The sequence below is a fragment of the Rhizobium leguminosarum genome (genome assembly GCF_019798305.1).
Classification (GTDB): Bacteria; Pseudomonadota; Alphaproteobacteria; order Rhizobiales; family Rhizobiaceae; genus Rhizobium; species Rhizobium leguminosarum_U.
This window is the reverse complement of record NZ_JAAXDD010000010.1, coordinates 56,602-109,633: the sequence shown is the minus strand read 5'-3', so window position 1 is coordinate 109,633 and position 53,032 is coordinate 56,602. Positions and strand designations below refer to the sequence as shown.

The 53,032-nt window shown below is 61.5% G+C and carries 38 protein-coding genes, 1 tRNA gene and 1 pseudogene (1 of these 40 cut by a window edge); 11 read left to right on the top strand and 29 right to left on the bottom strand.

Features of this window, described 5'->3' with window-relative positions; translation table 11 throughout:
* The 3 genes from HFO99_RS19025 to HFO99_RS19015 form a co-directional block, all read right to left on the bottom strand.
* The coding region (locus tag HFO99_RS19025; protein ID WP_222362859.1) for a M10 family metallopeptidase C-terminal domain-containing protein at nucleotides 1-5,609 on the bottom strand (5,609 nt) is incomplete at its 3' end.
* A 764-nt stretch (nucleotides 5,610-6,373) separates the two neighbouring features.
* Nucleotides 6,374-6,450, bottom strand: a tRNA-His gene (locus HFO99_RS19020).
* Nucleotides 6,451-6,580: 130 nt separating this feature from the next.
* The gene (locus HFO99_RS19015; RefSeq protein ID WP_003545621.1) at nucleotides 6,581-7,030 is read right to left on the bottom strand and encodes a phasin; all 450 of its coding nucleotides are present in this window, start codon (nucleotides 7,028-7,030) and stop codon (nucleotides 6,581-6,583) included.
* Between the two features lie 214 nt (nucleotides 7,031-7,244).
* On the opposite strand from HFO99_RS19015, the gene HFO99_RS19010 reads away from it, so the two are divergent.
* On the top strand, nucleotides 7,245-11,000 hold the full coding sequence (locus HFO99_RS19010) for a PAS domain-containing sensor histidine kinase (protein WP_222362857.1): 3,756 nt from the start codon (nucleotides 7,245-7,247) through the stop codon (nucleotides 10,998-11,000).
* A gap of 289 nt (nucleotides 11,001-11,289) precedes the next feature.
* On the opposite strand, the gene HFO99_RS19005 is transcribed toward HFO99_RS19010, so the two are convergent.
* Complete coding sequence (locus tag HFO99_RS19005) at nucleotides 11,290-13,242, bottom strand: acetoacetate--CoA ligase (protein WP_222362855.1); 1,953 nt, start codon at nucleotides 13,240-13,242, stop codon at nucleotides 11,290-11,292.
* Nucleotides 13,243-13,517: 275 nt separating this feature from the next.
* Between HFO99_RS19005 and HFO99_RS19000 the strand changes: the two genes are divergently transcribed.
* The gene (locus HFO99_RS19000; RefSeq protein ID WP_222362853.1) at nucleotides 13,518-15,410 is read left to right on the top strand and encodes an AsmA-like C-terminal region-containing protein; all 1,893 of its coding nucleotides are present in this window, start codon (nucleotides 13,518-13,520) and stop codon (nucleotides 15,408-15,410) included.
* A gap of 76 nt (nucleotides 15,411-15,486) precedes the next feature.
* Here the strand turns inward: HFO99_RS19000 and HFO99_RS18995 are convergent, their stop codons facing one another.
* From HFO99_RS18995 to HFO99_RS18975, 5 genes are all read right to left on the bottom strand, one after another.
* The gene (locus tag HFO99_RS18995; RefSeq protein ID WP_017967096.1) at nucleotides 15,487-16,305 is read right to left on the bottom strand and encodes an ABC transporter permease; all 819 of its coding nucleotides are present in this window, start codon (nucleotides 16,303-16,305) and stop codon (nucleotides 15,487-15,489) included.
* Nucleotides 16,306-16,308: 3 nt separating this feature from the next.
* The gene (locus tag HFO99_RS18990; protein ID WP_222362851.1) at nucleotides 16,309-17,220 is read right to left on the bottom strand and encodes an ABC transporter permease subunit; all 912 of its coding nucleotides are present in this window, start codon (nucleotides 17,218-17,220) and stop codon (nucleotides 16,309-16,311) included.
* A gap of 4 nt (nucleotides 17,221-17,224) precedes the next feature.
* Nucleotides 17,225-18,367 (bottom strand): ABC transporter ATP-binding protein, encoded by a 1,143-nt coding sequence (locus HFO99_RS18985; protein WP_222362849.1) that lies wholly within the window; start codon nucleotides 18,365-18,367, stop codon nucleotides 17,225-17,227.
* 114 nt (nucleotides 18,368-18,481) lie between these two features.
* Nucleotides 18,482-19,579, bottom strand: a complete 1,098-nt coding sequence (locus HFO99_RS18980) for a polyamine ABC transporter substrate-binding protein (RefSeq protein WP_164576252.1) — start codon at nucleotides 19,577-19,579, stop codon at nucleotides 18,482-18,484.
* 126 nt (nucleotides 19,580-19,705) lie between these two features.
* Nucleotides 19,706-21,115 carry a short-chain fatty acyl-CoA regulator family protein gene (locus HFO99_RS18975; RefSeq protein WP_222362847.1) on the bottom strand — a complete coding sequence of 470 codons (1,410 nt, stop codon included), beginning with the start codon at nucleotides 21,113-21,115 and terminating at the stop codon, nucleotides 19,706-19,708.
* 190 nt (nucleotides 21,116-21,305) lie between these two features.
* On the opposite strand from HFO99_RS18975, the gene aceA reads away from it, so the two are divergent.
* Both aceA and HFO99_RS18965 read left to right on the top strand, forming a co-directional pair.
* The gene (gene aceA, locus HFO99_RS18970; protein ID WP_222362845.1) at nucleotides 21,306-22,595 is read left to right on the top strand and encodes an isocitrate lyase; all 1,290 of its coding nucleotides are present in this window, start codon (nucleotides 21,306-21,308) and stop codon (nucleotides 22,593-22,595) included.
* A 21-nt stretch (nucleotides 22,596-22,616) separates the two neighbouring features.
* Nucleotides 22,617-22,853: a hypothetical protein gene (locus tag HFO99_RS18965; protein WP_003545603.1), complete on the top strand. Its 237-nt coding sequence runs from the start codon at nucleotides 22,617-22,619 to the stop codon at nucleotides 22,851-22,853.
* Nucleotides 22,854-22,874: 21 nt separating this feature from the next.
* On the opposite strand, the gene HFO99_RS18960 is transcribed toward HFO99_RS18965, so the two are convergent.
* The gene (locus HFO99_RS18960; protein WP_222362843.1) at nucleotides 22,875-23,744 is read right to left on the bottom strand and encodes a LysR family transcriptional regulator; all 870 of its coding nucleotides are present in this window, start codon (nucleotides 23,742-23,744) and stop codon (nucleotides 22,875-22,877) included.
* Between the two features lie 88 nt (nucleotides 23,745-23,832).
* On the opposite strand from HFO99_RS18960, the gene HFO99_RS18955 reads away from it, so the two are divergent.
* Nucleotides 23,833-24,069, top strand: coding sequence for a hypothetical protein (locus tag HFO99_RS18955; protein ID WP_222251231.1), 237 nt, complete (start codon nucleotides 23,833-23,835; stop codon nucleotides 24,067-24,069).
* On the opposite strand, the gene HFO99_RS18950 is transcribed toward HFO99_RS18955, so the two are convergent.
* The 4 genes and pseudogenes from HFO99_RS18950 to HFO99_RS18935 form a co-directional block, all read right to left on the bottom strand.
* Nucleotides 24,042-25,889 (bottom strand): methyl-accepting chemotaxis protein, encoded by a 1,848-nt coding sequence (locus tag HFO99_RS18950; RefSeq protein WP_222362841.1) that lies wholly within the window; start codon nucleotides 25,887-25,889, stop codon nucleotides 24,042-24,044. The two genes, HFO99_RS18955 and HFO99_RS18950, sit on opposite strands and share 28 nt — an antisense overlap.
* Before the next feature lie 229 nt (nucleotides 25,890-26,118).
* Complete coding sequence (locus HFO99_RS18945; protein ID WP_222362839.1) at nucleotides 26,119-28,650, bottom strand: methyl-accepting chemotaxis protein; 2,532 nt, start codon at nucleotides 28,648-28,650, stop codon at nucleotides 26,119-26,121.
* A gap of 313 nt (nucleotides 28,651-28,963) precedes the next feature.
* Nucleotides 28,964-29,107 (bottom strand): hypothetical protein, encoded by a 144-nt coding sequence (locus tag HFO99_RS18940; RefSeq protein ID WP_222294957.1) that lies wholly within the window; start codon nucleotides 29,105-29,107, stop codon nucleotides 28,964-28,966.
* A 214-nt stretch (nucleotides 29,108-29,321) separates the two neighbouring features.
* Nucleotides 29,322-30,543 (bottom strand): annotated as a pseudogene (locus HFO99_RS18935) (NAD(P)/FAD-dependent oxidoreductase).
* A gap of 88 nt (nucleotides 30,544-30,631) precedes the next feature.
* Between HFO99_RS18935 and HFO99_RS18930 the strand changes: the two are divergent.
* From HFO99_RS18930 to edd, 5 genes are all read left to right on the top strand, one after another.
* Complete coding sequence (locus HFO99_RS18930; protein WP_017967073.1) at nucleotides 30,632-32,068, top strand: glutamine synthetase family protein; 1,437 nt, start codon at nucleotides 30,632-30,634, stop codon at nucleotides 32,066-32,068.
* 9 nt (nucleotides 32,069-32,077) lie between these two features.
* Nucleotides 32,078-33,376: an NAD(P)/FAD-dependent oxidoreductase gene (locus HFO99_RS18925; protein ID WP_222362835.1), complete on the top strand. Its 1,299-nt coding sequence runs from the start codon at nucleotides 32,078-32,080 to the stop codon at nucleotides 33,374-33,376.
* 136 nt (nucleotides 33,377-33,512) lie between these two features.
* Entirely contained in the window at nucleotides 33,513-34,988 is a 1,476-nt protein-coding gene (gene zwf / locus HFO99_RS18920; protein ID WP_222362833.1) for a glucose-6-phosphate dehydrogenase, read from the top strand.
* 10 nt (nucleotides 34,989-34,998) lie between these two features.
* Nucleotides 34,999-35,697, top strand: a complete 699-nt coding sequence (gene pgl, locus HFO99_RS18915) for a 6-phosphogluconolactonase (RefSeq protein ID WP_222362831.1) — start codon at nucleotides 34,999-35,001, stop codon at nucleotides 35,695-35,697.
* Between the two features lie 77 nt (nucleotides 35,698-35,774).
* Nucleotides 35,775-37,598: a phosphogluconate dehydratase gene (edd, locus tag HFO99_RS18910; protein WP_222362829.1), complete on the top strand. Its 1,824-nt coding sequence runs from the start codon at nucleotides 35,775-35,777 to the stop codon at nucleotides 37,596-37,598.
* 128 nt (nucleotides 37,599-37,726) lie between these two features.
* Here edd and HFO99_RS18905 read toward each other — a convergent pair whose 3' ends face one another.
* The 6 genes from HFO99_RS18905 to HFO99_RS18880 form a co-directional block, all read right to left on the bottom strand.
* Nucleotides 37,727-38,080, bottom strand: coding sequence for a hypothetical protein (locus tag HFO99_RS18905; protein WP_018445791.1), 354 nt, complete (start codon nucleotides 38,078-38,080; stop codon nucleotides 37,727-37,729).
* A gap of 176 nt (nucleotides 38,081-38,256) precedes the next feature.
* Complete coding sequence (locus HFO99_RS18900) at nucleotides 38,257-39,345, bottom strand: ABC transporter ATP-binding protein (RefSeq protein ID WP_064249307.1); 1,089 nt, start codon at nucleotides 39,343-39,345, stop codon at nucleotides 38,257-38,259.
* A 20-nt stretch (nucleotides 39,346-39,365) separates the two neighbouring features.
* Nucleotides 39,366-41,018 (bottom strand): alpha-glucosidase, encoded by a 1,653-nt coding sequence (locus HFO99_RS18895; protein WP_222251215.1) that lies wholly within the window; start codon nucleotides 41,016-41,018, stop codon nucleotides 39,366-39,368.
* A gap of 34 nt (nucleotides 41,019-41,052) precedes the next feature.
* Entirely contained in the window at nucleotides 41,053-42,216 is a 1,164-nt protein-coding gene (locus HFO99_RS18890) for a carbohydrate ABC transporter permease (protein ID WP_222333502.1), read from the bottom strand.
* Nucleotide 42,217: 1 nt separating this feature from the next.
* The gene (locus tag HFO99_RS18885; RefSeq protein WP_222362827.1) at nucleotides 42,218-43,231 is read right to left on the bottom strand and encodes a carbohydrate ABC transporter permease; all 1,014 of its coding nucleotides are present in this window, start codon (nucleotides 43,229-43,231) and stop codon (nucleotides 42,218-42,220) included.
* Nucleotides 43,232-43,416: 185 nt separating this feature from the next.
* Nucleotides 43,417-44,778 carry an ABC transporter substrate-binding protein gene (locus HFO99_RS18880; RefSeq protein ID WP_017967063.1) on the bottom strand — a complete coding sequence of 454 codons (1,362 nt, stop codon included), beginning with the start codon at nucleotides 44,776-44,778 and terminating at the stop codon, nucleotides 43,417-43,419.
* 293 nt (nucleotides 44,779-45,071) lie between these two features.
* On the opposite strand from HFO99_RS18880, the gene HFO99_RS18875 reads away from it, so the two are divergent.
* The gene (locus tag HFO99_RS18875) at nucleotides 45,072-46,097 is read left to right on the top strand and encodes a LacI family DNA-binding transcriptional regulator (protein WP_222362825.1); all 1,026 of its coding nucleotides are present in this window, start codon (nucleotides 45,072-45,074) and stop codon (nucleotides 46,095-46,097) included.
* Here HFO99_RS18875 and folD read toward each other — a convergent pair whose 3' ends face one another.
* The 9 genes from folD to flhA all read right to left on the bottom strand — a co-directional run.
* Nucleotides 46,098-46,997, bottom strand: a complete 900-nt coding sequence (folD, locus tag HFO99_RS18870; protein ID WP_222362819.1) for a bifunctional methylenetetrahydrofolate dehydrogenase/methenyltetrahydrofolate cyclohydrolase FolD — start codon at nucleotides 46,995-46,997, stop codon at nucleotides 46,098-46,100. It lies immediately after the preceding gene.
* 120 nt (nucleotides 46,998-47,117) lie between these two features.
* Nucleotides 47,118-48,887, bottom strand: a complete 1,770-nt coding sequence (locus HFO99_RS18865) for a succinoglycan biosynthesis protein exop (RefSeq protein WP_222362817.1) — start codon at nucleotides 48,885-48,887, stop codon at nucleotides 47,118-47,120.
* Nucleotides 48,888-49,044: 157 nt separating this feature from the next.
* Entirely contained in the window at nucleotides 49,045-49,884 is an 840-nt protein-coding gene (locus HFO99_RS18860; RefSeq protein WP_222251204.1) for a WecB/TagA/CpsF family glycosyltransferase, read from the bottom strand.
* Nucleotides 49,885-50,175: 291 nt separating this feature from the next.
* Nucleotides 50,176-50,715 (bottom strand): hypothetical protein, encoded by a 540-nt coding sequence (locus HFO99_RS18855; RefSeq protein WP_222362815.1) that lies wholly within the window; start codon nucleotides 50,713-50,715, stop codon nucleotides 50,176-50,178.
* On the bottom strand, nucleotides 50,715-51,080 hold the full coding sequence (locus HFO99_RS18850; protein WP_003556590.1) for a hypothetical protein: 366 nt from the start codon (nucleotides 51,078-51,080) through the stop codon (nucleotides 50,715-50,717). The genes HFO99_RS18855 and HFO99_RS18850 overlap by 1 nt, the downstream gene beginning before the upstream one ends.
* A gap of 123 nt (nucleotides 51,081-51,203) precedes the next feature.
* Entirely contained in the window at nucleotides 51,204-51,767 is a 564-nt protein-coding gene (locus tag HFO99_RS18845; protein ID WP_222362813.1) for a rod-binding protein, read from the bottom strand.
* A 32-nt stretch (nucleotides 51,768-51,799) separates the two neighbouring features.
* On the bottom strand, nucleotides 51,800-52,213 hold the full coding sequence (locus tag HFO99_RS18840) for a hypothetical protein (protein WP_222362811.1): 414 nt from the start codon (nucleotides 52,211-52,213) through the stop codon (nucleotides 51,800-51,802).
* A gap of 4 nt (nucleotides 52,214-52,217) precedes the next feature.
* Entirely contained in the window at nucleotides 52,218-52,970 is a 753-nt protein-coding gene (gene fliR / locus HFO99_RS18835) for a flagellar biosynthetic protein FliR (RefSeq protein WP_222362801.1), read from the bottom strand.
* Nucleotides 52,967-53,032: the final stretch of a flagellar biosynthesis protein FlhA gene (gene flhA / locus HFO99_RS18830; RefSeq protein ID WP_064249897.1), read on the bottom strand. Its footprint extends 2,022 nt past the window's final position; the window shows 66 of its 2,088 coding nt (coding positions 2,023-2,088); the start codon falls outside the window, past its right edge — the gene reads right to left on this strand; its stop codon occupies nucleotides 52,967-52,969. Before flhA ends, fliR begins: the two co-directional genes overlap by 4 nt.

The window sequence follows — 53,032 nt, the reverse complement described above, 5'->3', positions numbered from 1 at the left end:
ATGTAGGTGTCGTTGCCCGCCCCGCCGATCAAGGTATCCGCACCTGTCCCGCCGTTCAGCACATCATTGCCGGCGCCGCCGGTGATCGTGTTGGCGAGCGCATTGCCGGTGCCGGTGAAGCTGGCGGATCCCGTATAGATCAGGTTCTCGACATTGTTGCCGAGCGTATAGCTGGCAAGCGCCGTCCGGACCGTGTCCGTCCCTTCGTTCACATTCTCGATCACCAGGTCGGTCGCAATGTCGACGACGTAGACGTCGTCGCCAATCCCGCCCAACATCGTGTCGGCACCAGCCCCGCCGATCAAAGTGTCGTTGCCGCCTGCCCCCATCAGCTTGTCGGCAGCAACACCGCCGATGATAATGTTGTCGAGCAGATTGCCTGTCCCGGCAAAGGCTGCCGTTCCGAGGTAGGTGAGGTTCTCGACATTGGCCGCCAATGTGTGGGCGGCAAGGGTCGTGCGAACCGTGTCGATCCCCGCGTCGGCGGCTTCGGTGACGAGGTCGCCGGCATTGTCGACGATGTAGATGTCGTCGCCCGCACCGCCGAACAAGTTGTCGGCGCCAGCCCCGCCATTCAGCGTATCGTTGCCGACACCGCCGGAAAGCGTATCAACGGCAGCGCCACCCGTGATCACGTTGTCGAGATCATTGCCTGTTCCGGCGAAGGCTAGCGTGCCGATATAGGCGAGGTTCTCGAGATCGCTGCCAAGCGTATAGCTTGTCAGCGTCGTGCGAACCGTATCGGTTCCCTTATTGGCAGCTTCGGTGACACTGTCACCGGCATTGTCGACGATATAGGTGTCGTTGCCCTCACCGCCGATCATGCTGTCCGCACCGGCCCCGCCGTTCAGCGTGTCATCGTGGTCGCCGCCGGTGATGATGTTATCAAGCGCATTGCCGGTGCCGGTGAAGTTGGCGGATCCCGTGTAGGTCAGGTTCTCGACATTGACCAAGGCGGCGATCGAGTAGGCTGCAAGCACCGTGCGGATTTCGTCGGTGCCGGCGCTGACTGCCTCGTTGATGACGTCGGTCGCACTGTCGACCACATAGATGTCGTCGCCCGCCCCGCCCGACATCGTGTCGGAACCGGCCCCGCCGATCAATGTGTCGTTGCCGGCGCCGCCGATCAGCGTGTCATTGCCGATGCCACCATCAAGCGTGTCGTTGCCGGCGCCGCCGGTGATCGTGTTGGCGAGCGCATTGCCGGTGCCGGTGAAGCTGGCGGATCCCATATAGAGCAGGCTCTCGACATTCGCCTCCAGTGTGTAGGCGGCCAGCGTCGTGCGAACCGTGTCAATACCCACCTCGGCCGCTTCGGTGACGAGGTCGCCGGCATTGTCGACGATATAGGTGTCGTTGCCCGCACCACCGATCAAGCTGTCCGCACCGGCCCCCCCGTCCAGGGTATCGGCACCTGCCGCACCCCTGATCGTGTTGGCAAGGTCATTGCCTGTCCCGGTAAAGGCTAGCGTGCCGATATAGGTGAGGTTCTCGACATCGCTGCCAAGCATATAGCTCGCCAGCGTCGTGCGAACCGTATCGGTTCCCTCGTCGGCCGCTTCGGTGACGAGGTCGCCGGCATGGTCGACGATATAGGTGTCGTCGCCCTCACCACCGATCAAAGTATCCGCACCGGCCCCGCCGTTCAGCGTGTCATTGCCGGCGCCGCCGGAAAGCGTATCGGTGGCAGCGCCACCCGTGATCGTATTGTCGAGATTGTTGCCGGTACCAGCGAAAGTTCCTGTGCCGGCAAAGCTGAGGTTCTCGACATTGCCGGCAAGCGTATAGTTCGCCGATGTCGCGCGAACCGTATCGGTCCCGGCGTCGGCGGCTTCGGTGACGATGTCGCTGGCATTGTCGACAATGTAGGTGTCGTTGCCCGCCCCGCCGATCAAGGTATCCGCACCTGTCCCGCCGTTCAGCACATCATTGCCGGCGCCGCCGGTGATCGTGTTGGCGAGCGCATTGCCGGTGCCGGTGAAGCTGGCGGATCCCGTATAGATCAGGTTCTCGACATTGTTGCCGAGCGTATAGCTGGCAAGCGCCGCCCGGACCGTGTCCGTCCCTTCGTTCACATTCTCGATCACCAGGTCGGTCGCAATGTCGACGACGTAGACGTCGTCGCCAATCCCGCCCAACATCGTGTCGGCACCAGCCCCGCCGATCAAAGTGTCGTTGCCGCCTGCCCCCATCAGCTTGTCGGCAGCAACACCGCCGATGATAATGTTGTCGAGCAGATTGCCTGTCCCGGCAAAGGCTGCCGTTCCGAGGTAGGTGAGGTTCTCGACATTGGCCGCCAATGTGTGGGCGGCAAGGGTCGTGCGAACCGTATCGGTCCCCGCGTCGGCGGCTTCGGTGACGAGGTCGCCGGCATTGTCGACGATGTAGATGTCGTCGCCCGCACCGCCGATCAAGCTGTCGGCGCCAGCCCCGCCATTCAGCGTATCGTTGCCGACACCGCCGGAAAGCGTATCAACGGCAGCTCCACCCGTGATCACGTTCTCGAGATCATTGCCTGTTCCGGCGAAGGCTAGCGTGCCGATATAGGCGAGGTTCTCGAGATCGCTGCCATGCGTATACCTTGTCAGCGCCGTGCGACCCGTATCGGTCCCCTTATTGGCAGCTTCGGTGACACTGTCGCCGGCATTGTCGACAATATAGGTGTCGTTGCCCTCACCGCCGATCATGCTGTCCGCACCGGCCCCGCCGTTCAGCGTGTCATCGTGGTCGCCGCCGGTGATGATGTTATCAAGCGCATTGCCGGTGCCGGTGAAGTTGGCGGATCCCGTGTAGGTCAGGTTCTCGACATTGACCAAGGCGGCGATCGAGTAGGCTGCAAGCACCGTGCGGATTTCGTCGGTGCCGGCGCTGACTGCCTCGTTGATGACGTCGGTCGCACTGTCGACCACATAGATGTCGTCGCCCGCCCCGCCCGACATCGTGTCGGAACCGGCCCCGCCGATCAATGTGTCGTTGCCGGCGCCGCCGATCAGCGTGTCATTGCCGATGCCACCATCAAGCGTGTCGTTGCCGGCGCCGCCGGTGATCGTGTTGGCGAGCGCATTGCCGGTGCCGGTGAAGCTGGCGGATCCCATATAGAGCAGGCTCTCGACATTCGCCTCCAGTGTGTAGGCGGCCAGCGTCGTGCGAACCGTGTCAATACCCACCTCGGCCGCTTCGGTGACGAGGTCGCCGGCATTGTCGACGATATAGGTGTCGTTGCCCGCACCACCGATCAAGCTGTCCGCACCGGCCCCCCCGTCCAGGGTATCGGCACCTGCCGCACCCCTGATCGTGTTGGCAAGGTCATTGCCTGTCCCGGTAAAGGCTAGCGTGCCGATATAGGTGAGGTTCTCGAGATCGCTGCCAAGCATATAGCTCGCCAGCGTCGTGCGAACCGTATCGGTTCCCTCGTCGGCCGCTTCGGTGACGAGGTCGCCGGCATGGTCGACGATATAGGTGTCGTCGCCCTCACCACCGATCAAAGTATCCGCACCGGCCCCGCCGTTCAGCGTGTCATTGCCGGCGCCGCCGGTGATCGTGTTAGCAAGCGCATTGCCGGTGCCGGTGAAGCTGGCGGATCCCGTGTAGGTTAGGTTCTCGACATTGACCAAGGCGGCGATCGAGTAGGCTGCAAGCACCGCGCGGATTTCGTCGGTGCCGGCGCTGACTGCCTCGTTGATCACGTCGGTCGCACTGTCGACCAGATAAATGTCGTTGCCGGCGCTGCCTGCCAGCGTGTCATTGCCGGTGCCGCCGTCCAGAAGATCGTTGCCGGCGCCGCCGGTGATCGTGTTGGCGAGCGCATTGCCGGTGCCGGTGAAGCTGGCGGAACCCGTGTAGGTCAGGTTCTCGACATTGGCATTGATGGTCAAGACATAGGAAGAAAGCGCCGTCTTGATCAGATCGGTTCCTTCATTCAGTCCTTCGGTGACCACATCGCCAACGTTATCGACAATATAGGTGTCGTTGCCCGCACCACCGACCAAGCTGTCTGCTCCAGCCTTCCCGTCCAGGGTATCGGCACCTGCCGCACCCCTGATCGTGTTGGCAAGGTCATTGCCTGTCCCGGTAAAGGCTAGCGTGCCGATATAGGTGAGGTTCTCGAGATTGGCGGCAAGCGTATAGTTCGCCGATGTAGCGCGAACCGTGTCGGTCCCTGCGTCGGCGGCTTCGGTGACGAGGTCGCCGGCATTGTCGACGATATAGGTGTCGTCGCCCTCACCGCCGATCAAAGTATCCGCACCTACCCCACCATTCAGCGTGTCATTGCCGGCGCCGGCGGTGATGGTGTTAGCCAGCGCATTGCCGGTGCCGGTGAAGCTGGCGGATCCCGTATAAGCCAGGGTCTCGACATTGTCGCGGAGCGTATAGCTTGAGAGCGCCGTCTGAACTGTGTCGGTCCCCTGATTCGCACTCTCGATCACAAAATCGAAATTATCATCGACAACATAGAGGTCGTTGCCCGCCCCGCCCACCATCCAATCGGAACCAGCACCGCCGATCAACGTGTCGTTGCCAATGCCACCATAAAGCGAATCGTCTCCGGCATTGCCCCAAAGCGTATTGTTCGCCTCGTTGCCTATAATCTTATCGTTGCCCGAGCCGGCCTCAACATTCTCGATCAGGGACGCCACGTTGCCATTATAAAGAAGCGCGTTGAAAATGTTGCCGCGGGCATAGCCATTGTTCGGCCCACCCCCCAGATCGGCTAACTGGCCCCGGGAAAAGAGCGAGTACCCTCCTGCTCGCAGGTCGATGCTGAGGGCGGTGGTATATGCGCTCAAATCATAGGTGTCGATACCGCCACCGTCCCAGATTGTCGCGAAGATGCGGTTGGCATCGGGGGTGATGGCCGCTACGCCGTCGACATAGGTGATGCCCTCGTTCGGATTCCACTTATAGACGGTATCGCCACTGTTGGTGGTGTAATCCGCACCATACATTTCCTGCAGGGCGGCGATGTCGAGCATCATGAAGGTCTGTGGCGCCCCGTCATGTTCATACTCGTACCCGTCCCCATTATCTCCCACATATGTGCGGTAGGTCATGATGGTATATTCGAGCGAGTCGTATGCAAGCGGAACGACCGTCATATTCGGATAATCCGCTTCATTAGCATGCTTCAGTCCGAGAGCATGACCCAGCTCATGCGCTACGGTATGGCCCGCGTAGTTGCCGAAACCGGGGAAGCGAAGATCATCCTCGGTACCGGCATATTCCGTCCCAAACCAGACATCGCCGCTGTTGCTGCCAGAACCCGGATAATAGGTCCATGACGTCCAAGGCAGTGACGACTCAGCCAAACGCACGGCTGCGGTTTCTGTGCTCCCGGTCACGAAATTAGCGTTCGTAAACCCCTCTACCGAAAAACCGTCATTTGCCGAATTCCCATAGGATTGCTCCATAAGAAACAAGGCCGCAGACTGCTGTTGTGAGGAAATGGAAGAAAAATCGTAATCTTTCTCGTAGCTATACAGATACGATGTGGAGAGGGTGGGGAATGCATAAGTTATAGTGCCGTCCCAGGCAACGCCGCTGATGAGTCCATCGATTCTCTGATCGCCCGTCAAGAACACATTCTTCGTGAAGGTACTAATGCCTGACATAAAATCCCCGTTGCCTATTCCAACCGACCGCGCCTAATGCCGGTCTGCCCCACATGAGGGGATAATTCAACTAAAAGCTTCATTTCCATTCAGGAACTTTTTAATCTTGGCAGCTAGCGCCCATGAAGGCTTCCTCCGCAACGTCTATCAAAAGCTAGAAGAGATACTCCAGGATCCTGCGCTTTGCCCGTCCGACTTACGCAATTGCTGGCATGACGGCACTTAAATTGACGTTACAGTCACCTGCTGAAATTTAATAAGTCTTCGGACTCGGCTATATCGGTTCCGCATGTTTCGGCGCTCCTTGCGCTTTCTCCCCTCACTTGCCGTGAGATAGGATTCGCTGTTCGCATCTTACGCCATATGTTTTCGTGGGCGGATCGTTCCGGATCGAGTGGCGGATTGTCGCAATTGCGGACCTCGGTGCTGCTACGTGTCGCATACGTACCTCACCCAGCGGTATGGCACCATACGGAAGGGTTGTGCTTCTTAAATGTTCGAGTTGGCGTGGTAAATAAGCAGCAAATTCGCCGCCGGAAGCGTAGATGCTCTTCCGGTCGCCGCGCAGTTGGTTTTGAGATGTTGCTAGTTGTAACGGGCTACCGGAGATCGACCATCGGTTCCACGACAGACATGCGCTGGAGCAGAGGACCATCGACAATCCGTTCGGCACGAGGTTGTCACCCATGTCTTAGGGATGACCTGTTACCTATGTCTTAGGGATGACCTGTTACCTATGTCTTCGGTATGAACATGTGGAGAAATGGTACGGTTGGGGGGTCTCGAACCTCCGACCTCAGGTGCCACAAACCTGCGCTCTAACCAACTGAGCTACAACCGCATAAATCGCGCTTGGCGCGATGGGGGTCACATACGAGGACTTGGCGACGAATTCAAGCCCCATTCCTCGTCAATATACAAAAAGGCCGGACGCGAGGTCCAGCCTTTTGTTTCTGGTCGATAAAGACCGATCAGGCAACCTTGAAGGAAGCCATGGCCTTTTCGGCGGCGTCCTTGGAGGGCTTTGCAAGCTTCTCGGCCACCTGCTTGGTGGTTTCCTGGATCGACTTCGCCTGCTCGACGGTGAGTTCGGCCTGCTTGCGGATGAACGAGGTCTGCAGCTCGAAGAATTCGGCCGGGGACTTGACACCGAGCAGCGCTTCGAAGTGCGACAGCGAGTTCTCGGAATTGATGCGCAGGATGTCGATCGCCTTCAGGCCGATCTCGACCGAGCCGGCCTGTGCCGTCTGGACGGTGGCTTCGAGCGTCTTGCCGGCTTCCTCGCCAGCGGTCTTCAGCTTGGCATAGGCATCCTTCGACTGCTGAGCGCCCTTTTCGGCGAATTCACGGAAGGATTCCGTGAACTTGGACGGGTCGAAAGAAGCGATTGAAAAAACATCATCGGTCTTTATGGTAGCCATGGGTCGCATCCTTTGGGCTGAGGCAGTCGCTGCCTGCGGTAGTTGGGATGATGCTTATATAAGACATTCCATTGTGCATTGCAACAATTATTGTGCAATGCACAAGACGTTAACCTTTCCGGCCGAAAACCCCCTCCTCTGCTGGACCGACATGCGCCCCGCAGTTATTAATAAGCCGTTAATTTAAGAAGGCCGACAGCGACAAGGTTCGAACATGCCCGCAGTCCAATATCCGTTCATCGACATCGCCGTGCATGCACGGGTGCGGGAACGCTTTTCACGCGGCGAGGCCATGGTGCTGTTTTCGGCCGATCTCGCCCGTCTGCTCTGGGCGAACGGTGCGGGTGCGGAGCTTTTCGGCCATTCGGCGGTTTATGACCTGCTCGATCAGGGCGTCGACCGCGCCGACATCACCTTCCGCCAACTGGAAACGGCGGCGCGCCAGCTCACCGATATCGGCGACAGCCGCAGCCTGATGATCCGCGTTGCCAAGGGCTTTCAGCGTGCACAGGTACAGGCGGCTGCCGAACTGATCCACCTTTCCCAGGGCGAAAACGCCATCCTGTTTTCGGTGCCGGTCTCGGCAAAGCCGCTCGCGTCAGGCGCATCGGCGGCCCAGATGCTGCAGGGACTTGATGATCCCGATACGCATATGGCGGTGATCGGCGCCAATGGCGAGGTCATCGCGGCTTCCCCGGGCTTCGCCTCGCTCGGGATCTCCGAGCAGACGGCAAAGACCTTGATCAACCTTGCCGGCGCACATCCCGACCGGTTGGTGAAGCGTCCCGTCGCCACCGCCAGGGGCAATCTTCCGGCCGCGGTCGGCAAACTCAGCGACGACCCAGCGCTCAATCTGCTCTTTGCTGTGGAGGCCGCGATCGATCATCTCGACCCGGTCGATACGCCCGCGCTCGACCCGGTCGATGCGCCCGCACAGGAAGAAAGCGCGCCACCTGCCGAAGCGCTTCAGGACGAGCCTCTCGCCACCGCAGGCTTCACCGAGATCATCGACGCGGTCTCGGGGATCGAAGAGGTCGAGGAGACGCTGGAGGAGATCGCCGGGGAAAGCGAACAGCCGACGGAGACTGCGGCGGCATCCACAGACGAGGCGGTTGAAGAGACGCAAACTGCCGGACATGCGGAGCCCGAGAGCGACGGCGGCGTGATCGACAGTGACGCGGATGACGCCGAGGAGCCCGCCGCGATCATCGAGGACGACTTGGCCTCCGTTGCCGAGACGGTGGAAACAACGGCGGCGGAAGCGCCTGTCGAAGCCAGCGAAACGCCTATCGAAGACACGCCGGAAGCGGACCACGAAGAACCCGTCAAGGCAACGACTGTTGTCCCCGACGCGCGCCCTGCCGTTGAGCTTGCGGCTGCGCCCGGCTTTGTCTTCAAACCGAACAGCCGCGCCACGCGCTTCGTCTGGAAGATCGATGCGGAAGGCCGGTTCAATGAGGTCAGCCACGAATTTGCCCAGGCCGTCGGTCCGCATGCGTCCGACATTATCGGCTCTGCCTTCGGCGACGTCGCTGCCCTCTTCAATCTCGATCCTGACGGCAAGCTTTCCGAGGCGCTCGCCCGCCGCGACACGTGGTCGGGCAAGACGATCCTCTGGCCGGTCGAAGGCACCAGCCTCGTCGTTCCGGTCGATCTGGCGGCGCTGCCGACTTATACCCGCAACCGCGACTTCGATGGTTTCCGCGGCTTCGGCGTCGTCCGGCTTTCCGATACGCAGGAAGATCCGCTGGCACTCGGCCTGACACTCGGCCCGGACGGCATCGGCCATGATGCAGCGAGCCTCGGCCCACCCGCCGAGACCATTGCCGGGGTGGCACACGAAGCGGAGACAGCGCCGGAAGAGATTTTTACCGAGCAGGCGACCGTCGAGACACCTGCCCCGGAAAGTGCTGCAGAAAAAGCGGAACGCCGCGCCGATGCCGGCGACGTTTCCGCCGCCGAGCCAGGAGAACTTTCGCAAGAGCCGCCGGCGCTTCGAATTTCGGAAACGCCCAATCGCCGTTTCTCCGACAAGATCGTTCAGCTCCACAACAGCGGCGCCGCACTGACGGCTGCCGAACAGGCCAATTTCCGCGAGATCGCCAAACGTCTCGAAGCCTTCGGCGCCCGCAAGGAAGAGCCTGCCGCCGCAGCACCGATGGAACCCAGCGCCGCGGCGCCGGCGGAACCCGCCGCCACGGAAAAGACGGGCTTCGAAGAGGCCTCCGGACCCGAAGAGTTCGAGGCCGAAACACCCACCGCCGACAAGGCGGAAATACCGTCGCTCGAGGAAATGGCGCCGCAGGAGGCGATCTTCGAGAATGCCATCGAGGCGCAGTGCGAAGACGACGGCGCCACCGAAGAACCGGCTGTCATCGCCGAGGACGAGGCGACGGAAGGGCTGGAGGAGACGGTCAGCCAGATCGAGGTTCTCGCCAGTTTCATCCCGCCGCGCGTCAAGATGACGGACGGGCTGACGGTCGGAACGGTCGACCAGCTGCCTGTTGCCGTGCTGATCCATGTCGGCGATGCGCTGCTCCATGCCAATCCGGAATTCATGCGGCTGACCGGCTACAATTCGCTCGACTCATTGCGCGAGGTGGGCGGCATCGAAGCTCTGCTGCAGCGCCGCGAACTCGAGGAAAAGGCCGCAGGCTCCGGCACCATGATGCTCGTCAAGGCCGATGATACGCTGGCGCCGGTGACCGCGCGGCTGCAATCGGTGCGCTGGGAAGACGCCAACGCCCTGATGCTGGCTCTGATGCCGGTGGAAGGCAAGGAAGACAGCCGCGGCGAAGCAAGCCGTTCCGAAGGTCGCCCCGAGCGGATGGTCGAGAAGGTCGCCAAGCTTCAAGTCGAAGTGGAAGAATTGCGCTCGATCCTGGAAACGGCGACCGACGGCGTCGTCGTCATCGGCACGGAGGGCGACATCCGCTCGATGAACCGCTCGGCCAGCGCGCTTTTCAATTACGACGAGCAGGAGACGCGCGGCAAACCCTTCGTCATGCTGTTTGCCCATGAGAGCCAGAAGGCGGTCATGGACTATCTGAACGGCCTCTCCGGCCATGGCGTGGCAAGTGTATTGAACGACGGACGCGAAGTGATCGGCCGCGAGGCCGCCGGCGGTTTCGTGCCGCTATTCATGACGATGGGCCAGCTCACCTCCTCCAATGGCTATTGCGCCGTCATCCGCGACATCACCCAGTGGAAGCGCACCGAGGACGAACTGCGCAACGCTAAGGGTGCGGCCGAAACCGCCAACGCTCACAAGACCGATTTCCTTGCCCGTGTCAGCCATGAGATCCGCACACCGCTCAACGCCATCATCGGCTTTTCCGACATGATGGCGGGCGAGCGTTTCGGGCCGATCGGCCATCCGCGTTATATCGAATATGCCAACGACATCGGCCGCTCTGGCCGACACGTGCTCGACATCGTCAACGACCTGCTCGACATTTCGAAGATCGAAGCGGGCGAGATGGATCTCGATTTTGATGCCGTCGGTCTCAACGAGGCGGTCTCCGAGGCCGTGGCACTGATACAGCCGCAGGCGAATGGCCAGCGCGTCATCATCCGCACGGCGCTGTCGCAATCGGTCCCCGATGTCGTGGCCGACCTGCGCTCGATCAAGCAGATCGCCCTGAACATCCTGTCGAACGCCATCCGCTTCACCCCATCAGGCGGGCAGATCGTCGTTTCCACGTCCTATGAGGCGAATGGCAGCGTCGTCCTCAGGGTCCGCGATACCGGCATCGGCATGACGCGCAGCGAACTCGACCAGGCGATGAAGCCGTTCCGGCAGGTCTCCTCGACCCAATCGCGCCATCGCGGCGACGGCACCGGGCTCGGCCTGCCGCTGACCAAGGCGATGGTGGATGCCAACCGGGCAACGTTCTCGATCAATTCGACGCCGAACGAGGGCACGCTCGTCGAGATCACCTTCCCGTCGCAGCGGGTGCTGGCCGGCTAACGCAGCGTGCGTCGATTCAAAAAGTGTTACAGCTTCCTTTGCGCGCATAAAGAGACGCGCTGCGGTGTAAGTGCCATAAAGAAAAGGCAGCCAGAGGCTGCCTTGAATTTGGTGCTGTTCAACAAGAGCTCGGTGAATCAACGTCATGTTTCGGAGGCCAGGAGGCCTCAGGCCGCCTCGTTCATGTGCGGCCCCCAAGTTAGCTTCACATTTGACAAACCTTTCTTAACGAAAGGTTTCCATGACAGGAGATTGATAGAGGGTGAAAGCTTGTAGTTTCCGATCGCTGTCAATCCTTCAGTTCGCTTAGCCCGGCGAAGAGCCGCAGCGCCTCAGGATTGGCAAGCGCTTCCTGGTTCTTCACCGGCCGGCCGTGAACGACCTCCCGCACGGCAAGCTCGACGATCTTGCCGGATTTGGTGCGGGGAATATCGGCAACCGCGATGATCTTCGCCGGCACGTGCCGCGGCGAGGCGCCGGTGCGGACACGCGTCTTGATCGCCTTGACGAGATCCTCCGTCAGCGTCACATCGGGGGCGAGGCGAACGAAGAGGATGACGCGCACGTCGTCATCCCACTCCTGGCCGATGCACAGCGCCTCGGCCACCTCCTCCATCTGCTCGACCTGATTGTAGATCTCGGCCGTGCCGATGCGAACGCCGCCAGGATTGAGCGTCGCATCCGAACGGCCGTGAATGACAAGGCCGCCATGCTCCGTCCATTCGGCGAAATCGCCGTGGCACCAGACATTGTCGAACCGGTCGAAATAGGCGGCGCGATATTTGGCGCCATCGGGATCGTTCCAGAACATCACCGGCATCGACGGGAAGGCCTTGGTGCAGACGAGTTCGCCCTTCTCCCCGCGCACCGGCTTGCCGTCATCGTTCCAGACGTCAACGGCAAGGCCGAGGCCGGCCCCCTGGATCTCGCCGCGCCAGACCGGCTGCAGCGGATTGCCGAGCACGAAGCAGGAAACGATATCGGTGCCGCCTGAGATCGAGGCGAGCTGCACGTCTTCCTTGATGCCCTCATAGACGAAGGTGAATCCCTCCGGTGACAGCGGCGAACCGGTGGAGGTCATCAGCCGGAGGCTGGAGAGATCATGGCTCTCGCGCGGCGTCAGCCCGCCCTTGCGCACCGCGTCGATATATTTCGCCGAGGTGCCGAAGATGGCGAATTTTTCGGCCTCGGCATAGTCGAACAGCACGTTGCCGTCGGGGGCGAAGGGCGAACCGTCGAACAGGCAGAGCGTTGCGCCGCTGGCAAGGCCGCTGACCAGCCAGTTCCACATCATCCAGCCGCAGGTGGTGAAGTAAAACAGCTTGTCGCCCGCCTCCAGGCCGCAATGCAGCCTCTGCTCCTTCAGATGCTGCAGCAGCGTGCCGCCGGCCGAATGCACGATGCATTTCGGCACGCCCGTGGTGCCTGACGAAAACAGGATGTAGAGCGGATGCGAAAAACCGAGCCGTGTGAACTCGACCTCCTTTGCCTCGTAGGGCGCGACAAAGGCTTCGAGTGTTAAAGCCCCCGGGGTCTTGAGCGCCACCGCCTCGGCATCGCCGGCGTAATGGACGACGATCGTCGGGACACCTAGGCTTTTTGCGACCGTCGCGACCTTGGCGCCGACATCCTGCAGCTTGCCGGAATACCAATAGGCATCGCAGGCGATGAAGAGCCTCGGCTCAATCTGGCCGAAGCGGTCGAGCACACCCTGCTCGCCGAAATCAGGCGAACAGGACGACCAGATTGCGCCGATCGAGGCGGCGGCGAGCATGGCGGCGACGGTCTCCGGCATGTTCGGCATCATCGCGGCGACGCGGTCGCCCTTGCCGATGCCGAGCGCTGCGAAAGCCTGCTGCAGCTTCGAGACCAGCGCGCGGAGCCGGTCCCACGACCAGCGGTCCTCGGCCTTGTCCTCGCCGCGGAAGATGATCGCATCTCCCTCACCGCGGCCAGACAGCAGGTTTTCGGCAAAGTTCAGCGTCGCATCAGGAAAGAAGCGGGCTTCCAGCATGCGGTTGCCATTGGCAAGCACCTCTGCGCCACGCTCCCCCTGCACGCCGCAAAAATCCCAGACGGTCGACCAGAAGTTCTCCCGCTCGGCCACCGACCATGCATGCAGATCCTCAAAGCCCGAAAGAGAAAGCCCGAAGTCGGCATTGCAGCGCTCCATGAAGGCATGGATCGGGCTTTTTGCAATGGCATCCTGCGAGGGCACCCAAAGTGGTCTGTTATCCTGCATTCAATCCTCCTCCCCAATGCCGTCCTTATATCATGCTGCATTGCATTATAAAGCGTGGAACCGACGCGATCCGACGTCTGCAGCATGATGCCGAAAAGTGTGAGCGATTTTCGGACGGCATCATGCTCCAACTATTTAATTGAAAGTGCTACAGCGTCCTTTGCGCGTCCGAAAAGACGCGCGGCACTGTCGGGATTTGCATATGCCTGATATTTCCTATATCCGGCGAAATCAGCGCATAACGGGATGACCGGCTGAATTTGCCGGCGGAGATCATGAGCACGTCAAGACATCGCAGGTGGCGCAGGAAGATCGGACCCGTTTCGCGCTGGCTTCCGGGCTTCGCCCGCCTGTCGACGGTATTCCTGCTGATCGCGCTGGCGCTTTTCGTGGCGCTCAGGGTTGCCGCGCCCTATCTTATTTCGACCGGCTTCGTGCGCTCCGGCATCGAGGACGCGCTGTCGAAATGGACGGGCTACCATGCCGAGATCAAGGGTAGTCCGGTTCTCGAATTCTGGCCGACACCGCGCATCACGCTGAACCAGATCACCGTCCGCCAGCCGCGCGAAAATGGCGATAAGCTGCTCGGCAGCATTGAAAGCCTGTCGGCCGATTTCAGCCTCATCGATGCGTTGCGAGGCCGGACGAGCTTCCACGATTTCCATTTGGTACGCCCCAACCTGGCGCTGACACGCGACGAGAAAGGCCTGATCGACTGGAGTTATGCCGGACTGCTTGCACGCGCGATCAGTGGCGTACGCTACGAAAACGGCGCTGAGGTGCTCAATCCTGATCTCGATGCCGAGATCGGCGCAGTGACCGTCGAGGACGGCACGCTTGTGGTCACCGACATCAGGACCGCCAAGACCTATCATTTCGGCAGCGTCACCGCAGATATCGCCTGGCCGAGACTTTCCGGCGCGATCTCGGCAGTCGTCATCGCCCGTATCAACGGTGAGGATCTGAAGGTCGATTTCGCCTCGCGCCAGCCGCTGCTCGCCTTTGCCGGCAGGAATGCCGAGACACGGACGTCGCTCACATCAAACCTTTTGACCGCGCATTTTCAGGGGATTGCCAGCATCGCCAGCCTTTCGGCCCTTTCCGGCAATATCACCGCCAGCATTCCCGATGTGCCGGCGCTGCTGACATGGTCGGGCAAGTCGATCCCCGGTATCGCAACACTGAAGAACGCTTCGCTGGAATCCGACATCATGTCGTCGGGCAATGGGCTGCGCTTTAACAATCTCAGTCTCTCGCTGAACGAAGCGAGCGCCACCGGGGTGATGGACCTTTTCACCCAACCCGGCAAACGACCGAAAATCGGCGGCACGCTCGCCTTCGACCAGATGAACCTCAAGCCCTTCCTCGACGCCTTCGCGCTGAGGCTCGCCGCCGGCGAGGCAGAGGAAATCTCCGCCGGCATAGGCGGGCCGCTGCAGGCGCTCGATGTCGACGTCAGGCTTTCGGCGCGGCGCGCCCAGATGGGTCTCTTCGAGCTTTCCGACGTTGGGGCCAGCATGATCGTTGCCGGCGGCGAGGCCAAATTCGATATTGGCGACAGCCAGTTCGAGGGCGGCGAGATGACCGCGCATCTGGAAGCGACGCAACGCGACTTCGACGGCGGCGGCAAGCTGCAGCTGTCGATTCGCAATGCCGACTTCGCAGCCCTTGCCGAGCGCCTTGCGCTGAAGGGTCCACTGCCGCTTGCGACAGGATCGCTCGATCTCGACCTGCAGTCGCCAAAGGCGATCTGGACGACCGGCCTTGCCGACGTCACCGGCAAGCTGCACTTCTGGACGGGGGAAGGTACCATTCCCGGCATCGATGCCGCAGCACTCCGGACGCAGGCGGCCGAAAAGCCGTTCTTTCCGCTGAGCGCGGCAGCAGGCGGCGCCTTCGCCTTCAACCGGCTGAACCTCCAGGCCGATTTCGCCAACGGCACCGCCGAGATGCACGACGCCCATATCGCCGGCGCCACGCAGACGCTGACGCTTTCCGGCGTCATCACCTATCAGTCGAACGGGCTGGCGCTTTCCGGATCACTGGAGGCAACCGATCCGGCCAAGGCCGCGGAGCTGCCGCTTCTGCCGTTCTTCATCGGCGGTTCATGGCCGAACCCGGTGATCTCGCCGGTGCCGCTGTTCGGCAATACACCTCACGCGCAATAGAGCATTTCCGTTTTTCTTCGAATCACGGAAGTGCTCTATCCCTTTGTTTTCACGCAGAGCCGCCGCGCACGTTAGATCAGGCGCCGGCAGCAGCGGCGCGCTCGTCCCTCTGGCGCTGCGTTTCGCGGCGCTTGGTGATGATCGAGGCGCAGATGACGCCGACCGCGACGATGCCGATCAGGATCGTGCACACCGCATTGATCTCAGGCGTCACGCCGAGGCGGACCTGGCTATAAATCCTCATCGGCAGCGTGGTGGCGCCAGGCCCCGACGTGAAGCTCGCAATCACCAGATCGTCGAGCGACAGGGTGAAGGCCAGGATCCAGCCGGAGGCCACGGCGGGCGCGATGATCGGCAGGGTGATCTCGAAGAAGGTCCGCACCGGCGGCGCACCAAGATCCTGGGCCGCTTCTTCGATCGAATGATCGAAGCTCAACAGGCGCGACTGCACGACGACGGCGACGAAACACATGGTCAGCGTCGTATGCGCGAGCGTGATCGTCCAGAAGCCGCGGTCGAGGCCGATTGCCACGAAGAGCAGCAGCAATGACAGGCCGGTGATGACCTCTGGCATGACGAGGGGCGCATAGACCATGCCCGAAAACAGCATGCGGCCGCGAAAGCGTGTGTAGCGCACCAATGTCAGCGCTGCCATCGTGCCGAGGATGGTTGCCAAGGTCGCCGACAACAGCCCGACGCGCAGCGTAACCCAGGCAGCGTCGAGCAAGGCCTGATTGCTCATCAACGAGACATACCATTTCGTCGAGAAGCCGCCCCAAACGGTCACGAGCTTGGATTCGTTGAAGGAGAAAATCACCAGAAGCACGATTGGCAGGTAGAGGAAGGCGAAGCCGAGGGTGACGGAGAGGATGTTGAAGCGGGTCCATTTCAGCATGGCTTATTTCCCCCGCTCTTCGGCTTTGGCCTGGACATTCTGGAAAAAGACGATCGGAATGACCAGGATCAGCAACAGGATGGTCGCCACTGCCGAGGAGACCGGCCAGTCGCGGTTGGAATTGAACTCGTTCCACAACGTCTTGCCGATCATCAGCGTCTGCGACCCGCCGAGCAGATCGGGGATGACGAATTCGCCGACGGCCGGAATGAAGACCAGCATGCAGCCGGCCACCACGCCGGGGATCGACAGCGGGAAGGTGACGCGCCAGAAGGCGGTGATCGGCGGGCAGCCGAGATCCTGCGCGGCCTCGATCAGCGTGCCGTCCATCTTCTCGAGCGCCGAATAGAGCGGCAGCACCATGAAGGGCAGATAGGAATAGACGATGCCGATATAGACGGCGGTATTGGTGTTGAGGATGATCAGCGGCGTGTCGATGAGGTGCAGCGACAGCAGCAACTGGTTGAACAGGCCCTCCGGCTTCAGGATGGCGATCCAGGCGTAGACGCGGATCAGAAAGCTCGTCCAGAAGGGCAGGATCACCAGCATAACCAGCGTCGGGCGCAGGCCACGCGGCGCCTGCGCCATGCCGTAGGCGATCGGATAGGCGATCAGCAGCGTCAGGAGGGTGGAGATCGCGGCAATCACCACGCTCGACACATAGGCGTTGAAATAGAGCGGGTCGTCGGTGAGGTAGGTGTAATTATCGAGGGAGAGTTCACTGAGCTTGTTTAAGAGGCCAGCCCAGCCGTCGGCAAAGGAGAAGACGGGCTCATAGGGCGGCATGGCGATCGCCGTCGTCGACATCGAAATGCGGAAGACGATGAAGAAGGGCGCCAGGAAGAAGAGCAGCAGCCAAGCATAAGGGATGACGATGACAAGGCGATTGTAGAGGCCGGACGTGAACTTGCCCATGATGTCAATCCTTCAGCAGCACGCCGGCGTTTTCGTCGAAGGAGACCCAGACGTCCTGATCGTAGGTGAAGGGGTCGTCGACGGAGCGCTGCGCGTTGAGGGAGGAGGCCTTGACGACCTTGCCGCTCTGCAATTTCACATGGAAGACGGTCATGTCGCCGAGATAGGCGATATCCCAGAGTTCGCCCCTCGCAGCGTTGACCGAAGCGTTGGCGGGAGGCGTGCGCCCGACCCGCATTTTTTCCGGCCGGATGGCAAAGCCGACGGCGCTGCCTGCCGAGGGTGTCTCGGAAGCGGCGACACGCACGCTGAAGCCGCTATCGACTGATATCTCGACGGTGCCGTTGCCCGAAGAGGCGACCTTGCCGTCGAAGATGTTCACGTCGCCGATGAAATCCGCGACGAAACGGCAATTCGGCGCCTCGTAGATCTCCGCCGGCGTCGCCACCTGCACGACCTTGCCGTGGCTCATGACGGCGATACGGTCGGCCATGGTCATCGCCTCTTCCTGATCGTGGGTGACGACGACGAAGGTGAGGCCGAGATTCTGCTGCAGGTCCATCAGCTCGAACTGGGTTTCCTCGCGCAGCTTCTTGTCGAGTGCGCCGAGCGGTTCGTCGAGCAATAGCACCTTCGGGCGCTTGGCAAGAGATCGGGCCAGCGCCACGCGCTGGCGCTGGCCGCCGGAAAGCTGGTTCGGCTTGCGGGATGCAAATTGCTCCAGCTTGACAAGCTTCAACATCTGCAAGACGCGGTCAGTCATCTCGTCCTTCGCCATGCCGTCCTGTCTCAGGCCGAAGGCAATGTTCTTCTCGACTGTCATGTGCGGGAAAAGCGCATAGGACTGGAACATCATGTTGACGGGGCGCCGATAGGGCGGCGTGCCGGCCATGTCGGTGCCGTCGAGCACGATTTCGCCCGAGGTCGGCTGCTCGAAACCGGCGAGCATGCGCAGAAGCGTCGACTTGCCGCAGCCGGAGGCGCCGAGAAGCGCGAAGAACTCGCGGTGATAAATATCGAGCGACAGATTATCGACGGCGGTGAAATCGCCGAAACGCTTGGTGACGTTCTTGATGGATATGAAGGGCTTGGCGGACGGATCGGTCCAAGGTGCGAATGAGCGGCGAATATTGCCTAGAGACTTCATATTGTTCCCCGAAAAATACATTCTTTGCTTTTGTTATTGGCTTTTATTCCCGGTTTCACCCGGCCGGGATCGTCAAAAAAAGGCCCGGACGTTTCCGTCCGGGCCACTATCAAATCATTGGCCGGTGACCACAGTGGTCCATAGCCGCGTCACGATCCGCTGCGTCTTCGGATCGAGCGGCGGAACGGTAAAGAGTTTCGCCATCACTTCGGGCGTCGGGTAGATCGCCGTATCGTCGAGGACCTCCTTGTCGAGGAACTGCTGCGACGCCTTGTTGCCGTTGGCGTAGAAGACGAAGTTCGAGGCCTTGGCGATCACTTCCGGCTTCATCATGTAGTTGATGAATTCATGGGCTTCGGCGACATGCGGCGCATCCTTCGGAATGCCAAAGACGTCGAAGAAGATCTGGGCGCCCTGCGACGGCACCGAATAGTCGACCTTTACGCCGGCATTGGCTTCCACGGCACGGTCGCGGGCCTGGAACATGTCACCAGAATAACCGAGCGCGATGCAGATATCGCCGTTCGCCAGCGCGCTGATATATTCGGAAGAGTGGAACTTGCGGACGAAGGGACGAACAGCCGTGAGGACTTCCTGCGCCTTCTTAAGATCGGCGGGATCGGTGCTGTTCGGATTGAGCCCGAGATAGGCGAGCACCGAGGGCACGACATCAGTCGGGGAATCCAGCATATAGATGCCGCAATCCTTGAGCTTTGCTGCTTTCGCCGGATCGAACAACGCGTCCCAATTGGGCTTTTCGTCGGTGCCGAGGGCGGCCTTGACCTTGTCGACATTGTAGCCGATGCCCGTCGTGCCCCACATGTAGTCGACGCTGTATTCATTGCCGGGGTCGAAGGACGCCACACCCTTCATGATGACGTCCCACATGTTGACCAGGTTCGGCAGCTTCGACTTGTCGAGCTTCTGGTAGACGCCGGCGGCGATCTGGCGCTGCATGAAGGAGACGGTGGGGACGACGACGTCATAGCCCGAACCGCCGGCCAAGAGCTTGGTTTCCAGCGTCTCGTTGGAGTCGAAAGTGTCGTAGACGACCTTGATCCCGGTTTCCTTGGTGAAATCCTCGAGGATGGAACTGTCGATATAATCCGACCAGTTGTAGACGTTGACCACACGCTCCTGCGCAAAGGCCGGCACGGCAGCAAGGAGCGCGGTAACGGCGGCGGCCGTCACGCTTAGGATGGTTGACCTCATGACTTCTCCTGTTTGTTCAAAGATTCCGCACCCTCGGACATCTTTTCCCTCTGGTTTTTCACGCAGACTAAGAAGGAATTTCTAAGCCCACAAGCGCAAAATCCTGCGCCCTCAATGATTTCACAATCACTGGAAGTCGAAGGCGCTGAGCCCGGCCACCATCTCGTCGAGCCCGAGCGGTCTCGTCACCGGCGGCTCGGCCCGGGAAAGGCAGCCGCGCCGCTCGCAAAGTCGACAGGCCGGACCGATCGCAACCGGATCGAGCGCCGTCGCCTGCCCGTAGACCACCCCCTCGCCAAGGGCAGCGTCGCAGCCAATCAGGATCGCGGTGCGCCTGACTCTTTCGCCGAATTCGACGCTCGGCCCTTCCAGGGTGCGGGAAACCGTCAGGAAGGATGCGCCGTCAGGCATGACGACCGTTTCGGCGAGGATTTGGCCCGGCTGCAGGAAGGCAGCATGGAGATTGAGCTTCGGACAGCCGCCGCCGAAACGGGCGTGCGGAAAGCCCTGGGCGCCTGCCCTGCGCAGCCGGTGGCCCGCGGCATCGATCTCGACCAGGAAGAAGGGGATGGCGGCTGCCCCCGGGCGCTGCAGCATGCCAAGGCGCGCGGCGGCCTGGCCGAAGGAAACGCCGAAGCGCGCACGCAGTATATCGATATCGTAGCGCGTTGCCTTCGCCGCCGAGAGAAAGGCTTCATAGGGCATTGCGAGCGCTAAGGCCGCGATGCGGGCAAGCTCGAAGCGGGCGATGCGGCGCGCCTCGGCGGAGAAGAGCGAGAGATCGTCGAGCTCGGCCTCGATTGCCGGCAGCAAAGCGAGAGTCGCGGCTTCGATGGCGATCTCATGCGCACGGTCGGCCTGTGACAGGCGCTCCGAGATGAAAAGCCGCATCGAATGGCGATCGAAACGGCGACGCAGATCCGGCATCACATGGACGGGCAAGACACGCACCGCGATGCCGCGCTCGGAGCGCAGCCAATCCTTCAGCCCGGCGGCAAGATCGACGCCCCAGGGGAGCGTTGCGGCAAAGGCTTCCGCCGCCGTCTCGATCTGCCCGAAATAGCCGGAACTGCGCTCCAGCGTCTCGCGCACCTCGTCCAGCGGCAACCGGCCGGCGGCGACCGGCGCATGCCCTTCTGCGGCCATCAGCGCCGTCAGGTCGGACAGCCTCGCCGCCTGCTCGCGATAGGCGCGGTAGAGCTTGATCATGCCGCTCGCGGCATTGGGTGCTGCCTCGGCCACCTCCACCAACTCCTGATCACCCGGCAACTCGCCCGACAACAGCGGATCGGCAAAGACCTCCTTGAGCTGATCGAGACTGCCGCCGGTCTGCCCCCGCAACTCCTCCAGATCGACCCTGTAGACGCTTGCAAGCTTGAGAAGGAGCTGCACCGTCAACGGCCGCTGGTTGCGCTCGATCAGGTTCAGGTAGGACGGCGATATTTCAAGCGCCTCGGCCATGGCGGTCTGCGTCAGCGCCAACGCATTGCGGATGCGCCTGACTTTCGGGCCTGCGAATATCTTTCGTTCCGCCATGTCACACCCTTTGACAGGCAAGGAGCGCTGTATTTACAAAATTTTACAAATTCACAGCGCCGCTCTGTCAATCTTCGTCATCTTAACCCCTTTCCAGGCAGGAAATCAAAGGTTTTCCTGGTCATATCGGCGCAAATTGTCAATCTTGTCATGCAGCACCTTTATCGGGCTTTTTAGTGAGGAGAGCAGCATGACGGATTTTTACAAGCTTGTTCCAAACGCATCAGCTGGCCGCTTCAACGGCATCGAGAGACCGTATTCGGACGAGGACGTGCAGCGGCTCAGAGGCTCGGTGGCGCTGCGCCATACGCTGGCCGAGATGGGGGCGGACCGGTTGTGGCGGCTCATTCACCAGGAGGATTTCGTCAATGCGCTCGGCGCGCTTTCCGGCAACCAGGCCATGCAGATGGTGCGCGCCGGACTGAAGGCGATCTATCTTTCCGGCTGGCAGGTGGCGGCCGACGCCAATACGGCATCGGCGATGTATCCCGACCAGTCGCTGTATCCGGCCAATGCCGGTCCGGAACTGGCCAAACGCATCAACCGCACGCTGCAGCGCGCCGATCAGATCGAGACCGCGGAAGCCCAGGGACTTTCCGTCGAGACCTGGTTCGCACCGATCGTTGCCGATGCGGAAGCAGGCTTCGGCGGACCGCTCAACGCCTTTGAGATCATGAAGGCCTATATCGAGGCGGGCGCCGCCGGCGTCCACTTCGAGGACCAGCTCGCTTCGGAGAAGAAATGCGGCCATCTTGGCGGCAAGGTGCTGATCCCGACGGCCGCCCATATCCGCAATCTCGATGCCGCGCGCCTTGCCGCCGACGTCATGGGCGTTGCAACGCTCGTCATCGCCCGCACCGATGCGGAAGCGGCGAAGCTCTTGACGTCGGACATCGACGAGCGCGACCAGCCCTTCGTCGACTATGATGCCGGCCGTACGGTCGAAGGTTTCTATCAGGTGCGAAACGGCATTGAGCCCTGCATCGCGCGTGCCGCCGCCTATGCGCCGCATTGCGATCTCATCTGGTGCGAGACCTCGAAGCCGGACCTCGATCAGGCGCGGCGCTTTGCCGAAGGCGTGCACAAGGTCCATCCCGGCAAGCTGCTCGCCTATAATTGCTCGCCTTCCTTCAACTGGAAGAAGAACCTCGACGAGGCGACGATTGCGCGGTTCCAGCGCGAACTCGGCGCGATGGGCTACAAGTTCCAGTTCATCACGCTCGCCGGCTTCCACCAGCTGAACTACGGCATGTACGAACTGGCGCGCGGCTACCGGCAGCGGCAGATGTCGGCTTATTCCGAGCTGCAGCAGGCGGAATTCGCCGCCGAGGTCAATGGCTATACCGCCACCAAACATCAGCGCGAGGTCGGCACCGGCTATTTCGACGCCGTGTCGCTCGCCATCACCGGCGGCCGGTCTTCGACCACGGCGATGCACGGTTCGACCGAACATGCGCAGTTCAAACCGGCTGCGGAATAACTCGAAGAGGAGGAGAAGATCATGGCATCCATTACACGCGTCAGGGAACGGGCCGAGGAACAGGCAAGCAGCATGAGCGAGGATCAGCAGACGACGATCCGCATGCTCGCCAACGACCTGCATCGGCTGAACCAATCGGTCATGAAAGCCGTCGAGGCCGGCGTCTCGGTCGAACTGGTGCGCTCGGCCCGTCATCACGGCGGCGACGGCCACTGGGGCGACTTGCTGATTCCCGTCGTCGTCACCAACCGGCATTGACGAAAAGCCGGCCGCGGCGCTTCAGCCGCGGCTCGGTCGTTTTCCGGCGAAGAGATCGGCATAACTTTTGATGAGCTTGGTCATGCGGTCGGCGACCGTGCGGATCTCCGGACGATGGCGGTCCTCGGCATTCATGACGATCCATTGCCGGTGGCGCAATTCCGGTAACTCGCCGCCCTGCCGCTGCAATTCGGGATGGAGATCGCCGACGAAACAGGGAAGCACCGTCTTGCCGGCGCCGGCGCGCACCAGGTCCGGCAGCGAGCGCGGCCGGTTGACGGTGGCGACGATCCCCGTCGCGGCATGGGCGTGCGGCCAGCGCAGATAGGCCGATATCGCCTCGTCCTCGGCGACCGCAATCCAGCGCTCGTCGGTCTCGGCGGCGTTGCGCCTGATATAGACGGCATAGGCCACCTCCCCGAGCTGACGTGCGGCGAGATTGGCCTCCTCGGGCTCGAAGGCGCGAATACCGATATCGCTCTCGCGATAGGCAAGGCTTGCCCGCGCCTCGCCGATGGTCAGCGAAATGGCGAAGGCATCGCCCGGCATGCGGATTGCGGCGAAATTCTCCGTCAGCAGCCAGGCGAGCCAGGTGCCGGCGGTGACCCTGACGGTGGTGCCGCCCTCGCCGGATTGCCTCCACGCCGCCACCTTGCGGGCGGCGGCCTCCATCTCCTGAAGGTGATCGAGCAGCGCCTGGCCATCCTGCGTCAGACGGTATCCGGTCTGGCTGCGCGAAAACAATGCGCGGCCGATCTCCTGCTCGAGATCGAGCATGCGCCGGCCGACGGTCGCCGGGCTGAGCCCGCTTGCGGTGCTTGCCCCCGTCAAACCGCCGAGCCGGGCGACCTGCAGGAAAAGCTGATAGGAATCCCAATTCGCATTTTTCATATATGAAAAACATAGCGGGATTTTCCCCGTTTATAAAGAGAAATTCGATGCCTAAATCAGGTGATGTGACATAGGAAAGGACATTGCCATGATCGACATGCTCACTATCGCAGTCACCATCGGCTATCGGCACTATCCCCAACGAAGCGGTGGCAAGGCGGAAGAGGACAGATTTTATGCCGAGTTCGGAAACAATAGCCTTATTGGCTTTGCCGCTTGGCTGACGTCGCTCGACCTCAACCTCGGAAGGGGCCGCAGGGCCACTGCGAAATCCCGCAGCCGCTGCGGCTGCGCAGTTCAGGCGACTCTTCTTGCTCCGAGATGAGCCGGTCCGGCTTCTGCGACGATGCGGAACCGCTCGATCAGCGCCATCAGCGTATCGGCCTCGCCGGCAAGCAGGCGGCTTGCCTGCGTCGTCTCGGCAACCATCGATGCGTTCTTCTGGGTCATCTGGTCCATGGCGTTCACGGAACCGTTGACCTCCTGCAGCGCGGCCGACTGATCACGGCTGGCGGTGGCGATGGTCTCGACATGGCCGCTGATCGCGATGATCTCCTGGCTGATCGAGGCAAGGACGCTGCCGGTCTTCTGGACCAGTTCGGAACCTGCCGTCACCTCCCGGCTCGATGTCTCGATCAGCGACTTGATCTCGCGCGCCGCATCGGCCGAACGCTGCGCGAGTTCGCGGACTTCCTGGGCGACGACGGCAAAACCCTTGCCTGCCTCGCCGGCGCGCGCCGCCTCGATGCCGGCGTTCAGCGCCAGAAGATTGGTCTGGAAGGCGATGTCGTCGATCACCTCGATGATCTGCTCGATGCGCTGCGAGGCCTGCTCGATGCGTTCCATGGCGGCGACGGCATCGCCAACGACGGCGCCCGAACTGTCGGCCGTTTTCTTGGTCGCAGCCACGACATTGTTGGCTTCACGGGCACGCTCGGCGGATGAACGAACGGTCACGGTGATCTCTTCCACCGCGGCCGCAGTCTCCTCGAGGTTCGCCGCCTGCGCCTCGGTGCGTTTCGAAAGCTCGCCGGCAGAGGCGGAGACGGCGCCGCTGTTGCGCTGGATCGTCGCGGCGCTGTCACGGATACCGGACAGGGTATCCTGGAGCCGCAAGAGGGAAGCGTTGAAATCGACGCGCAGCTGCTCCAGCCGGCCGACGAAGGGCGTGCCGATCGTTTGCGAGACGTCGCCCTGCGACAGGCGCCCGAGGCCGGCGGCAAGCTGGTTGACGGCAAAGTCGATCTGGCCGTCGAGCGAACGCTTGTCGGCGTCGTTCCTGGCGCGTTCGGCATCGCTCAAGGCGCGCTGTTCGCCAGCCTGGGTTTCCAGATCGCGCCTTGCGCGGGCGCTGTCGCGGAAAAGCGCCAAGGCCCGGCCGATATCGCCGAACTCGTTCTTCTTTTCGATACAAGGGATCGCCCCTTCGAGATCGCCCGCGGAAATCGAGTGCACGCTCACGGTCAGCGCCTGCAAAGGCTTCACCGACAGGCGGATCGCATAGAAGGCGAGAACGCCGACGATGAGCATGACGATGGCGCCGACACCGAGAACCAGCATCTGCAGCTCATACATGCGCTGGTAATAGACCTCCATCGGAATGCCGATGAAGAGAATGCCGACATTGGCGTTCGAGGCATTCTTGATGGGGAAATAACCGGTCATGAACTTGCGGCCGAAAAGCTCCGCCGGACCGTAATAAGCCTCACCCCTGGCGAGAACTGGCTGGGCGGGGTGCTCGGCTATCAGCTTGGTGCCGACGGCGCGGTCGCCGTTTTCCTTCTTGACGTTGGTGGATATGCGGACGTAGTCGCTGCCCTGTTTTTGGAAGATGGTCGCGACACCGGCGATCGATTGCGCCGTGCGGTCGACCAGCGAATGATCGGCAAGGGCGGGAATGGCGTCTTCGGTGACGGCGGAGAGCTGATTGTCCTTCAGTTCGATCTTTGCAGCCTGATCAGCCGCGCCGTAGAGGACAGCCATCGCACGGGCGGCGTCCTTCGCATCGGAGACGGCCCCGTCCATGACCTGATGGCTCAAATTGTAATAGGTCACGCCAACGATGGCGGCCGTGCTGATCGCCAGCAGAAACAGCGTGATCGCAACGATCTGGCGTACGATCGACGTAGAGAAAAGGCGCAGCATCGAGACCCCGGGAGATAGACCAAGGTTAAATTAGACTAAAAGCGTTAAGGAAGATTCTCCGTAAATCAGGGTTGTCGGAGGTATTCATCGGTCTCGTTTCGGACGGACCATCTATGCGTGATGGCCGCGCCGCCGCTCGCAATCCGACCGGAGCGCGATTTCTGCGAAATAAAGAAAACGGCCCCGGAAAACTCCGGGGCCGTTCGCACGAAGGCGGGTCGGTCGATGATCAGGCGGCGCGATAGACCGGCGCACCGGTGGCGTCGCCGTCGATCTTGAACTGCTGAATGAGCCGGCGCAGCGAACCGGCCTCGTCGGCTAGTTCGCGGCTGGCGGCAGTCGTCTCCTCCACCATGGCGGCGTTCTGCTGCGTCATCTGGTCCATCTGGTTGACCGTCGCGTTGACGCTCTGCAGCGCGTTGGACTGGTCGTGGCTGGCGCGAGCGATCATCTCGACATGCTGGCTGATCGTGACGATCTGGGCGCTGATCTTGGCGAGCACCGTGCCAGTCTCCTGCACGAATTGCGAGCCGGAATTGACCTCGTTGGTCGACTTGTTGATCAAGCCCTTGATCTCCTGCGCCGCGGCTGCGGAGCGTTGGGCCAGTTCACGGACTTCCATCGCGACCACCGCGAAGCCCTTGCCGGCTTCGCCGGCGCGCGCCGCCTCGATCCCGGCGTTGAGCGCCAGCAAGTTGGTCTGGAAGGCGATCTCGTCGATGACGCCGATGATCTGCTCGATCTGGCGCGAGGCACCTTCGATGCGGCTCATCGCGTCGATCGCATTGCTGACGACGACGGCGGAATCATCGGCGCTGCGCTTGGCCTGGCGGACGATCTGGTCGGCATCCTTGGCGCGTTCGGCCGACGAGCGGACCGTGACGGTGATTTCATCGACGGCAGCCGCGGTCTCTTCGAGCGATGCAGCCTGCTGTTCGGTGCGCTTGGAGAGGTCCTCGGCCGACTGGGCCATCTGGTTGCCGTTGCCCTGGATCAGTTCGACATTGTCGCGGATCTGGCTCATCGTCGCCTGCAGGCGCATCATCGAACCGTTGAAATCCTGGCGCAGCTGTTCGAGACGGCCGATGAAGGGCGTTTCGATCGTCGTCGAGATATCGCCCTGCGACATGCGTTCGAGGCCGGCGGCGAGCGCATTGACCGCAAATTCGATCTGACGATCCATCTCGCGCTTTTCGGCGTCGTTGCGCTGGCGCTCATGTTCGGCGGCGGCGCGTTCCTCGTCGCTCTGCTCCTCGATGCGGATTTTCGAGATGGCGTTTTCCTTGAAGATGCCGAGCGCGCGGGCCATGTCGCCGATTTCATCGTGGCGCTGTTCGCCGGAGATGCTGGTATCCAGCGCCCCTTCGGCGATGCGGCGCATGGCGGCGGTGATATGGCTGATCGGGCGTTGCAGCGTCAGCACCAGGGCAATGCCGCCGAGGATCGAAAGCAGGATGCCGAGACCGGTGGTCATGACGGAGATGCTGTTTGCCTGGGTGCGCTCGGTGCCGGCCGTCTGCTTCTGCAGTTCGGCAAAATCGGTCAGCTTTTTCCAGATCTGGTCGAGCTCCTGGCGCGCCGCGGCATAGGCCGTGACGCGCTCGCCGATCGTGTCGACGATCTTCGAACTGCCGCCGGAGATGACGTCGAGCGCCGGCTGGATCGCACCTGATATGCCTTCGGCAAAGCCCATGCCCTTGGCGCTGGTGACCAGCACCTGCATGTCCTTGCCGAGCGTGCCGGCCTGCTGCTGCAGTCGCACGAGATTTTCCTTGCTGGAGTCGGCGAGAAAATCGGAAAGAACGATCTGCAGCGAATAGACGGAATTTTCGAGACGCCGCGTATCCTGCAGCACCGAGTTGGCCTGGGCAATCCGGCCGTCGAGCGCGGCGAATTCCTGGGTCGCGTCACGCATTTTCTGCGTGGCGGTCAGCTGCGTATAGGTCGAGGTCTGGCGGAAGCGCGAAACGAGACGGCCGAGCTCCGTGGCGGTTTCATCGGTCGGATTGGGTGTCTGCACGATCGCCTTGATGCCGTCGATGGTCGCAGCCAGTGCCTCGATGACATTCTTCTGATTGCTCGGAACGGAGATGGCAATCAGACGCTGCGATTTGATGATCTCAGGCATCTGTTCGTTGATGAAGGCGATCTTGTCCTGTGGTGTCTGCGGCTTGCTGAAGCCGCTGGCGACGGTGCCGAGGAAATCGCCGCCCTTCAGCAAACGGTCGGCCGTGCGAAGGGTGCTGGTGGCGGCGCTCTCGTCGCTCTGGACGGTGCTCTGCAATTCTTCGGCCTGGTAGGACACGGTGAAGCGGGTGCTGATCACGCTCTTCTGCGCTGCGTCGATCTGCTCATGCAATGCCTGCTCCTGCTCGTGCAGAGCCCAGAGTTTGTCGACGACGCCCGAAATCTCCTTGGTGCGGCGCGACGCCTCCGCAAGGCTGTCGCGGCCGGCGGCCTCGTCACCAACTTGGTTCAGCGTCTGGTCGAGCACGCCTTGCTGGGTCTTCAGATCCGCGATCAGCTTGTCGCGCGCCTCAGGACTGGTGACGCGCAGGAAATCGTCCATCGAACCATAGAGATCCTTGAAGCCGCTCAGCGACTGCAGCACGCTGTTGGATATTTCCATGCGGCCCTGCAGAAGTCCCGAAGCGTAGAGGCCCGTCAGGCCCACCGCCGAAATAGTGACGACGAACGGCAGAACGAAGATCAAAACCTTCGTCTTGATCCTGAAGCGGGAAAGAATCTTGTCAATCAACATGGCGTTCCGGGCCTTTCATACACCACTCCTCCCGCAGGCGGCCACATGGCGCCAGCCGGGTGCACATCGAGCTGTTCTTATTTTACATTGGGGAACCCGGAGGCCAGGCGGCAGTCATTGCCAGTTCATGTCCAAACAACTTGGAAATGCCCAAATATTCGCGAGCAATTGTGTCAGATTAGATATTAATTTTCGGATAAGCGGTGACAGCGGGTTAAGCCAAGGCGGTGAAATAGTTGCAAAATTATGAGCCGCGTCGTAGCGGTGAGGTGATCACCATGTCGCAACGTTGGTTCCAGGTCTGCGGACAGGATCAGATGAAATGCGAGAGCAGCAGCGCGAGGGTGGCGGCGGTGGCGCCGGCAGCGAGCATCAGATAACGCAGGGCGACCATCCGGGCGTTCGGCTTTGCCTGCGCAATTGCGATGGCGCGGGCGCGTCGTGTGTTTCTGTTCATGGTCGAAACCTCACTTCTCTCTGACACAACAACAATCCAACAAAACGGCTTGCCGGTAAAGCTTAATTTAGGAACAGCTTCGCAAACCGCCAATTGAGACAGGATGGCGCACCTCTATTAAGAAGTCTTGAATCGGTATCTCCGGATACTTCCAAGGCATATCAAAAAATGTGCAGCGGCTTTAGGCCCACTACATGCATCGAAACAAGGAGCTTTAGACGCATTCGCCCGCGGCAAAACCGGAAGCCCAGGCCCACTGGAAATTATAGCCGCCGAGCCAGCCGGTGACGTCGACGCACTCGCCGATGAAATATAGGCCGGGCACGGCTTTTGCCTCCATGCTGCGTGAATCGAGCGCTGCCGTGTCGATACCGCCGAGCGTCACCTCGGCGGTGCGATAACCTTCCGAGCCGGACGGTTTGACGGCCCAGTTCTGGGCGCCGGCGGCAAGGCGCAGCAGCGCCTTGTCAGGCAGGTCGGCCATGTTGCCGGAGATCTTTTCGCGTTCGACGAGAAATTGTGCCAGCCGCTTCGGCAGGAGGTCGCCAAGGGCTGTCTGCGGCGACTGGCGGCCATTGAGCTGCTTTGCCGCCTTCAGATGCGCCGCAATGTCGATATCCGGTTCGATCGCAACCACAATCTCGTCGCCTTCGCGCCAGTGCGAGGAGATCTGCAGGATAGCGGGTCCGCTCAGCCCCCGATGGGTGAACAGCAGCGCTTCGCGGAAGGCGGTCCTGCCGTGACGGATTTCGGCCGGGGCGGCAATGCCGGCCAGCGGCGCGATGCTCTCCAGCAGGCCGGGATCGAGCGTCAGCGGCACGAGGCCGGGGCGGGTTTCGAGCACGGTCAGGCCGAACTGCTCGGCGAGGCGATAGGCCAAGCCGGTGGCGCCCATCTTCGGGATCGACTTGCCGCCGGTGGCGACGATCAGCGATGATGCTTCACAATGGCCTTCGCTCGTCGATACCCGGAAGCCGGCTTCGGTCTTTTCAACGCCTGATATCTCGGTGCCAAGATGCAGTACTGCGCCGGCCATGCGCATCTCAGCCAGCAGCATGCGGATGATGTCTTTGGCGCTATCGTCGCAGAAAAGCTGGCCCAACGTCTTCTCGTGCCAGGCAATGCCATGGCGGTCGACCATGGCGATAAAATCGGCGGGCGTGAAACGGGCGAGCGCCGACTTGCAGAAATGCGGGTTGGCGGAGAGGAAATTCTTTGGTCCGGCATGGATATTGGTGAAATTGCAGCGGCCGCCGCCGGATATGCGGATCTTCTCACCAGGCGCCCTGGCATGGTCGAGGACCACGACCGAGCGGCCGCGTTTTCCCGCGCGGATGGCCGCCATCATGCCCGCCGCCCCGGCGCCGATGACGATGACGTCGCTTTTGCGCTGCAAACCCGTTTTCCCCGATCAAAATCACGTCTTCTTTTTCCATCAAAGGGCGAAAGTCAACGTTCTCAACCCCTCGCCAATTGACAAAGTCTGGTTATGATGGCGCCACGATCAACGCAAACCGGTGTGTCATGTCCCCAAAAAAGACGACGCTGAAGCCTGCCAGAAACGTACCCGCCTCGAAGAAAACTCCCCCGGAGCCCGGATCCCTGCGCGGCGTTGCGAACTGGAAGGAAGCAGCGCGGTGGCTGAGGGACAGGGGCATCGAAGACATCGAATGCATCACGCCGGACCTTGCCGGCGTTGCGCGCGGCAAAATGATGCCGAGCTCGAAATTCACCTCGAACACGTCGCTGGCGCTGCCTTCAGCGATCTACCGGCACACGATTTCGGGCGAATATCCAGACGAGACGGAGAGCTTCCGATACGAGCCGCGCGACAGCGACCTGAAGCTGATGCCCGACCTTTCGACGCTTTCGGTCGTGCCCTGGGAAACCGACCCGACGGCGCAGGTGATCTGCGACATCGTCGATTCGGACGGCGGCGAAGTGCCCTATACGCCGCGCAACGTGCTGAAGCGCATCATGAGCCTCTATCACGAACGCGGCTGGAAACCGATCGTGGCGCCCGAGATCGAATTCTATCTCGTCGCCAAGAACGACGATCCCGACTATCCGCTGCACCCGCCCAAAGGCCGGTCCGGCCGCTCGATCCTCGGCGGCCAGGGCTATTCGATCGCCGGCATCAACGAGTTCGACGAGTTGATCGACGACGTCTATCATTTCTCGGAGAAGCAGGGGCTGGAGATCGATACGCTGATCCATGAAGAGGGACCGGCGCAGATGGAAATCAACCTGCGCCACGGCAATCCGATCGAGCTTGCCGACCAAGTATTCCTGTTCAAGCGGACGATCCGCGAGGCGGCGCTGAAGCACGACATCTACGCGACCTTCATGGCCAAGCCGATGCAGGGCCAGCCGGGTTCGGCGATGCATATCCACCAGTCAGTGGTCGATATCGAGACCGGCAAGAACATTTTCTCCAATCCCGACGGATCGGCCTCGAAGGAATTTTTCCATTTCATCGGCGGCATGCAGAAATTCGTGCCGAGCGCGATGGCGATGCTTGCACCCTACGTGAATTCCTACCGGCGCCTGCAGCCGGATATGTCCTGCCCGGTCAACAATGCCTGGGGCTACGACAACCGGACGACGGCTTTCCGCGTGCCGGTTTCCGATCCGCAAGCGCGGCGCGTGGAAAACCGGCTGCCGAGCTCGGACGCCAACCCCTATCTCGCACTCGCCGCCTCGCTCGCTTCCGGCCTGCTCGGAATCATGAACGAGATCGAGCCGACGGCGCCGACGGAGGATTCGGCCAATGAGGGCTCGATCGACCTGCCACGCGGCCTGCTGGAAGCCGTGGCGCTGCTCGAGGACGAACCCGCCTTCGAGGAGATGTTCGGCAAGCAGTTCATCGGCCTTTATGCCGGCGTCAAGCGCGGCGAGTTCGAAACCTTCATGCAGGTGATCAGCCCTTGGGAGCGGGAATTCCTTCTGCTCAACGTGTGAGGGACCATCATGGCATCGCAGGAGACATGGCAGAGCCCGATCGCGCCCGGGCTGTCCTGGTATCAGGCAACGGTCGGGGAGCGGCCCACCTATGCCGCTCTCGACGGCTCGAGAACATGCGACGTCGCCATCGTCGGCGGCGGCTATACCGGCCTGCAGGCCGCCTATAATCTTGCCAAAGCAGGCGTTTCAGTGGTGCTGATCGAGGCCTGCCGCTTCGGCGACGGGGCGTCCGGGCGCAATGGCGGTCAACTCGGCACCGGCCAGCGATGGTGGCCGGAGGAACTCGAGGAGAAGATCGGCTACGAACGCTCGAAGGCGCTGTTCGATCTTGCCGAGGCGGCCAAACGCCATCTCATCGATTTCGCCCGCGAGCATCAGATCGAGATCGACTATGTGCCCGGCCAGCTCAACGTCGCACACAAGGCGAGCTACAAGCCCGCCTATTACGAAAATGCCGAGATCGCCGCCTTCCGTTACGACTACCCGCATCTGCGCTTCATGGACGAGAAGGAAACGCAGGAGAGGCTCGGCTCGAAGCGTTTCCATTGCGGCGTGCGCGATGTCGGCACCGGCCACATTCATCCACTGAAGCTGCTGGTGGGGCTGGCGCGGGTCGCTGCCAATGCCGGCGCTGAAATCTTCGAGATGACCAGAGCAACGGCGATGCGCCAGGGCGGCGGCAAGGTGACGATCGAAACCGAAAGGGGAACGATCACCGCTGAGCGCGCGCTGATCGCCTGCAACGGCTATATCGGCAATCTGGAGCCGGTAACGGCAAGCCATGTCATGCCGATCCGTTCCTTCATCGGTGCCACCGCGCCGCTCGACGGGCATCCCAATGTGCTGCCCGGGGGCGAGGCCGTGGCCGATTCGCGTTTCGTCGTGCGCTACTTCCGCAAATTCGGCGACGGCCGTCTGCTGTTCGGCGGGCGTGAAGCCTATACGTCGGACAATCCGCGGGACATTTCGCAGCACATCCGCCGGCAGATTGCCGAGGTCTATCCTGATCTGAAGGACATCGAGATCACCCATGCCTGGGGCGGCAGCGTCGGCATCACCCTGCCGCGCCAGCCTTTCGTGCGCGAGGTCATGCCTGGCGTCATCTCGATCGGCGGTTATTCCGGCCATGGCGTCATGCTGTCAAACTACTGTGGCAAGCTCTATGCGGAAACAGTGCTTGGAAAATCGGGCGATCTCGACCTCTTCACGTCGCTCGATATTCCCGCGTTTCCCGGCGGAGCCCGCATGCGGGCGCCGCTGCTTTTCCTCGCCTTGTCGTGGTTTGCACTTCGCGACAAGTTTTAGTCCGATTGCGGATTTCCTCTTCCGGAAATTCGCTCTAAAACCGGTGCCTGACAGATTCATTGCACTGCACACTGGCTTTTTTAAATCGATTAGATTAAAAGAGCCGCCAACCAAAGCCCGATTGAGAGACAAGCTCATGAGCAGCCAGATCATTCCCGTTGAGCCTTTTGATTATGTCGTCTTCGGCGGCAGCGGCGACCTTGCCGAACGCAAGCTTCTGCCCGCTCTTTATCATCGCCAGATCGAAGGCCAGTTTACGGAACCGACCCGCGTAATCGGCGCCTCGCGCAGCCCGCTGACCCATGAGGAATACCGCAAATTCGCCAGGGATGCGCTGACGGAGCACCTGAAGAAGGGCGAATATGACGAGGCGGAGGTTGAGAAATTCTGTGCCCGCCTCTACTACGTCTCGGTCGACGCCCGCACGGATGCCGGCTGGGATCAGCTGAAAAAGCTGCTCGACGAGGGCAGGGAGCGCGTGCGCGCCTTCTATCTGGCGGTCGCGCCCGGCATCTTCGGCGACATTTCGCAGAAGATTCACGACCACAAGCTGATCACCAAATCGACCCGCATCGTCGTCGAGAAGCCGATCGGCCGCGACCTCGCCTCGGCGCTGCAGCTCAACGACTCGATCGGCCGCGCCTTCAAGGAAGAGCAGATCTTCCGTATCGACCACTATCTCGGCAAGGAGACGGTGCAGAACCTGATGGCGCTGCGCTTCGCCAACGCGCTCTACGAGCCGCTCTGGAACGCCAACTACATCGACCACGTGCAGATCACCGTGGCTGAATCGGTCGGCCTCGAAGGCCGCGCCGGCTATTACGATACGGCCGGCGCATTGCGCGACATGGTGCAGAACCACATTCTGCAGCTGCTTTGCCTCACGGCGATGGAAGTACCCTCGTCAATGGATTCGGAAGCCGTTCGCGACGAGAAGCTGAAGGTGCTGCGCGCGCTGAAGCCGCTCAATGCTTCCAATGTCGAGCAGGCGACGGTGCGCGGCCAGTATCGCGCCGGCGCATCGGGCACCGGTCCGGTCAAGGGCTACCTCGAAGAACTCGAAGGCGGCGTCTCGAACACCGAGACCTTCGTCGCCATCAAGGCCGAGATCAACAACTGGCGCTGGGCGGGCGTTCCCTTCTACATCCGCACGGGCAAGCGCCTGACGGGACGCATGTCCGAGATCGTCATCACCTTCAAGCCGATCCCGCACGCGATCTTCGACCAGGCGGCCGGGCGCATCAACGCCAACCAGTTGATCATTCGCCTGCAGCCGGATGAGGGCGTCAAGCAGTCGCTGATGATCAAGGATCCGGGTCCGGGCGGCATGCGCCTGCGCAATGTCTCGCTCGACATGAGCTTCGCCCAGGCCTTCAACGTCCGCAATCCTGACGCCTACGAGCGCCTGCTGATGGACGTGGTCCGCTCCAACCAGACATTGTTCATGCGCCGCGACGAAGTGGAAGCCGCATGGAGATGGGTCGATCCGATCCTCAAGGGTTGGGAAACGACCGGCCAGCAGGTGCAGGGCTATACGGCCGGCACCTGGGGCCCGAGCCAGGCCATCGCGCTGATCGAGCGCGACGGCCGCACCTGGCATGACGAAATCTAGGACGAAATCGATGGCATCGACCCTGCATACCTTCGCCAGCGCCGCAGACCTCGCCAGAAGTCTCGCCGACAAGGTCGCCGATACGCTTGCGGCGGCGATTGCCGCCCGCGGAACGGCGTCCATTGCCGTTTCCGGCGGCTCCACACCGAGGGCCTTTTTCCAGGCGCTTTCGACACGCGACATCGCCTGGGAAAAAGTGACGATCACGCTTGTCGACGAACGCTTCGTGCCGGCCGACAATCCGCGCTCGAACCATCTGCTGGTCGACGCCAATCTTCTTCAAAACAAGGCAAAGGCGGCGCGCTTCGTGCCGCTTTACCAGCCGGCACCTTCCGTCGAGGAAGCAGCAAGACTTGCGACGGCAAAGAGCGCCGAGATCGGCATCCCCTTCGACATCGTCATCCTCGGCATGGGTGGCGATGGACACACCGCCTCGTTCTTTCCTGGCGGCAGCAATCTTGCCGTGGCGCTCGATGCATCGACGCCGCGCGGCATCATCCCCATGGAAGCGGAAGGAGCCGGCGAGCCGCGCCTGACCTTCACCTTCTCCAGTCTTGAGGATGCCGCACTCCTGGTTCTCCATATCGAGGGCGAAGGCAAAAAAGACGTTCTCGCCAAGGCGGAAGGCAGCGGTGAAGAGGCAGAAATGCCGATCCGCGCCGTTCTGCGCCGGGCCACTTCCCCGGTCGAGATCTACTGGGCTCCCTGATCAGCCGTCATCCGGATTGAGATTCAGGCTAGAGCCGCCGAAACAGATAGAGACAACGAACAAGGCAGGGATTTTCCATGTCCGCTCACGCACGCATTTCTGCGATCACCGATCGTATCGTCGAACGCTCGAAACCAACCCGCGACCGCTACCTGGAACGCCTGCGCGCGGCCGCCTCGCAGGGCGTGCAGCGCTCGGTGCTTGGCTGCGCCAACCTCGCCCATGGCTTCGCGGTCTGTTCCCCCGCCGACAAGGATGCGCTCGCCGGCGACCGCATCCCCAATCTCGGCATCATCACCGCCTATAACGACATGCTCTCGGCCCACCAGCCGTTCGAGACCTATCCGGCGATCATCCGCGAGGCCGCCGCCCAGGCAGGCGGCGTGGCGCAGGTGGCCGGCGGCGTGCCGGCGATGTGCGACGGCGTCACCCAGGGACAGCCGGGCATGGAGCTCTCGCTGTTCTCGCGCGACCTGATCGCCATGTCGGCGGGCGTCGGCCTGTCGCACAACATGTTCGATGCCGCCCTCTTCCTCGGCGTCTGCGACAAGATCGTGCCGGGCCTGGTGATCGCAGCCCTGTCCTTCGGGCATCTGCCGTCGATCTTCGTTCCGGCCGGTCCGATGACGACAGGGCTGCCGAACGACGAGAAGTCGCGCGTACGCCAGCTCTTTGCCGAGGGCAAGGTCGGACGGGCCGAACTGCTGGAGGCGGAATCGAAATCCTATCACGGCCCCGGCACCTGCACCTTCTACGGCACCGCCAATTCCAACCAGATGCTGATGGAGATCATGGGCTTCCACATGCCCGGCTCGTCCTTCATCAATCCCGGCACGCCGTTGCGTGAAGCGCTGACGCGCGAAGCCGCCAAGCGGGCGCTGGCGATCACCGCGCTCGGCAACGAATTCACGCCGGCAGGCGAGATGATCGACGAGCGCTCGATCGTCAATGGCGTCGTCGGCCTGCATGCGACCGGCGGCTCGACCAATCATACGTTGCACCTCGTCGCCATGGCGCGGGCAGCCGGCATCCAGCTCACCTGGCAGGACATTGCCGAGCTTTCGGAAATCGTCCCGCTGCTTGCCCGCGTCTACCCGAACGGGCTTGCCGACGTGAACCATTTCCAGGCGGCCGGCGGCATGGGCTTCCTCATCAAGGAACTATTGAAGCACGGACTGGTGCATGACGACGTCCGCACCGTCTTCGGCCAGGGCCTCCAAGCCTATACGGTCGATGCTCGTCTCGGCGAAAACGGCGCCGTCCTACGCGAGCCGTCGCCAGAAAAAAGCGTCGATCCCAAGGTCCTCTCCAGCATCGAAACGCCGTTCCAGGCCAATGGTGGGCTGAAGATGCTGCGCGGCAATCTCGGCAAAGCGGTTATCAAGATTTCCGCCGTCAAGCCGGAGCGCCACATCATCGAGGCGCCGGCAATCATCTTCCACAGCCAGCAAGAACTGCAGGACGCCTTCAAGGAAGGCAAGCTCAACTGCGATTTCATCGCTGTCGTGCGCTTCCAGGGCCCGAAGGCGAACGGCATGCCGGAACTGCACAAGCTGACGCCGCCGCTCGGCGTGCTGCAGGATCGCGGCTTCCGCGTGGCGCTCCTGACCGACGGGCGCATGTCCGGCGCATCCGGCAAGGTGCCGGCCGCGATCCACGTCACGCCGGAAGCGGTCGACGGCGGTCCGATCGCCCGCATCCGCCAGGGCGACATCATTCGCCTCGACGCCATCAAGGGCACGCTCGAGCTGCTCGTCGATGCAGCTGACATGGCCGAGCGCGCGCCGGTGACTATCGATCTCTCCGACAATGAATTCGGCATGGGCCGCGAGCTCTTCGCACCGTTCCGCCGCGCCGTCGGACCTTCGGACCAGGGTGCGAGCGTGCTCTTCCACCACTGAGCGGGTGGCTTCTGGCAAACAAAAACCCGCGGGGGTGAACACCCGCGGGTTTTTGATTTCAATCCGGTGATAGTGCCGCATTCACGCGTCCTGGCGGACACGCGGCGTTCCACCGGATGTGCGCGGCTTCAGGCTCGGATATCGAGAACGTAGTCGCGGTGCGCCGGATGGGTGCTGTAGACGAAGATCTTGTTCAGCTCCTTCTGCGTCAGCAGGCGCAGGAAGCGGACGTCGATCGTATTGTTGGCGTTGACCTTCATCAGCAGGCAGCCGACCTTGGTGATGCGGGCATCCGGAATATCCAGATAGAACTGCTTCGGCAGGCTGAACTGGGTCAGGATCGCGAGCGTCGCGCTGCTCATCGAAATACGGACAATGTCGCAGCGGCGAGAAGCCGCGTGCATGACGCCCTTTTCCGTATATTCGATGCGCGCGGCGTTCATGGTGTCCTCCATCTTGAACCGCGCCTCGCGGTCGTACATGAAGGATTCTTCCTTGCTCAGGAAATGAGATTTTGGCTGTGACGGATTGGAAGCGGCCACGTGCTTATCCCCCTCATAAATTGACGAGGAAAGGGTAGCAGCCGATCTTTAACAGAAAGTGAGAATTCGGCCCTTCCCGCACAATTCTTGCGACCATCACCCCAAAAATGGCCGCCTCACTTCCGGTAGGTATGGCCGGTTGCGTCAAACAGATGCAACTTCTGCCTGTCGGCGGCAAACCGCATCCTCTGTCCCTTCTTCACATCATAGATGCCGGGCAGCTTGACGACGATCGGCTCGCCCGGGACCAGGCCCTCGATATAAAGCAACGTCACTTCGCCGAGCGCTTCGACGATCGACACTTCACCTTCGAAAAGGTAGTCGGCGCCATCGGCAACCCGGAGATCCTCCGGACGGACGCCGAAGCTTGCCTGCTTGCCGGTTTCCGACGAGTCGGTCGCCACATCGAGGGTCACCGACATGCCGCCGGTCAGCGTCACCGTCGTCTGGCTTCCGGTTCCGGCGACCGTCGCCGGAATGATGTTCATGGCCGGCGAGCCGATGAATTTCGCGACGAAGAGGTTTGCCGGGCGCTCGTAGAGGTCCAACGGCGCGCCGACCTGCTCGATATTGCCGGCGGAGAGAACGACGATACGGTCGGCAAGCGTCATCGCCTCGACCTGATCGTGGGTGACGTAGATCATCGTCGTATCGGCCATCTGCTCGTTCAGGCGGGCAATCTCGATGCGGGTCGCGACGCGCAGCGCGGCATCGAGGTTGGAGAGTGGCTCGTCGAACAGAAAGACCTTAGGATCGCGGCAGATGGCGCGGCCGATCGCCACGCGCTGGCGCTGGCCGCCGGAAAGCGCCTTTGGCAGGCGATCGAGATAGTTGGTCAACTGCAGGCTCTCGGCCGCCGCCCGGACGCGGCGGTCGATCTCCTGGCGGCTTTCGCCGGCGATCTTCATACCGAAAGCCATGTTATCGAACACGGTCATATGCGGGTAGAGCGCATAGGACTGGAAGACCATGGCGATGCCGCGCTTGGAGGGCGGCACGTCATTGACGAGATGGCCGTCGATATACATCTCACCGCCGGTGATCGCCTCGAGACCGGCGATCATGCGCAGAAGCGTGGATTTGCCACAACCGGATGGACCGACGAAGACGATGAATTCGCCCTGTTTGATATCGAGGTCGATACCATGGAGAACGTCCACGGAACCGTAGGACTTGCGGATATCCTTCAGCGTCAGTCCAGTCATTTTTCTCTCCCCTTAGTTCCTTAGGCGAGACGGGCGAAATACGCCCCCCAGGCCGGAATATCGATCTTGTCGCCATAGTTGTTGCTGGTAAAGCCATGGCCCGTCAATGCCTGCCATTCTCCCGCAGGCAGAATGACGGCGGCCTCGGCCGGGCTCATGTTGAAGATGCAGAGCAGCTTCTCGTTGCCGTATTCACGGGTAAAGACAAGGCTATCTCGCTGCGGTTCTTCGAATTCGATCTCGCCCTTGGCAAAAGCGGGATGCAGCTTGCGGAAGGCGATGAAGCGGCGATAGTGCTCCAACACCGAGGCCTCGTCGCCCTGCTGGACGCTGGCGGCGCGAAGGATATGCTCGACCGGCACCGGCAGCCAGGGCTTGACTGTGGAGAAGCCGCCCTGAGCGACCTGGCTGTCCCAGACCATCGGCGTGCGGCAGCCGTCGCGGCCTTTGAATTCCGGCCAGAACTGGATGCCATAGGGATCCTGCAGATCCTGATAGGCGAGATCGGCCTCGGTCAGCGCCAGCTCCTCACCCTGATAGAGGCAGACCGAGCCGCGCAGCGTCATCAACAACGAGGCATAGAGCTTGGCGAAGGCATCGTGATCGGCGACCAGCCCGCCCCAGCGGCTGACATGGCGCATGACGTCGTGATTGGAGAAGGCCCAGCAGGCCCAGCCATCGGGTGCGGCGGCTTCGAAATCCTGCATCACCTCTTCGACGCGCTCCGCCGTCAGCGGATCGGGCGCCAGGAACTCGAAGGCGTAGCACATGTGCATCTTGTCATTGCCGGAGGTGTATTCGCCGACGATTTCAAGGCCGCGCTGGCTGTCGCCGACTTCGCCGACGGCGGCGATTGCCGGGAATTCTTCGAGAACGGCGCGGAAGCGCTTCAGGAAGGCTAGGTTCTCCGGCCGGTTCTTGTCGTAAATATGCTCCTGGAAATTATAGGGATTGACCGCCGGCGCCGTCGAGGCGTTGCGGCGCTCGGGCGCAAGCGCCGGATTGTCGCGCAATTGCGTATCGTGGAAATAGAAGTTGATGGTGTCGAGGCGAAAGCCGTCGACGCCACGGTTGAGCCAGAAGCGGACGACATCAAGCAGACGGTCCTGCACCTCAGGATTATGCAGGTTCATGTCCGGCTGCGATGTCAGGAAGTTGTGCAAGTAATATTGCATGCGCGTCGGATCCCACGCCCATGCCGAGCCGCCGAAGATCGACAGCCAGTTGTTCGGCGGCGTGCCATCCGGCTTGGCATCGGCCCAGACATACCAGTCAGCCTTGGCGTTGGTCTTGCTCGAGCGGCTTTGTACGAACCAGGGATGCTGATCCGAGCTGTGGGAGATGACGAGGTCGATCATCACCCGGATGCCGAGACGATGGGCCTCTGATATCATCGTGTCGAAATCCACCAGCGTGCCGAAGATCGAATCGACATTCTCGTAGTCGGAAACGTCATAACCGAAATCGCGCATCGGCGAGGTGAAGAAGGGCGAGATCCAGATGGCATCGACGCCAAGGCTTGCCACATGCGGCAGGCGGGCGGTGATGCCCTTCAGGTCGCCGATGCCGTCGCCGTTCGAATCCTGGTAGGAGCGCGGGTAGATCTGATAGATCACCGCGCCACGCCACCAGTCCTTGTCGGGGGTCGAAATCGATTGGGAAGCCACGTTCATGGAATATCCTGTTTGAAGTCACGTTCGGAAATGGTCAGCCCCCTTTAACCGAGCCCGCCAGCAGGCCACGCACCAGATAACGCTGCAGCCCAAAGAAGACGAGCAGCGGCACGATGATGGTGACGAAGGCCGACGCCGTCAAAATCTCCCAATTGCCGCCGCGTGAGCCAAGCAGCGCGTTGAGGCTGCCGGTCAGCACGAGGTGGTCCTTGTCGGTGCCGAGGAAGACCATGGCGACGAGCAGGTCGTTCCACACCCACAGGAACTGGAAGATGGCGAAGGAGGCGAGTGCCGGAAAGGACAGAGGCAATACGATGCGGACGAAGATCTCGAAGTCGCTGGCGCCGTCGACGCGGGCGGATTCGATGATCTCCTTCGGCAGGCCGGCGATATAGGCCCGCAGGAGGTAGATGGCGAGCGGCATGCCGAAGGCGGTATGGGCCATCCAGATGCCGGGATAGGTCTTGGACGGCTGGCCGAGCAGGTTGCCGATCTCGTTGTAGAGGCGCAGCAGCGGGATCAGCGACATCTGCAGCGGCACGACGATGAGGCCGACGACGAGGGCAATCAGCAGCCCGCGGCCGGGAAACTCCATCCAGCTGAGCGCATAGGCTGCGAAAGCGGCGATCAGGATCGGAATGATCGTCGCTGGGATCGTCACAGTCAGCGAGTTGATGAAGGACTGACCGATGCCCTCGCCGGTCAGAACCGTTTTATAGTTCTGCATCGTGAATTCCGGCGGTGCGGAGACGGACGCATAGATGCGCCGCGGGCGTTCGTCGGGCGAGAAGGCGACGTTCTTCACATAGCGGTAGCTGCCGTCGCTATTGATCTGCAGAGTTTCGCCGTCGCCGAGATCGGCCGTCATGCCGGCGTCGAAAGCGGCCGGCTGCTGCACCCGGTTGCCGAAGGCCTTCACCGAGCGGCCGGTCTGTCCCTCCAGCACATTGCCTGTGATGACGTAATTGGCGCCTTCCTGCCGTTGCTGGTCCGGCGTGCCCAAGCGCACGGCGACGGTCTGCGTCGAGCCGACGAAGGCCGTCCACCAGCCGGAGACGACGATCTGGTCCTTGTCGCGCAGCGCGCTGACGAAGATTCCGAGCGTCGGGATCAGCCAGACGATGACGATCAGCAGAACGGCGGCATGAACGAAGAGACGGGCGGGGCCGATCTTGAAATAGCTTCCAACAGCGGTCATCTCAGTGGCCCTTCAGTTCGCGATTGGCGCGTCGCACATTCCAAACCATGATCGGCGTGACGGCGAGCATGATGATGATGGCAATGACGGCGCTTCGGCCGGAATCGCCGCCGCCGCGAAACAGCCAGTTGAACATCAAATTCGCCAGCACCATCGACTGCCACTGGCCGTTGGTCATGGTCAGCACGATGTCGAAGACCTTGAGGACGAGGATGGTGATCGTCGTCCAGACGACCGCGATGGAGCCCCAGATCTGCGGCACCATGATGCGCCAGAAGATCTGCCAGCCATTGGCGCCGTCGATGACGGCGGCCTCTATCGTCTCCTCCGGAATGCCGCGAAGGGCAGCCGACAGGATGACCATGGCGAAACCGGTCTGGATCCAGATCAGGATGATCATCAGGAAGAAGTTGTTCCAGAAGGGAACTGAGATCCACACCTCGGGTGTCCCGCCGAACGTCTGGACGATGGCGTTCAGCAGGCCGATCTGGACGTCGTTGCCGCCGCGATATTCGTAGATGAATTTCCAGATGACCGAGGCGCCGACGAAGGAGATCGCCATCGGCATGAAGACGATGCTCTTGGCGATATTGCCCCACCAGATGCGATCGGTCATTACGGCGATGACGAGGCCGAAAAAGGTGCAGGCGGCCGGCACCACGGCAAGCCAGAGGATGTTGTTGAAGATCGACTGGCGGAATTCGCGGTCGCCGAGCGCCCATCTGTAATTGCCAAGGCCGACGAACTGCAGACCGGCACGGTCGTAGAAGGAGAGGATGAAGGTCGCAACGACGGGATAGACGAGATAGACGATCAGCAGGAAGAGCGCCGGGCCGATGAACAGCCACGGCCGGACGAGTGCACGGCGGTTGAGATTGCGCGATGCGGCGCGGATGTCGCCATCCTTCACCGGCAGAGCGAGGTCCAGGATCTTGTTCGAAAAATAGAAATAGGCCGAGCACGCGACAACGGCGACGACCACGACGCCCAAAGCGGACACTATCTGCGACAGCATTTCGTCCCTCCCCTGCTTCCTGATCTTATTCCGACCGGTTGTTATTCTGACGGGTCAACGCCGGTCATCGTCAATCTATTTGTATTGCCCAATCACAATATATCCTGCGATGGCCGGGCTCTTTGCGAGCCCGGCCAGTCATGCAAGCCATGCCGCCGGCAAGCCGGCGGCATAATTTTGAAAGATTACTTGATGCCGTCCCAGGCGCTCTGGATTTCGCCTGCAGACTCTTCGGCCGACTTGCCGCCGACGAAATCGACCATGCCGGTCCAGAAGGCGCCGGCGCCGATCTTGCCCGGCATCAGGTCGGAACCGTCGAAGCGGAAGGTGGTGGCGGAGGTCAGGATCTCGCCTTCCTTCTTCATCTGCGGGTTGGCATAGGCCTCGGTGCTGACGCCCTTATACGGCGTCAGGAAGCTCGACTGCGCCATCCAGACCTCATGGGCGATCGGGGTCTTCAGGAAGTCGATGAAGGCGCGGGCCGTCTTCGAGTCCTTGGCGATCGAGACGAGCGTGCCGGCGCCGAGAACCGGCTTGCCGAGTTCGGGATGCGAAGCAAAGGTCGGCATGTAGAAGAAGTCGGCATCCTGACCGAGCTTCGTGCCCTCAGGGAAGAAGGACGGGATGAACGAGGCCTGATGGTGCATGTAGCACTTCGGCGGAACCGCGAAGAGGCCCTTCGGGCTGTCGCGGAAATCGGTCGAGGCCACCGCCGCGACGCCGCCATCGACGTATTTCGCGTTCTTGGCGAACTTGCCGAACTCGTCGATTGCGGCAACGACGGCCGGATCGGTGAACTTCAGCTCGTTGGTCGTCCACTTGTCGTAGGCTTCCGGCGGCTGCATGCGCAGCATGATGTCCTCGACCCAGTCGGTCGCCGGCCAGCCGGTGGCGCCGCCGGAACCGAGACCGATGCACCAGGGAACGCCGCCATCCTTGACGATCTGATCGGTCAGGGCATGCAGTTCTTCCATGGTCGTCGGGATCTTGTAGCCGGCTTCCTCGAAGTTCTCCGGAACATACCAGACCAGCGATTTTACGTCGGCCTTATAGGGGAAGGCGTAGAAGGCTTCCTTGCCGTCCTTGCCCTTGTAGGTGCCGTAACCGACCCAGCTGTCGCCGGCGCCGTAATTGTCCTTGATCCACTTGGAGTTGTCATCGCCGAGCGGCGTCAGGAAGCCCTTGCTGGCGAGATCGGCCAGCAGGCCCGGCTGCGGCAGAACGGCAATGTTCGGCGGCGAGCCTGCCTGCGTATCGATGACGATCTGCTGTTCGTAGTTTTCGGAAGAGGAGTATTTGGCATCGATGCCGGTGGCTTCGGTGAAATAGGCAAGAACGCTCAGGAAGAACGCCTCGTCCTCGCCGCGCCACGGCCCGAAGATCGTCAGCGGCTGGCCCTTCAGATCGGCATGAGCAGCCTTGAACTCGTCATAGCTCTTCCAGTTGAACTTGGAATCCTGTCCCGGGGCAAATTTCAAATCGGCCGCGGACGCAGCACCGGCAAAAAGCGCTGCCACGGCAACGCCCATCAAAAATGACTTTTTCATGTGATCAACCTCCCATCACAATCCGCGCCGAATTCCCTCCAAAAAGAAATTTCAAAGCGCTTTGACACCCAACTCATTCCACTGTCGGTGGAATGGAGTCAAGTCAATTCGCGAAAACCCGCCGTATACATGCTGGATATCGCGGCGCAGCAATGCCTATCGGGAAATATGGAGCGATTTTTCTTGAGTCAAGCGCGCCAGATGATACATAATTGAAAGCGCTTTGGATGCCACTGGGAGGCGGCAGGCCTTTTCAGGACGGCTGACAGGCGGGCCGGGAGGAAGCATAGCAGGTGAATCTCAAACAGCTATCGGAATTGCTGGGGCTGTCGCAGACGACGGTGAGCCGGGCGCTGAACGGCTATCCCGAGGTCAACGAGGCGACCCGGGAGCGTGTGCTCCAGGCTGTCAAGGAGACCGGCTACCGGCCGAACAAGGCAGCGCAGCGGCTTGCGACCGGCAAGGCAGGCTCGATCGGCCTCGTCATGCCGACGGCCCCCGGCCACCAGTCCGACGTGCATTTCGGTGAATTCCTGGCCGGGCTCGGCGAAGAGGCCGTCCGCCACGACTTCCATTTCGTCATCATGCCGGCTGACCCGGATGACGAGGTAGCGGCCCTTCGCCGCCTTGCGATCAGCGGCAACGTCGATGCCCTATTCGTCGCCTATATGCGCGGCCACGACCCGCGGCTTGCCATGCTGAAATCACTGTCGATGCCCTATGTCGTGCACGGCCGCTCCTTTGGTTCGGAGCCGGACTATCCCTATCTCGACATCGACAATGAAGGCGCCTTCTACGATGCGACACGACTGCTGCTGCAGCTCGGTCATACGCGCTTTGCGCTAATGAACGGACCGATGCATCTCGATTTCGCCATCCGCAGGAAGAACGGCGTCATATCAGCCCTTGCCGAGCGCGGGCTCGCGCTCGGGGAAGGTTGCATGAGCCACGCGCTGATGACGGACGAGCAAGGCCTGCTGGCGATGGAACATTTTCTGCAATTGCCGGAGCGGCCGACGGCGATCCTCTGCTCCAGTACGGTGCTGGCGCTCGGCGCGATCCGCGCGGTCAACCAGGCCGGATTGCGGCTCGGCGAGGATATCTCGCTGATCGCCCATGACGACGTGCTGCCGCTGCTGAAACCGGAAAGCTTTTCCGTGCCGCTGACGACGACGCGCTCTTCATTGCGGGCGGCCGGCGTTCGCATCGCGCAGCGGCTGATCGGCACCGTGAAGCAGGCCGGCCCCTTCCCCGACCAGGAGCTCTGGAAGACCGAGCTGATCGTCAGGGCTTCGACCGGCCCTGTTCCCCAGGCCTAATCAAAACTGCGGCGGCGTCTGCCCTGCAGTGCGGTGGGCGGCGATGACCGTGTTGGCCATCAGCATGGCGATGGTCATTGGTCCGACGCCGCCGGGAACCGGGGTGATGGTACTGGCGACCGCAGAGACCTCTTCGAAGGCGACATCGCCGACGAGCCGGGTCTTGCCCTCGCCTCTTTCGGGGGCTGCCACCCGATTGATGCCGACGTCGATGACCGTCGCACCGGGCTTGACCCAATCGGCCCTGACCATCTCCGGCCGGCCGACAGCGGCCACCAAGATATCGGCGTTGCGGCAGACCTCGGCGAGATTCCTGGTCCTGGAATGCGCGATCGTCACCGTCGCATTGGCGTTGAGCAGCAATTGCGCCATCGGCTTGCCGAACAGGTTGGAGCGGCCGATGACGACGGCGTTGAGGCCGGAGAGATCCTCGCCACGGGTGCGGCGGACGAACACCATGGCGCCGGCCGGGGTGCAGGAGACAAGTCCGGTCTTCAGGTCGCCGGTGGCGAGCTTGCCGGCATTGACGACGCTCAGGCCGTCGACATCCTTTTCCGGCAGGATCGACTGGATGATCGCCTCGCTGTCGAGCGGCTTCGGCAGGGGCAGCTGCACCAGGATGCCGTGGATCGACGGATCGGCGTTGAGGGTGGCGACAAGGGCTGCCAGCTCCTCCTGCTTCGTCTCGGCCGGCAGCGTGTGCTGGACGGACTTGAATCCGCATTCCTTGGCCATGCGGCCCTTGGAACCGACATAGGCGTGGCTTGCCGGATCGTCGCCGACGATGACGACAGCAAGGCCGGTGGTGACGCCGGTGCTTTTTTCCAACGCTGCCGTCGCACTCTTGACCGTCTGAATGACCGATGCAGCTACGTACTTGCCGTCGATTACTGTCGCCACGCGTCTCTCCGCCCTGTTTCGCATCAATCTATGGATAGTTGACGAGCTTCAAATGCCCGCTAACGCCCTATCCTGTCGGAAAGCAGCAATGCAATATCAAAAATGCAAGGAAATGTTCCTTCAACGCAGCGGTCGTCGCGCTTCGAGCGCATGAACACGAAGCCGGTCGCGCAGGCCGGAGATCTCGGAGCGCAGCACCTCCATTTCGTCGATTGGCGCGGGGTTCGGCGCGGGCATCGACGGCAGTGGAACCTGTGGCCGGGGCGCCGGCATTTTCTCCCTTCCGGGATCGGCGACGGGCCTACGCAGGCGCAGCAGGAAAGCCGCAGCAAGGCCTATCGTAAGGCCCGCTGCGGCACCAGTCAGCGAGCGGCCGGTCAGGCCATCGGTGCCCAAGACTGCGGTTGCCAATGCCGGCTTCAGGAGGACGATACGACCGTCGGCGGCCGTTCCCACCGCTGCGGACGTCGCCTCTTCGAGGCGCGAGCGCGCGGCATTGGCCTTTTCGCTGAGCTGGGTCAGGCGCGACAAATCGACGCCGGTGTCCCGGCTCTGGGCGATCAGCGTATTGCGGCGGTCGTTCAGGCCCTTGCGCGCATCGACGGCGGCCTTGGCAGCGAGGTTGGCAGTCTGGGCAAGACGGGTCAGCTCCTTGCCCACATTGTCCTTCAGACCGTCGGTTTCGGCCTGCTGCTGCAAGAGGAGCGGATGGCGCGGGCCGAGCTCGGCCGAAAGCTGCGCAAGCGCTGTCCTGGCGACGGCATATTTGTCGCGCCAGTCCTGCAGCGCCGGCGAAAGCATATCGGAGGGAAGCGAACCGTCGAGCACTTCGGCTAGTTTTGCCGCCTTGAGCCGGTCGGTCTGCGCCTTGGCGGCAAGAATATTCTGGTCGGCCGCTTTCAGATCGGCATCGAGCTGGTCGATCTGGCGGCGAAGATCGATCGCCACCTTGACGTTGCCCTCGCCGCTCTTTGCCGTGAAGGCGGCAAGCTCCGCCTTCGCCTCGTCATAGGTTTTGCGCAAGGCGGCATCGGTTTCGGCATCGCCAGGTCCGTCTGCTGCAGAAACGGCTTCGGCAAGCCTTGCGGCGATGCGCATGGATTTGCCGATGGCGCCGGTCGTCACCCTCACGAGGATCGTGCCGGCAGCGGCATCGGGCAGTATCTCGACCGCATGCTTCAGCGTGACCTCGGCGCGCGAGGCCGGATCGGCGGCAGCACCGGTCGCCGAGAGGAGATCGAGCGCGACGCCGAGCGCATTGGCGCTGGTGCCGGCAAATTCGGGATCACGATCGAGTTTCAGGGCGGCGACCGTCGAAGCAACCATGCGCGCCGACAGCAGCCCTTTTGCCGCAGCCTGGGTGAAGGCAGCGCGGCTTGCGGCATCGCTCTTCACCGCAAGTGTCGCCTCGGCACGGTAGAGGGCCGGCGAAGCCGGCATCAGCGCCGGCAGGCCCGCGCCGACGATCGTCGCGGCGGCCACCATCATCGCAAGACCAATGCCGCCAACGCGGCGGCGCGGGGTGGCCGGCCGGGGCTCGGCGGGTTCTTCACGAACCGCGGCCAGCCGTTCGGGTGAAATCACAGGCTCGTGGGCCAGAACACTCAGCTCTTCATCGCCCGCCGGCTCCTGAAGAAGCGGATGGCCGACGTCGTTGGCGGCCCGGAGGCGGTTGCCGAGGATGGTTTCGATGCGGTCGACCAGCGGTGCGGTGCGCGCCGCCCTGGCGCGCTGTTCTTCCAGCGCGCGGCCGATGGCGCGCAGCAATTCGGCCTCGGGCGGCGCGATATCAGGCCGGCTCGACCGGGGCGCCGCATAGGACTCGTCATGGGGGCGCGGCCCTGCGGCTGCGCGATCCTGGAAGTTGTTTCTGGCCCTGATATCGTACATTTGCGCCACATCTCATGCACATGATGGCCGAGTTCGCTCATCCGCACGGACGCGGACGATTAAGCCACTCTAAATATTCATGGCAAAGAAATGGTTAACCGCAGCGGGCAAGAATTGCCAAGTCGCGCGTCTTTGTTAGACGCGCGGCGTTATAAAGTCAGCTCGCCTTCTTATGGTCCGACCGCGGCTGCAGCGCGCTGCCGTGATCTTCCGGATAGCTGAGGATCCTTTCACGCCGACGGAAGCGGTAGCGTAGGACATGGAAGAGAAACACCGGGATGCCGATGATGTAGCGGCGCCAGAGGCGCGTCGGCTCCTGCAGCAGGCGATAGGCCCATTCCAGGCGCATCATCCGCACCGTACTCGGCGCACGCGGAACGGCGCCGGAGACGAAGTCGAAGAGGGCGCCCACCGTCAGCACCAGGCGCGCATGATCGGCGCGAATATGATCGTGAACCCATTTTTCCTGCAGCGGCGTGCCCATGCCGACGATCAGGATATCGAGCTTCTGGCGCTCGAGCTCTTCGATGACAGGCGAGGGATCGACCTTGTCGAAGTAACCGTCGGAAACGACGACGAATTCGTGCCAGGGCGTGTGCCTGCGGAAGTTTTCCGCCGCCGCCTCGACAACCGAACGCTCGCCGCCGATGAGGCCGATTCGACGCGGCGCCTCCATGAAGGTCAGAAAGGCCGGCACGAAATCGGTGCCGTTCAGATTGGCGGGAAACGGCGAACCATGGGCGATCTGCGATGCGATATTGAGGCCGATGCCGTCCGGCAGCACCAGATTGTGCGACATGATCCGGTAATATTCGTCGTCGCGCAGTGCCGTCAGCATGTTGTGGGCGTTGACGAAGCAAACCACGGTCTGGCCGACGGGAATGGAGGCCAGCTCGTTGATGAAAACGAGGGCGTCGTCCCAGCCGAGATCGCAGACCGGCAGATCGAAGATCGTCCGCCGCGATGCGAGCACCGCGAAGTTTGCAATCAGATTCATTCCTACCTCCTGCCGAGGGTGCTGCATGCGCCCGACATCCCGGAAAACAAGCCCATATTTCCGCACCGGAGGTCTCGAAAGGACCGGTCGCGTCCCGCCGGGATGGCGTCGCTCCGATCTCGGATAAGCGGCGCATGCCAAGCTGTGACACCTGATATAACAGGACGGTTTCAAACAACCCTTAGGAAAATTCCTTGAATTTCTATGCTCGCATAAGTAGATTATTAACCACGTGCGCCGACGACAAACGGCGCCCTTGGGCGCCGTTTGTCGTCGATGAGCAGATGATCTTTAGTCGGCCGCCGGCGCCGGTGCTTCGGCGGCAGGTGCGGTCTCGACGATCTTGACGGGTGCGCCCACCTTCTTCGGCTGGCCGGCGGAGCTTTCCTTGACCTCTTCCTTGGAGAGATAGTCGAGCTGTTCCAGCATCACGTCGGCGACGTATTCGCCGCCGAGGCGCTCGTTCATGCCCTTCTTGATTTCCTCGCGGAAGGCCTTCGGATCGAAGGACTTGATGTGGGCGATATCGACCATCTTGTTGCCCACGAGCAGGCTGAAAAGCTCGTCCGTCGTCATCTCGCTCAGCGGCAGCGTCACGCCTTTCAGCATGTCCTTGTTCATCATGAATGAAACGCGACCGAGGAAGTAACCGGTGATCGCACCGTTGCCGATGATCGGCACTGTGATCGTTTCGCCCTTCACCAGTTCAAGAGCGCTCTGCTTGGAATCCGTTGCTGCGGGCGCCGGCGCCGTTGCCAGGTACACCGAGAAATAGACCGATGCCAAGGTGATGGCGCAAACCCAGACACCGGTGAGGACGAGCTTGATCATCAGTTTCCACGCGCGGCGAATTGTTCCTGGGAATAGGTGCCGTCGGCATCGGCGTCCTGAACCGCGTTCTTCAGGAGGTCGGCGACGGCGCGAACCGCCTCGAGATGCGCCTCGACGCGACGGGCATTGAGAACCAGCTTCTTCTTCAGTCCGTGCAACTGATCGAGATGGGCAGCGGCAAGCTCGGCGGGATCGGTGTCGCGGAAAAGCATCGACAGCTCATAGAGGCAGCGGCTCTTATGCGCGTTGGAGACCTTGAGATCGAACTGCGGATCGTTGCCGATCCGGGTGTTCTCATTATCGATAATCATTTCGAGGCGTCCGAGAACGGATTTGATCCTGTATTCGTTCGAAACTATTTCCATTGTAACCCCGGTTATGCGTCGTTTAGAGCATTATGCGAAAAGTATGCGCGGTTTTCGGACAGCGTCATGCTCTAACTATTTAATTGAGAACAGGATTCAGATTTTAGGCCAACGGGCCTAAAATCATCCTGTTCTGTCGGTCTTGGCTTCGGCGGTCGGCGTGCCAAAGGTCTTGCGCTGGAAGTCGTCGATCATGCTGAGCGCAGTGTTGCGGTCATCGTCGTTGGTGGAGGCATTGACGACCTTGCCTTCCTGCCGGCGCAATTGCTCGCTGTACATCTGCTTGGCGATACCGATGCCGTCTCCCTTGGCCATGGTGTTGCCGAGCTGTTCGGCCATCATGCCCTTCCAGATATCGCCGGTCGCGCCCTTGCCGTATACGTCTTCGCTTTCGCTCGGCAGCATGGACTTGACGAAATTCTGCAGGACCATGGCCTCGAACTTCCGGTAGCTTTCCGGAACGTCCTCGGCCTTGGTGCGGTTCTGGATATTTGCGAGGCCGCTCTTCTGGCCGATATGATCGAGAACGTCGACCGTATTCGAGAAGCCCTTGCCATTCTCGGCGAGGCTCGTTGCGGCAAAGGGCGCACGATTTGCCTTCAACTTTTCCTGGGCTGCCTGAACCGCCATGGGGTCGGCAGCTTTGACAACGTCCAAGACCAGATCACTGGGGGGCGAAATAGCCACGTTACAATCCTCTGAATTTAAGATCGTAACGACTATGGTTTTTGAAGCTTGCTGGAGGCTGGCGTTGCGAATTGCTGATCGATGACATCGTAGACGGCGTTGTCATCTGCCTCGCGGCGCTCGGCTTCGAGAGCTTCCTTCATGCCGTCTTCGAGGCGGTCGCCCTTGGCGCGCTCGCGCGTCAGCCGCATTTCGTGGACCTGCTGCATGCCGGTCAGCTGCTTGTCCTTGATGGTGAGCCTGCCGAATCGGTCGGCGTAACTTTGCGAGAAGGCGTGGTGGACGGGGTCCATCGAGCCGAGCGCCAGGATGACATCGTCCATCGCCACATTGACCTCGATACGCTGGCGGCTGGTTTCGGCCAGATCGTTCTCGGCCATTCTTTCGATGTGTCGCTGCACCGAGAGCAGCCGCTTGAGCTTCTGGGAGCGCTTCTTTTCGATCATCGCCTCATCGCCCGATATAGATCGAGCCGAAGGACTGGCCGAACTGATTGACCAACGCCGCAATCGAGAAATAGATCAGGAAGAGCCCGCCCATCAGCAGATAGGGCGTGGAAATGAAGTAGACCGGGATCTGCGGCGCCAGCTTGTTGATGAAACCGATCGAGACGTTGAAGATCATGCCGTAGATCAAAAACGGGCTCGACAGCCGCAGCATGATGTAGGTGGTCTGTTCCAGCGTGTCGGTAAAGGAGATCAACGTCGCGCGCATCTGCATCAGGCCGCCAAAGGGCATGGTCGTGTAGGAATCGATCAGCGCGCGGAAGACGATATGATGGAAATCCATGATGAAGAGAATCATGATGCCGGCAAAGGTAATGAAGCCGGAAAGGCTGGTCTCCGGCGTGTCTTCGAGGATGTCGGCGGAACCCGGCTGGGTGTAACCGACCATCATCGCGATGATCGTCGCGGCGAACTGCATGCCGATCGTGTAGATCCTCGCCAGCATGCCGTACATCACGCCGATCAGCGATTCGCTGAAGATCAGGCCGATATAGGTTCCCGAACTTGTGTGAACGGCCGGGTAGACGGTGTCCCAGAGCAACGGCATGACGGCGATCGAGAGCGCGCCGGCGATGAAGACGCGCAGCTGGTCGGGCACGCGCGCCGAGGAAAAACCCGGAAGAGCCAGCACACAGCCACCGATCCGGCAGAAAACCAGAAACAGCGCGAGAACGGTCCCTTGCGGGTCTGTTATCATGAAATAGAGCCCAAAATCTTTATCTCGATGCCCTTGGCCAGTTCGACATGCGACAGGACCGG

Excerpts from the sequence above, each read along its gene's own strand:
- HFO99_RS18895 (WP_222251215.1), bottom strand. The coding sequence starts at position 41,018 with ATGAACGTGGCTTCCCAATCGATTTCGACCCCCGACAAGGACTGGTGG.
- HFO99_RS18865 (WP_222362817.1), bottom strand. The coding sequence starts at position 48,887 with ATGTACGATATCAGGGCCAGAAACAACTTCCAGGATCGCGCAGCCGCA.
- HFO99_RS18925 (WP_222362835.1), top strand. The coding sequence starts at position 32,078 with ATGGCATCGCAGGAGACATGGCAGAGCCCGATCGCGCCCGGGCTGTCC.
- zwf (WP_222362833.1), top strand. The coding sequence starts at position 33,513 with ATGAGCAGCCAGATCATTCCCGTTGAGCCTTTTGATTATGTCGTCTTC.
- HFO99_RS18900 (WP_064249307.1), bottom strand. The coding sequence starts at position 39,345 with ATGACTGGACTGACGCTGAAGGATATCCGCAAGTCCTACGGTTCCGTG.
- HFO99_RS18885 (WP_222362827.1), bottom strand. The coding sequence starts at position 43,231 with ATGCTGTCGCAGATAGTGTCCGCTTTGGGCGTCGTGGTCGTCGCCGTT.
- HFO99_RS18995 (WP_017967096.1), bottom strand. The coding sequence starts at position 16,305 with ATGCTGAAATGGACCCGCTTCAACATCCTCTCCGTCACCCTCGGCTTC.
- HFO99_RS19010 (WP_222362857.1), top strand. The coding sequence starts at position 7,245 with ATGCCCGCAGTCCAATATCCGTTCATCGACATCGCCGTGCATGCACGG.
- edd (WP_222362829.1), top strand. The coding sequence starts at position 35,775 with ATGTCCGCTCACGCACGCATTTCTGCGATCACCGATCGTATCGTCGAA.
- HFO99_RS18855 (WP_222362815.1), bottom strand. The coding sequence starts at position 50,715 with ATGATCAAGCTCGTCCTCACCGGTGTCTGGGTTTGCGCCATCACCTTG.
- HFO99_RS18985 (WP_222362849.1), bottom strand. The coding sequence starts at position 18,367 with ATGAAGTCTCTAGGCAATATTCGCCGCTCATTCGCACCTTGGACCGAT.
- HFO99_RS18860 (WP_222251204.1), bottom strand. The coding sequence starts at position 49,884 with ATGAATCTGATTGCAAACTTCGCGGTGCTCGCATCGCGGCGGACGATC.
- HFO99_RS19005 (WP_222362855.1), bottom strand. The coding sequence starts at position 13,242 with ATGCAGGATAACAGACCACTTTGGGTGCCCTCGCAGGATGCCATTGCA.
- HFO99_RS18940 (WP_222294957.1), bottom strand. The coding sequence starts at position 29,107 with ATGAACAGAAACACACGACGCGCCCGCGCCATCGCAATTGCGCAGGCA.
- HFO99_RS18965 (WP_003545603.1), top strand. The coding sequence starts at position 22,617 with ATGGCATCCATTACACGCGTCAGGGAACGGGCCGAGGAACAGGCAAGC.
- HFO99_RS18840 (WP_222362811.1), bottom strand. The coding sequence starts at position 52,213 with ATGATCGAAAAGAAGCGCTCCCAGAAGCTCAAGCGGCTGCTCTCGGTG.
- HFO99_RS18945 (WP_222362839.1), bottom strand. The coding sequence starts at position 28,650 with ATGTTGATTGACAAGATTCTTTCCCGCTTCAGGATCAAGACGAAGGTT.
- HFO99_RS18990 (WP_222362851.1), bottom strand. The coding sequence starts at position 17,220 with ATGGGCAAGTTCACGTCCGGCCTCTACAATCGCCTTGTCATCGTCATC.
- HFO99_RS19000 (WP_222362853.1), top strand. The coding sequence starts at position 13,518 with ATGAGCACGTCAAGACATCGCAGGTGGCGCAGGAAGATCGGACCCGTT.
- HFO99_RS18955 (WP_222251231.1), top strand. The coding sequence starts at position 23,833 with ATGATCGACATGCTCACTATCGCAGTCACCATCGGCTATCGGCACTAT.
- HFO99_RS18980 (WP_164576252.1), bottom strand. The coding sequence starts at position 19,579 with ATGAGGTCAACCATCCTAAGCGTGACGGCCGCCGCCGTTACCGCGCTC.
- HFO99_RS18930 (WP_017967073.1), top strand. The coding sequence starts at position 30,632 with ATGTCCCCAAAAAAGACGACGCTGAAGCCTGCCAGAAACGTACCCGCC.
- HFO99_RS18960 (WP_222362843.1), bottom strand. The coding sequence starts at position 23,744 with ATGAAAAATGCGAATTGGGATTCCTATCAGCTTTTCCTGCAGGTCGCC.
- HFO99_RS18975 (WP_222362847.1), bottom strand. The coding sequence starts at position 21,115 with ATGGCGGAACGAAAGATATTCGCAGGCCCGAAAGTCAGGCGCATCCGC.
- HFO99_RS18850 (WP_003556590.1), bottom strand. The coding sequence starts at position 51,080 with ATGGAAATAGTTTCGAACGAATACAGGATCAAATCCGTTCTCGGACGC.
- HFO99_RS18905 (WP_018445791.1), bottom strand. The coding sequence starts at position 38,080 with ATGTACGACCGCGAGGCGCGGTTCAAGATGGAGGACACCATGAACGCC.
- pgl (WP_222362831.1), top strand. The coding sequence starts at position 34,999 with ATGGCATCGACCCTGCATACCTTCGCCAGCGCCGCAGACCTCGCCAGA.
- HFO99_RS18950 (WP_222362841.1), bottom strand. The coding sequence starts at position 25,889 with ATGCTGCGCCTTTTCTCTACGTCGATCGTACGCCAGATCGTTGCGATC.
- HFO99_RS19015 (WP_003545621.1), bottom strand. The coding sequence starts at position 7,030 with ATGGCTACCATAAAGACCGATGATGTTTTTTCAATCGCTTCTTTCGAC.
- HFO99_RS18880 (WP_017967063.1), bottom strand. The coding sequence starts at position 44,778 with ATGAAAAAGTCATTTTTGATGGGCGTTGCCGTGGCAGCGCTTTTTGCC.
- fliR (WP_222362801.1), bottom strand. The coding sequence starts at position 52,970 with ATGATAACAGACCCGCAAGGGACCGTTCTCGCGCTGTTTCTGGTTTTC.
- aceA (WP_222362845.1), top strand. The coding sequence starts at position 21,306 with ATGACGGATTTTTACAAGCTTGTTCCAAACGCATCAGCTGGCCGCTTC.
- HFO99_RS18890 (WP_222333502.1), bottom strand. The coding sequence starts at position 42,216 with ATGACCGCTGTTGGAAGCTATTTCAAGATCGGCCCCGCCCGTCTCTTC.